Source organism: Nonomuraea rosea (assembly GCF_039539705.1).
GTDB lineage: Bacteria > Actinomycetota > Actinomycetes > Streptosporangiales > Streptosporangiaceae > Nonomuraea > Nonomuraea rosea.
Window position 1 is genome coordinate 281190 of the sequence record NZ_BAABDQ010000009.1, and the last position, 56911, is coordinate 338100.

The 56911-nt window shown below is 68.8% G+C and carries 49 protein-coding genes (2 of these 49 only partly in view); 30 read left to right on the top strand and 19 right to left on the bottom strand.

Annotated features, from left to right (window positions below):
* From gap to ABEA43_RS23195, 3 genes are all read left to right on the top strand, one after another.
* Positions 1-830, top strand: partial view of a type I glyceraldehyde-3-phosphate dehydrogenase gene (gene gap, locus ABEA43_RS23185; protein ID WP_345564771.1) — the 3' portion only. It extends 166 nt beyond the left edge of the window; the window shows 830 of its 996 coding nt (coding positions 167-996); the start codon falls outside the window, past its left edge; it ends in the stop codon at positions 828-830.
* Positions 831-928: 98 nt separating this feature from the next.
* Positions 929-1546 (top strand): hypothetical protein, encoded by a 618-nt coding sequence (locus tag ABEA43_RS23190; protein ID WP_345564773.1) that lies wholly within the window; start codon positions 929-931, stop codon positions 1544-1546.
* Between the two features lie 174 nt (positions 1547-1720).
* The gene (locus ABEA43_RS23195; protein WP_345564774.1) at positions 1721-2377 is read left to right on the top strand and encodes a CBS domain-containing protein; all 657 of its coding nucleotides are present in this window, start codon (positions 1721-1723) and stop codon (positions 2375-2377) included.
* A gap of 81 nt (positions 2378-2458) precedes the next feature.
* Here the strand turns inward: ABEA43_RS23195 and ABEA43_RS23200 are convergent, their stop codons facing one another.
* Positions 2459-3100 carry a response regulator transcription factor gene (locus tag ABEA43_RS23200; RefSeq protein ID WP_345564776.1) on the bottom strand — a complete coding sequence of 214 codons (642 nt, stop codon included), beginning with the start codon at positions 3098-3100 and terminating at the stop codon, positions 2459-2461.
* A gap of 234 nt (positions 3101-3334) precedes the next feature.
* Between ABEA43_RS23200 and ABEA43_RS23205 the strand changes: the two genes are divergently transcribed.
* Positions 3335-4246: a sigma-70 family RNA polymerase sigma factor gene (locus tag ABEA43_RS23205; RefSeq protein WP_345564777.1), complete on the top strand. Its 912-nt coding sequence runs from the start codon at positions 3335-3337 to the stop codon at positions 4244-4246.
* 247 nt (positions 4247-4493) lie between these two features.
* Here ABEA43_RS23205 and ABEA43_RS23210 read toward each other — a convergent pair whose 3' ends face one another.
* The 4 genes from ABEA43_RS23210 to ABEA43_RS23225 all read right to left on the bottom strand — a co-directional run bounded on the left by ABEA43_RS23210 (position 4494) and on the right by ABEA43_RS23225 (position 9178).
* Positions 4494-5186 (bottom strand): CBS domain-containing protein, encoded by a 693-nt coding sequence (locus ABEA43_RS23210; RefSeq protein WP_345564778.1) that lies wholly within the window; start codon positions 5184-5186, stop codon positions 4494-4496.
* On the bottom strand, positions 5183-5809 hold the full coding sequence (locus ABEA43_RS23215) for a CBS domain-containing protein (RefSeq protein WP_345564780.1): 627 nt from the start codon (positions 5807-5809) through the stop codon (positions 5183-5185). The genes ABEA43_RS23210 and ABEA43_RS23215 overlap by 4 nt, the downstream gene beginning before the upstream one ends.
* Positions 5794-6474: a CBS domain-containing protein gene (locus ABEA43_RS23220; protein ID WP_345564782.1), complete on the bottom strand. Its 681-nt coding sequence runs from the start codon at positions 6472-6474 to the stop codon at positions 5794-5796. Before ABEA43_RS23220 ends, ABEA43_RS23215 begins: the two co-directional genes overlap by 16 nt.
* Positions 6475-6586: 112 nt before the next feature.
* Complete coding sequence (locus ABEA43_RS23225) at positions 6587-9178, bottom strand: bifunctional acetate--CoA ligase family protein/GNAT family N-acetyltransferase (RefSeq protein ID WP_345564784.1); 2592 nt, start codon at positions 9176-9178, stop codon at positions 6587-6589.
* 235 nt (positions 9179-9413) lie between these two features.
* Here ABEA43_RS23225 and ABEA43_RS23230 point away from each other — a divergent pair, with 235 nt between their 5' ends.
* From ABEA43_RS23230 to ABEA43_RS23275, 9 genes are all read left to right on the top strand, one after another.
* Positions 9414-10130: a universal stress protein gene (locus tag ABEA43_RS23230; RefSeq protein WP_345564786.1), complete on the top strand. Its 717-nt coding sequence runs from the start codon at positions 9414-9416 to the stop codon at positions 10128-10130.
* A 29-nt stretch (positions 10131-10159) separates the two neighbouring features.
* Positions 10160-11089 carry an alpha/beta fold hydrolase gene (locus tag ABEA43_RS23235; RefSeq protein ID WP_345564788.1) on the top strand — a complete coding sequence of 310 codons (930 nt, stop codon included), beginning with the start codon at positions 10160-10162 and terminating at the stop codon, positions 11087-11089.
* A gap of 93 nt (positions 11090-11182) precedes the next feature.
* The gene (locus ABEA43_RS23240) at positions 11183-12652 is read left to right on the top strand and encodes a WS/DGAT/MGAT family O-acyltransferase (protein WP_345564790.1); all 1470 of its coding nucleotides are present in this window, start codon (positions 11183-11185) and stop codon (positions 12650-12652) included.
* A gap of 15 nt (positions 12653-12667) precedes the next feature.
* Positions 12668-14314, top strand: a complete 1647-nt coding sequence (locus tag ABEA43_RS23245) for an AMP-binding protein (protein ID WP_425570341.1) — start codon at positions 12668-12670, stop codon at positions 14312-14314.
* Positions 14311-14502 (top strand): DUF1918 domain-containing protein, encoded by a 192-nt coding sequence (locus ABEA43_RS23255; RefSeq protein WP_345564792.1) that lies wholly within the window; start codon positions 14311-14313, stop codon positions 14500-14502. The genes ABEA43_RS23245 and ABEA43_RS23255 overlap by 4 nt, the downstream gene beginning before the upstream one ends.
* Positions 14499-15614 carry a wax ester/triacylglycerol synthase domain-containing protein gene (locus ABEA43_RS23260; protein ID WP_345564794.1) on the top strand — a complete coding sequence of 372 codons (1116 nt, stop codon included), beginning with the start codon at positions 14499-14501 and terminating at the stop codon, positions 15612-15614. Before ABEA43_RS23255 ends, ABEA43_RS23260 begins: the two co-directional genes overlap by 4 nt.
* Positions 15520-15822 carry a WS/DGAT domain-containing protein gene (locus tag ABEA43_RS23265; protein ID WP_345564796.1) on the top strand — a complete coding sequence of 101 codons (303 nt, stop codon included), beginning with the start codon at positions 15520-15522 and terminating at the stop codon, positions 15820-15822. Before ABEA43_RS23260 ends, ABEA43_RS23265 begins: the two co-directional genes overlap by 95 nt.
* An 88-nt stretch (positions 15823-15910) precedes the next feature.
* Positions 15911-16282: a hypothetical protein gene (locus ABEA43_RS23270; RefSeq protein WP_345564798.1), complete on the top strand. Its 372-nt coding sequence runs from the start codon at positions 15911-15913 to the stop codon at positions 16280-16282.
* A gap of 78 nt (positions 16283-16360) precedes the next feature.
* Positions 16361-18799 carry a cation-translocating P-type ATPase gene (locus tag ABEA43_RS23275; protein ID WP_345564799.1) on the top strand — a complete coding sequence of 813 codons (2439 nt, stop codon included), beginning with the start codon at positions 16361-16363 and terminating at the stop codon, positions 18797-18799.
* A gap of 315 nt (positions 18800-19114) precedes the next feature.
* Here the strand turns inward: ABEA43_RS23275 and ABEA43_RS23280 are convergent, their stop codons facing one another.
* Positions 19115-19771: a helix-turn-helix domain-containing protein gene (locus ABEA43_RS23280; protein ID WP_345564801.1), complete on the bottom strand. Its 657-nt coding sequence runs from the start codon at positions 19769-19771 to the stop codon at positions 19115-19117.
* 401 nt (positions 19772-20172) lie between these two features.
* On the opposite strand from ABEA43_RS23280, the gene ABEA43_RS23285 reads away from it, so the two are divergent.
* From ABEA43_RS23285 to ABEA43_RS23330, 10 genes are all read left to right on the top strand, one after another.
* Complete coding sequence (locus tag ABEA43_RS23285) at positions 20173-20832, top strand: hypothetical protein (RefSeq protein ID WP_345564803.1); 660 nt, start codon at positions 20173-20175, stop codon at positions 20830-20832.
* Between the two features lie 78 nt (positions 20833-20910).
* Positions 20911-22281 carry a DUF4331 domain-containing protein gene (locus ABEA43_RS23290; protein ID WP_345564805.1) on the top strand — a complete coding sequence of 457 codons (1371 nt, stop codon included), beginning with the start codon at positions 20911-20913 and terminating at the stop codon, positions 22279-22281.
* A 25-nt stretch (positions 22282-22306) separates the two neighbouring features.
* Positions 22307-23608, top strand: coding sequence for a tetratricopeptide repeat protein (locus ABEA43_RS23295; protein ID WP_345564807.1), 1302 nt, complete (start codon positions 22307-22309; stop codon positions 23606-23608).
* Positions 23605-24915 carry a High-affinity nickel-transporter gene (locus ABEA43_RS23300; RefSeq protein ID WP_345564809.1) on the top strand — a complete coding sequence of 437 codons (1311 nt, stop codon included), beginning with the start codon at positions 23605-23607 and terminating at the stop codon, positions 24913-24915. The genes ABEA43_RS23295 and ABEA43_RS23300 overlap by 4 nt, the downstream gene beginning before the upstream one ends.
* Positions 24916-25065: 150 nt before the next feature.
* Positions 25066-26043, top strand: coding sequence for an Acg family FMN-binding oxidoreductase (locus ABEA43_RS23305; protein ID WP_345564811.1), 978 nt, complete (start codon positions 25066-25068; stop codon positions 26041-26043).
* A gap of 110 nt (positions 26044-26153) precedes the next feature.
* Positions 26154-26678, top strand: coding sequence for a hypothetical protein (locus ABEA43_RS23310; RefSeq protein WP_345564813.1), 525 nt, complete (start codon positions 26154-26156; stop codon positions 26676-26678).
* Between the two features lie 195 nt (positions 26679-26873).
* Positions 26874-27950: a nitroreductase/quinone reductase family protein gene (locus ABEA43_RS23315; RefSeq protein ID WP_345564814.1), complete on the top strand. Its 1077-nt coding sequence runs from the start codon at positions 26874-26876 to the stop codon at positions 27948-27950.
* Positions 27951-27984: 34 nt separating this feature from the next.
* Positions 27985-28740, top strand: a complete 756-nt coding sequence (locus tag ABEA43_RS23320) for a DUF6544 family protein (RefSeq protein WP_345564816.1) — start codon at positions 27985-27987, stop codon at positions 28738-28740.
* 122 nt (positions 28741-28862) lie between these two features.
* The gene (locus ABEA43_RS23325; RefSeq protein ID WP_345564818.1) at positions 28863-29732 is read left to right on the top strand and encodes a hypothetical protein; all 870 of its coding nucleotides are present in this window, start codon (positions 28863-28865) and stop codon (positions 29730-29732) included.
* Positions 29733-32321: 2589 nt separating this feature from the next.
* Positions 32322-36122, top strand: coding sequence for a hypothetical protein (locus ABEA43_RS23330; protein ID WP_345564820.1), 3801 nt, complete (start codon positions 32322-32324; stop codon positions 36120-36122).
* A gap of 117 nt (positions 36123-36239) precedes the next feature.
* Here the strand turns inward: ABEA43_RS23330 and ABEA43_RS23335 are convergent, their stop codons facing one another.
* The 6 genes from ABEA43_RS23335 to ABEA43_RS23360 form a co-directional block, all read right to left on the bottom strand.
* Positions 36240-36575: a cupin domain-containing protein gene (locus ABEA43_RS23335; RefSeq protein WP_345564822.1), complete on the bottom strand. Its 336-nt coding sequence runs from the start codon at positions 36573-36575 to the stop codon at positions 36240-36242.
* Positions 36572-37339, bottom strand: coding sequence for a respiratory nitrate reductase subunit gamma (narI, locus tag ABEA43_RS23340; protein ID WP_345564824.1), 768 nt, complete (start codon positions 37337-37339; stop codon positions 36572-36574). The genes ABEA43_RS23335 and narI overlap by 4 nt, the downstream gene beginning before the upstream one ends.
* Entirely contained in the window at positions 37336-37977 is a 642-nt protein-coding gene (gene narJ, locus ABEA43_RS23345; RefSeq protein WP_345564826.1) for a nitrate reductase molybdenum cofactor assembly chaperone, read from the bottom strand. Before narJ ends, narI begins: the two co-directional genes overlap by 4 nt.
* On the bottom strand, positions 37974-39668 hold the full coding sequence (gene narH, locus ABEA43_RS23350; RefSeq protein ID WP_345564828.1) for a nitrate reductase subunit beta: 1695 nt from the start codon (positions 39666-39668) through the stop codon (positions 37974-37976). Before narH ends, narJ begins: the two co-directional genes overlap by 4 nt.
* Positions 39668-43303: a nitrate reductase subunit alpha gene (locus ABEA43_RS23355; RefSeq protein ID WP_345564877.1), complete on the bottom strand. Its 3636-nt coding sequence runs from the start codon at positions 43301-43303 to the stop codon at positions 39668-39670. The genes narH and ABEA43_RS23355 overlap by 1 nt, the downstream gene beginning before the upstream one ends.
* Before the next feature lie 116 nt (positions 43304-43419).
* The gene (locus tag ABEA43_RS23360; protein ID WP_345564830.1) at positions 43420-44652 is read right to left on the bottom strand and encodes an MFS transporter; all 1233 of its coding nucleotides are present in this window, start codon (positions 44650-44652) and stop codon (positions 43420-43422) included.
* A gap of 209 nt (positions 44653-44861) precedes the next feature.
* Here ABEA43_RS23360 and ppk2 point away from each other — a divergent pair, with 209 nt between their 5' ends.
* On the top strand, positions 44862-45656 hold the full coding sequence (ppk2, locus tag ABEA43_RS23365) for a polyphosphate kinase 2 (protein WP_345564831.1): 795 nt from the start codon (positions 44862-44864) through the stop codon (positions 45654-45656).
* 174 nt (positions 45657-45830) lie between these two features.
* Entirely contained in the window at positions 45831-46808 is a 978-nt protein-coding gene (locus ABEA43_RS23370; protein ID WP_345564833.1) for an Acg family FMN-binding oxidoreductase, read from the top strand.
* 237 nt (positions 46809-47045) lie between these two features.
* Here the strand turns inward: ABEA43_RS23370 and ABEA43_RS23375 are convergent, their stop codons facing one another.
* Together ABEA43_RS23375 and ABEA43_RS23380 are read right to left on the bottom strand one after the other, a co-directional pair.
* On the bottom strand, positions 47046-47732 hold the full coding sequence (locus tag ABEA43_RS23375; RefSeq protein WP_345564835.1) for a class I SAM-dependent methyltransferase: 687 nt from the start codon (positions 47730-47732) through the stop codon (positions 47046-47048).
* Entirely contained in the window at positions 47729-48235 is a 507-nt protein-coding gene (locus ABEA43_RS23380; protein WP_345564837.1) for a hypothetical protein, read from the bottom strand. Before ABEA43_RS23380 ends, ABEA43_RS23375 begins: the two co-directional genes overlap by 4 nt.
* An 88-nt stretch (positions 48236-48323) precedes the next feature.
* On the opposite strand from ABEA43_RS23380, the gene ABEA43_RS23385 reads away from it, so the two are divergent.
* From ABEA43_RS23385 to ABEA43_RS23400, 4 genes are all read left to right on the top strand, one after another.
* Positions 48324-48500: a hypothetical protein gene (locus tag ABEA43_RS23385; protein WP_345564881.1), complete on the top strand. Its 177-nt coding sequence runs from the start codon at positions 48324-48326 to the stop codon at positions 48498-48500.
* On the top strand, positions 48482-48661 hold the full coding sequence (locus tag ABEA43_RS23390; RefSeq protein WP_345564879.1) for a PadR family transcriptional regulator: 180 nt from the start codon (positions 48482-48484) through the stop codon (positions 48659-48661). Before ABEA43_RS23385 ends, ABEA43_RS23390 begins: the two co-directional genes overlap by 19 nt.
* A gap of 46 nt (positions 48662-48707) precedes the next feature.
* Positions 48708-49217, top strand: a complete 510-nt coding sequence (locus tag ABEA43_RS23395) for a hypothetical protein (RefSeq protein ID WP_345564839.1) — start codon at positions 48708-48710, stop codon at positions 49215-49217.
* Between the two features lie 436 nt (positions 49218-49653).
* Positions 49654-50466 carry a CPBP family intramembrane glutamic endopeptidase gene (locus tag ABEA43_RS23400; RefSeq protein WP_345564840.1) on the top strand — a complete coding sequence of 271 codons (813 nt, stop codon included), beginning with the start codon at positions 49654-49656 and terminating at the stop codon, positions 50464-50466.
* Positions 50467-50506: 40 nt separating this feature from the next.
* Here ABEA43_RS23400 and ABEA43_RS23405 read toward each other — a convergent pair whose 3' ends face one another.
* Together ABEA43_RS23405 and ABEA43_RS23410 are read right to left on the bottom strand one after the other, a co-directional pair.
* On the bottom strand, positions 50507-51601 hold the full coding sequence (locus tag ABEA43_RS23405) for a serine hydrolase domain-containing protein (protein ID WP_345564841.1): 1095 nt from the start codon (positions 51599-51601) through the stop codon (positions 50507-50509).
* A gap of 743 nt (positions 51602-52344) precedes the next feature.
* Entirely contained in the window at positions 52345-52713 is a 369-nt protein-coding gene (locus ABEA43_RS23410; protein WP_345564842.1) for a hypothetical protein, read from the bottom strand.
* A 270-nt stretch (positions 52714-52983) separates the two neighbouring features.
* Between ABEA43_RS23410 and ABEA43_RS23415 the strand changes: the two genes are divergently transcribed.
* A complete protein-coding gene (locus ABEA43_RS23415) occupies positions 52984-53682 on the top strand; it encodes a CpaB family protein (RefSeq protein WP_345564843.1) in 699 nt (232 codons plus the stop codon).
* On the opposite strand, the gene ABEA43_RS23420 is transcribed toward ABEA43_RS23415, so the two are convergent.
* The 3 genes from ABEA43_RS23420 to ABEA43_RS23430 all read right to left on the bottom strand — a co-directional run.
* Positions 53679-54068 carry a hypothetical protein gene (locus ABEA43_RS23420; RefSeq protein ID WP_345564845.1) on the bottom strand — a complete coding sequence of 130 codons (390 nt, stop codon included), beginning with the start codon at positions 54066-54068 and terminating at the stop codon, positions 53679-53681. The genes ABEA43_RS23415 and ABEA43_RS23420 overlap by 4 nt on opposite strands.
* Positions 54069-54450: 382 nt before the next feature.
* Positions 54451-56055, bottom strand: coding sequence for a CocE/NonD family hydrolase (locus tag ABEA43_RS23425; RefSeq protein ID WP_345564847.1), 1605 nt, complete (start codon positions 56053-56055; stop codon positions 54451-54453).
* A 408-nt stretch (positions 56056-56463) separates the two neighbouring features.
* On the bottom strand, positions 56464-56911 hold the 3' end of the coding sequence (locus ABEA43_RS23430; protein ID WP_345564849.1) for an Acg family FMN-binding oxidoreductase. It continues 536 nt past the right edge of the window; only the last 448 of its 984 coding nucleotides appear in the window; its start codon lies off the right edge, out of view — the gene reads right to left on this strand; the stop codon is at positions 56464-56466.

Here is a 56911-nt window from a genome sequence, read left to right on the forward strand (position 1 = left end):
CAGCGTCGGCGTCGGCGATCGAAGTGGACGGCGGGACGATTCCGGTCAGCGCCCACAGCGACCCTCAGAGCATCGACTGGGGTGGTTACGGCGTGGACCTGGTCATCGAGGCGACCGGACGGTTCCGCACCCGCGACGACGCCGCGCGGCACCTCAAGGCGGGAGCCCGCAAAGTCCTGATCACCGCGCCGGGCAAGAGCGTCGACGTCACGATCGTCCCGGGCGTCAACGACGCGGCCTATGACGCGGTGCGGCACGAGATCGTTTCGCTGGCGTCGTGCACCACGAACTGTGTCGCCCCCATGATCAAGGTGCTGCACCGCAACTTCGGCCTCGTCAGAGGCTTGATGACGACGATCCACGCCTACACCGGCGACCAACGGCTCCTGGACGGACCGCACAAGGACCCGCGCCGCGCCCGGTCAGCCGCGGTCAACATCGTGCCGACCACCACCGGAGCCGCACGCATGGTCGGGCAGGTCATGCCTGAGCTGGCAGGACGTCTGGACGGCGTGGCGATCAGGGTGCCGGTGGAGGACGGCTCGATCACCGACCTCGGTGTCCAGCTCACCCGCGCGGTCACCGCCGAGGAGGTCAACCGCGCCTTCGCCGAAGCGGCCGCGGACGACCTGGCCGGCATCCTGCGCTTCAGCACCGACCCGCTGGTCTCCCGCGACATCATCGGCGACCCCGCCTCCTGCGTGTTCGACTCGGCTCTCACCCAGGCCAACGGCGAGCTGGTCAAGGTCTTCGGCTGGTACGACAACGAGTGGGGCTACGCCAGCCGCGTCGTGGAGATGGCGCAGCGCATGGGCGGCGACACTCCATGAGCGCTGATGCGCCAAGCCGCGAAGGAGAGGAGCGGTTGTGGGAAGAACGGCGATGCAAGGTCCGGAACCTGTGGCCGGGCTTGCTGGCCGTAGGAATCTTGGCCTATCGGCTGAGGGGCAGAGGCCGGCAGCTTGCCTGGGGCAGCACCGAAGAGGAGGCCCGCGGGCTCCAGCCGGGCGATGAGCTGCTCGCCAGCCCCGATCTGGTGGCCACCCGCGCGATCACCATCGAGACGCCTGCCGAGCGGGTCTGGCCGTGGATCGCGCAGCTGGGTCAAGGGCGGGGCGGCTTCTACAGCTACGACCTGGTGGAGAACCTGATCGGTTGTGACATCCACAGCGCGCACCGGATCATGGCCCACTGGCAGGGCATCGCGGTGGGAGACGAGGTCCGGCTGGCCCCCCAGGTCGGATTGCGGGTGGCGGCGGTGGAGACCGGGCGAGCGCTGGTGCTGCTTGGAGCCGTCCCGATGGGTGACATCACCCCGCCGTACAGCTTCACCTGGGCTTTTGTGCTGAGGCCGGAGCCAGACGGCAGGACCCGGCTGATCGTCCGGGAACGGTACGCCTATACCCGGTGGTGGGCGCCGCTGATGATCGAGCCCGTCACCGCGGTCAGTTTCGTGATGACGCGGAAGATGCTGCGAGGGATCAAGCGGCGAGCCGAGCGTCAATCGCACCGGCCGGCCCACGGGCGCATGGAGGCGAAGAGCTGATGGGAGTGGCCGCCTCACGCTGGGGCAATGCCCGCTGCCCGGTGGCGATCGTCCGCGATTGGAGGGACTGCCGCTGCGAAGCCGGGACCTTAAGCCCTGCGCATGGGGGACGTTCGCCGCTGTCGTGCTGAGCCGCGGTGGAGGAGCGTGAGGGGTGGAAGAGAGGTGAACATCATGTCGATCGAAGTCAAGGACGTCATGGGACGGGTGGTTATCGCCGTGCTGGAGGAGGCGTCGTTCGCCGACATCATGGCCGCGATGAAGCGGTACGCCGTCGGCTCCGTCACCGTCATCGACGCTGACCGGCGGCCGGTGGGCGTGGTGTCGGAGGACGACCTGCTGCTCAAGGAGACCGACACCGTGAGGCACAGTATTTCGATCTTCGAATCCTGGCAGCAGCGACAGGATCACCGCAAAGCGGCGGCCGTGACGGCGGCCCAGCTGATGACCTCACCGGCGATCACGGTCACTCCGGGCACCTCCGTGCGTGACGCGGCGCGTGTGATGCACGCCAAGCGCATCAAGCAGCTGCCCGTCACCGACGTGATGACCGGGCGGGTCATCGGCACCCTGCACCAACGAGACGTGCTGCGGGTCTTCAGCCGCCCGGCCGCCGAATTGGAGGCGGACGTCAGAGCCGTGCTCCCTGAGCCGCACGCGTTCTCCATCGAGATCGACGCCGGCGTGGTGAAGATCAGCGGCAAGGTCGAGTGGAAATCCCAGACCATCGCGCTCATGGAGGCTGTCCGGGCCGTCGAGGGCGTCGTCGATGTGGTGGCCGAGGTGGCCTGCGAGAAGGAGGATCTCATCATCGTCCCGCCGCTGATGTAGGAGGCGTTCGTGGATACGGCATAGCGGATCGCCCTGCACGGAACCGTGCAGGGCGCCGAATTCCGGGCTCCTTTGGGAGAGTCAATCGCGCCGATCAGCCTGCAGCCGGGCGGACAGGGCCGCGGCCTGGGTGCGGCGTTGCATGCTGAGCTTGGCCAGCAGGTTCGACACGTAGTTCTTGACCGTCTTCTCGGCCAGGAACATCCGCTCGCCGATCTGCCGGTTGGTCAGCCCTTCGCCGATCAAACCCAGGATGTGGCGTTCCTGCTCCGACAGCGCGGCCAGCGGGTCGCGCCTGGTGGCCTGGTCGCGTAGCCGGTGGAGCATCGAGGCGGTGGTCTGCGGGTCCAGCAGCGACTGTCCCGAGGCGACCGTGCGTACGGCCCCTACCAGGTCCGAGCCGTGGATCTGCTTGAGCACGTACCCTGACGCGCCCGCCATCACCGCGTCGAACAACGCGTCGTCGTCGGAGAAGGAGGTCAGCATCAGGCACGCCAGCCCGGGCAGCTTCGAGCGCACCTCACGGCACACATCCACGCCGCTGCCATCGGGCAGCCGAACATCCAGCACCGCCACATCCGGCTTGAGCGCCGGGATGCGAGCGATCGCCGACTCCGCGGTGCCGGCCTCGCCGATCACCTCGATGTCGTCCTCGGAGTCCAGCAGAGTGGCCACACCCCGCCGTACCACCTCGTGATCGTCGAGGAGAAACACACGAATCATGCTGCCGACGCTATATGGCTCACACATCCTGCATAAGGGACGAAAGTCCCAAGTGGCGGGGGCTTGCTCACCTGCACCTGCCGTTGTGAGCCGGAAGGGGTCGCGAATCGCTGATGTCATCGTCACGTATCAGGCCGAAAGTCACCTTCATTGAGGACCTTGGCCACCACCACTGACTCCCTCATGAGCGTCAGAGTGAGGGTCACGTCGACCGATCAGGACGGAGTGACCACGATGACCGACACGCGGACCGGGCTGGACCGGCATGCTCAGGTGGGCGACTACCTGGCACGCATCGGCGGCACCCCGTTGCTGAACGCGGATCAGGAAACGCAGCTGGCCAAGCGGATGGAGGCCGGGTCCCGCGCAGCCCGGCTGATGGCGGAAGGATCCGCCATGCCCGATCTTGAGACCGTGGTCGCCGACGGCCGGGCTGCCAGACGGCACATGATCGAGGCGAACCTGCGGCTGGTGGTGTCGATCGCCAGGCGGTACGCCTACCGGGGGATGTCGCTGGCGGATGTGGTTCAGGACGGCAATCTGGGCCTGATCGAAGCCGTCGAGCGATTCGACCACACCCGGGGCAACAGGTTCTCCACCGTGGCCACCTGGTGGATTCGCAAGGCGATCCAGCGCGGGCTGGAACACGCGCGCACGGTCCGGCTGCCGAGCGGTGTGCTGGAGCGGCTGGCGCTGGTGGCCCGCGCGGACCTGGCGCTCACGCAGCGGCTCGGCCGTGTGCCGACTGATGGGGAGCTGGCCGAGGAGACAGGGCAGCAGCCGGCCAGGCTCACCGACCTGCGACGCCTGCCGCAGGAGTGTGTCAGCCTCGACACGGTCGTGGGCCGCCATCTGGCGACGCTCGGCGACCTGGTCGTGGATGCCGACAGCCCGTCGGCCGTACACCTCGTGGAGCTCGAAGCCCTGAAGAGGACGCTCGCCGCACTTCTCGACGGACTGGCGCCGCGCCAAGCACTGATCATGCGGTTGCGGTTCGGCCTGGACGGCCACGATGAGCACACACCGCGGCAGATCGCCGACCTGCTCGGGTTGACGCCCTGCTGGGTGCGCCAGCTGGAGAAGGAGTCGCTGGCATGGCTAAGGCGGCACGGATCCCAGCAGGCGCTGCTGGCCTGGGCATCCTGACCGGCCAGAATTCTCACCTTTTGCGACCGGAGCGAAAGTCCCGAGGGATCACGCCCCTCGCCTTCGGCCATGACACCCACGCGGATCGTTTTGCGCGTCATTGCCTCCGCAGTCGGTCATGTCGAGGGCACGGTGTATGTGCGTCGTCGACGCCATCGCGGGTGTTCGTGCCCGCTGATCGGCTGGCCCACGTTGGCGTGGCGCGTCGATCAGCGGGCCCGACGAGTCCAGGACGGCGGGCCCCAGGTCATGCGCCGCCCCATACGGGCAGATCGACGATGTCGTCGTGCTTCCAGGCGATGGTGTCGTAGACGGCGACGACGCCGTCGATGTTCTCGGCCAGACGGACGGCGGTGATGGCATGGCTGTGCTCGGCCAGCGTCCCGGACAGGGTGACGACGCCGTCGGTCACCGTGACGTCGAGGCCGGCGGTGCCGGCTCGCACGGCCTCGCGTACCTGCTGCTCGATGTCCTTGTCGGAACGCAGGAAGACCTTGATCAGGTCGCGGCGGCTGACGATGCCGATCAGCCGGCCCTCGGCGTCCACCACGGGCAGGCGCTTGACGCCGTGCCGGTCCATCAGCCGCGCGGCCGACACGACCGGCGCGTCGGCGGTGGTGAGGTGGGCGGGCGAGGTCATCAGCGCGCCGGCGGTCTCGCCGAGTGACTTGCGGTAGCCGCTGCCCTCGCTGCCGGCGGTGTGGCGGATGCGGGCGCGCAGCGGCGGCCGGTAGTCGTCACCGTAGTAGCGCTCCTTGAACTCCTCCTTGGCCAGCAGGTCGGCCTCGGAGACGACGCCCAGCACGCGGTTGTCGTCGTCGAGCACGGGCAGCCCGCTGACGCCCTCCTTGATGAGCAGCTCGGCCACGGTGTGGAAGGAGGCGTCCTTGTTGACGGCGGCCACGTCGGTGGTCATGACGTTCTCGACGGTGGTTCTCATGGTGAGCTCCTGATGTGGTGTCTGACCCGGACGATGCCGGGCACGGTGCGGGCGAGCACGTCGGCGATGTGGTCGGCGTACTTGTGGGGCGGCCCGGACAGCTCGGCCACGCCGTTGTGCACGGTGACGTCCCAGCTCGGGCCGAAGGGGTACTGCTCGTGCAGGGCGTCCGCGACCGCCTGGCGCAGGTCGTCGTCGGATCGGGCCAGCATCGCCATCAGGTCACGGCGGCTGATCACGCCGACGATCTCGTGGCCGCGCAGGACGGGCAGGCTCTTGATCCGCTTGCCCACCATGAGGCCGATGGCGGTGGTGACGTCGGTGGTCTCGCTGACTGTGACGACGTCGCTGGTCATCACCTCCATCACGCGGCGTGGCGGGGGTTCCTGGGCGGAGCGGGCCGGCTGCACGGTGGCGCGCGGGTCGGGTTCGAACTCGCCGCGCAGCAGGTCCAGCTCGCTGACCACGCCGGCGAGACGGCCCGCGTCATCGACGACGGGGGCGGCGGTGATGTCGTTGTCGTGCAGAACCCGGATGGCCCGCCGCACCGGGTCGGTGCGGCGGACCGTGATGGCCGGGCTGCTCATGACCTCGCGGACGAGCATCGCTACTTGGCCTCCCATGCGGAGTCGTCGACCTTCCAGGTGAGCTTGTCGACGACGTCGACCACGCCGTTGACCCGGCTGGTCATACGGGCGGCGATGCCGGCCTCGGTGCGGCGCTCCATCCAGCCGGACAAAGTGACCACACCCTGGTGCACCGTGACGTTGACACCCTGCGTGTCGACCCAGAGCGCGCGGTCGAGGACGTCGTCGCGGATCTCGGCGGCGATGTCCTCGTCGCCGCGCAGGAACAGCTTGACCAGATCGCGGCGGCTGACGATGCCCTGGAGACGGCCGTCGCGGTCGACGACCGCGAGCCGCTTCACGTCGTGGGCGTCCATGAGGCGGGCGGCCGAGACGGCGGAGGCTTCGGGGGAGATCATGACGGCAGGGCTGGTCATCAGGTCGGCGGCGGTGTCGCCGTCGGCCTTCTGCCGGCCCTTGGGGTGGCGCAGCCGGGCGCGCAACGGCGGCCGGTAGCCCTCGCGGTAGAACTCCTCCCGGAACTCCTCCTTGCGCAGCAGGTCGGCCTCGGACACCATGCCGATCACATGGTCGTCGTCGGCCAGCACTGGCACGGCGCTGATGCCGCCGTTGATGAGCGCCTCGGCGATCTCTTTGAACGGGGTGGCGGCGGTGACGGAGACGACCTTGGTCGTCATCACGTCCGCGACGGTCATGCGCATGGCGGTTCAGCTCTTTTCTGTCACCTGTGCGGCGAAGTCCGGTCACTCCCATCACAACTCGGGTCAGGAGCGGGGTGTAGGGCCGGAAGTCCCTAGTGGTCGTGGTAGTTGGTCAGCGCAGACGTCGCCGTAGCGGCGAGGGGGCCGGCTCGCAGGGGGCGAGCCTGATCCGGGCGTCCACGGTGATCGCGCCGTCCGGTGTGACGATGACCGGATTGAGATCGAGCTCGGCCACCTGAGGCAGGTCGCCGAGCAGCCTGCCGATGCCTTCGAGCTGGCCGGCCAGGGCGCCGACGTCCACGGCCGGGGAGCCACGGTACCCGTGCAGCAGCGGGGCGCAGCGCAGCTCGCCGATCATGTCCAGGGCGTCGGCGACGGGTGGCACCCGGAAGGCGCGGTCGGCCAGCAGATCGGCCAGCACCCCGCCCATGCCGACCATGACCAGCGGCCCGAACGCCGGGTAGTTGACGCCGCCGACGATGATCTCGACGCCGCCCGGAAGCATGCGCTGGACGACCGCGCCGGTCATCTCGTCGCCGATATGCGCCCGCATCTCCCGGTACGCCGCCCGTACCTCATCCTGGGTCCGCAGACCCAGCCGGACGCCGCCGACGTCGCTCTTGTGCACGGGACCGACGGCTTTGAGCACGACCGGCAGGCCGACGTGCGCAGCCGCCTCGGCTGCGGAATCGGGCCCGTCCGCCGCTCTCGACTCCACCGGCGTCACCCCGTAGCAGCGCAGCAGCCGGGTGGTGGCGTCGGGGGAGAGCCAGCCGCCGCCGGAGCACGCGGCCAGCTCCTCCTCGACGATCGTCCGTGCGCCCGCCGCGTCCGCCGGCACGGGTCTCGTGGCCGCAGCGGCGGGTCGCCGGCGCCATTCGGCGTAGTGCACGGCGTGCGCGAGGGCTTCGACGGCTTGCTCGGGAAAGGCGTAACTGGGCACCCGGCCGTCGATGAGGCCGTCGTGGCCGACGACGCAGGCCAGAACGGTCTTGTCCGATCCCTTGGCCGCCTCGGCGATGGCCTGGCGGGTCGCGTCCAGCCCGGAGCCGAACGGCGGGGTGTACACGACGAGGATCACGTCCACGTCGGGTGCGGCCACGAGCGCCGACACCGCGGCGCCGATCTCGGCGGCGCTCGCGTCCGCGGTCAGGTCGACGGGGTTGCCTAGCGCGGCGGCGGCCCGGGCGTCCAGCAGGCCGGGCGGCAGCTCGGGGACGATCAAGCCGTGCTGCTCGCAGGCGTCGGCGGCCATGGCCTGGGGGCCGCCCGAGTTGCCGACGATGGCGACCCGCCGTCCCCGGGGGAGGGGCTGGGCCGATAGCAGTTTGGCGGTGTCGATCAGGTCGTGCACGCTGTCGAGCCGGATGACGCCGGCGGCCCGGGTGAGCGCGTCCACCGCGACGTCGGGGGTGGCCGCGGCGGCGGTGTGCGAGCGCACCGCGCGGTCGCCGGCGTCGCTCCTGCCGCTCTTGACCAGCAGGATCGGCTTCTTGGCCGCGACGCGGGCGGCGATGCGGGCGAACTTGCGGGGATTGCCGAACGACTCCAGATACAGCGCGATCACGTCCGTGTCGGGGTCGTCCTCCCAGTAGTCCAGCAGGTCGTTGCCGCTGACGTCGGCCTTGTTGCCGACCGAGACGAACGAGGAGATGTCCAGCCGCTCCAGCAGCGCGGCGCCTATGGCGCCTGACTGCGACATCAACGCGATGCGGCCCCGTACGGGATGGTGGGGCAGGAAGCTGGCGTTGAGCCGGGCCGCGGTGTTGACCACGCCCAGGCAGTTGGGTCCTACCAGGCGCATTCCGGCGGTGCGGCAGATCTTCAGCAACTCCGCCTCCCCGTCGCGCTGCCCGGACTCGGCGAACCCCGACGTCAGCACGACCAGCCCGGCCACTCCCGCTTGCGCGCAGTCACGAGCCACCTGCAACACGTGCCGGGCGGGTACGGCCACGGCCGCCAGATCCACGCCGTCGGGAACCTTGGCCCGGCAGGCCAGCCCGGCCACCTCCTCGGCGTTGGGGTTGACGGGGTGGATCGGCCCGGGGAAGCCGCCGTCGAGCAGGTTGCGCAGCACCTTGTGACCGACGCCGCTCTCGTTACGGCCGGCGCCGATCACCGCCACCGAGCGCGGCGCGAGCACGCGCGCCAGCGAGGCCCGTTCGGCCTGGTGGTCGCGGGCCTTGATGACCGCCCGCAGCCGGGGGGTCGGCTCGGCGGTGATGCTGATGTGCAGTGTGCCGCCGTCGAAATGCTGGGTCACCTCCAGGCCCAGATCGTGCAGCACCCGGATCATCGGCGTGTTCTCGGCCAGCACGTCGGCGACCAGTTCGCGCACGCCGTGCTCGGCCGCGTCCAGGGCGACGTGCTCCAGCAGCAGGGTGCCGAGTCCATGGCCGTGTACGGCATCGTCGAGAAGGATGGCCAGATCGGCGCTGCCGTCGTCGATGGGGATGTACTCGGCGACCGCGACCAGCTGATCGCGCATGCTCGCCACCAGCCCGTGGCCGCGGTATTTGGCACCGGTCACCCGGTCCATGTAGGCGTGCGCGGTGTTGCGGCCGCCGGTGAAGAAGCGCAGGTAGGCCGAGCGTTCCGATGAGCGGTCCACCAGCTCGTGCAGCGCCTGGCGGTCTTCCGGGCGCAGCGGGCGCACGTGGGCGATGCCGCCGTCGCGCAACAGTACGTCGTATCCGTCCAACATGCTGAATCTCCCGTTCACGGCCTGTCTCGCGGGCGCAGTCGTGACGCGCCGTCCACCTCCGAGCCTGTCGGGCGGGCGGTCCGGCGGGCAGAGCCGGACGGCCCGCGCCCAGGTGCCTAAAGTCCCTGCCGGATCGGCCCCGGCCGCGCGAGGCTGGGCAGGAGCACCGTGCCGCAGGCGAGGCCGCTGACGGCTGGACACGGGATCGCCTGCCGCTTGACTGGAGGCAACCGCCATGAACCACATCGTGCTCGGCTACGACGGATCCGACTTCTCGGTGCAGGCCCTGGACTGGGCGCTCGACGAGGCCGAGCTCAGGAAGCTGCCCCTTACCCTCACCCACGCCTGGCAGTGGCCGTACGGTCAGGCGGAGGAGGAGGCCAAGGCACATCTGCGCAAGGCCGCCGAGCACGTGCTGTGGCACGGGGCCGAATGCGCCCGCGCCACGAGCTCAGGCGTGCCGGTCGAGACCGATCTGTACGAGGGGCCCGCCGCCCAGCGCCTGGTGGAGCTCTCCAGCGGGGCCGCGCTCGTCGTCGTCGGCTCCCGGGGGCTGAGCGCGTTGCCGAGGGCGGTCGTCGGTTCGGTGGCCGGATACGTCGCCGCGCATGCCGAATGCCCGGTGATCGTGGTACGCGGCGCTGGGCCGCTGCCCGCTTCGGCGAATCCGGGCCCGATCGTCGTCGCGGAAAAGGGGCCGGACGCGTCCATCATGGAGTTCGCCCTCGATGAGGCGGCGATGCGCCAGGTCCCCCTTGCCACCACCGAGGACGTGACCGCATGGGCGGCACGCCATCCGGAGGTGCGGATCCTGCCGGGCGACGACCACGACGCCGCGACTCTCGTGGTCGTCGGCCGCAGGCGTGCCGCACGCGCCGGCGCGGCGAACTTCCTGCTCCAGCACGCACCCTGCCCTGTCGCGGTGGTGACGGAAGGCCGGTCGGACAGATGACGTATGGCAGCATCCGAGGAGGCGACGGCATGGCAGCGAACCCGTCCTACGGGACCTCCCGATGGGCCGAGCTCGGAGATCGCGTCCACTACCTGGATTTCGGCGGTCCGCCCAGCGGACCCGTCGTGGTCGCGGTACACGGGCTCGGCGGCTCGGCGCTGAACTGGCTGGCCGTCGCGCCGCTGCTCACCGGCGAATGCCGGCTGCTGGCACCGGACCTCGCCGGGCACGGCCTGACCGACACACGCGACAGGCGGGCCACCGTCGCGGCCAACCGGCTGCTGCTGAGCCGCTTCGTCGAGCAGGTGGCCGGTCGGCCGGTCATTCTCATGGGCAACTCGATGGGCGGCATGATCTCGCTGCTGGAAGCGGCATCGAACCCCGACGCGGTGGCGGGCCTGGTGCTGCTCGACGCGGCGGCCCCGTTCGGCCCCGCGCTGCCCGACCCGGTGGTCGCCGCCGTCTTCGCGGCCTACACCACCCCATGGCTGGGTACGGTCGCCATGGCCCGGCGGCGGGCGCTGCCGGCCGAGACCGCGGTCGGCATGATGCTCAAGCTGTGTTGCGCGGACCCGTCGCGCGTGCCACCCGACCTGGTCGCCGCACATGTCCGCCTGAGCCGCCACCGGGCCGGGCTGGAGCACTCCGGAGCGGATTTCCTGCAGGCGGCCAGGTCCGTCGTCCGGACCGCGGCCGGATCCGCGTACCGGGGGGCGAGCAGATCGGTCACCGCCCCGGCTCTGCTCATCCATGGCGAGCGCGACCGGCTGGTCCCCGTCTCGGCCTCCCGCGCGCTCGCCAAGCGGCACCCGTCGTGGCAGCTCATCGTCATGCCCGGCGTGGGCCACATCCCCCAGCTGGAGGCGCCGCGGGAGACGGCCGCGGCGATCCTGCACTGGCTCGGCATCCAGGGGACCGCCGCCGAGGCCGCCACACATCCGCTCATGGGCGAGGTATAACGCGGCCCTTGCTCGGGACTTTCTGCCCTGCCCGTCCCCTCGGCGCAGGACGACGCTCAAGGGAACCGGCATGTACAGAGGGTGGCGACAGACATGGCCGATCGCATGAGCCCGCTCGACGCGGCATTCCTGAACCTCGAAGACGAGCAGCCCGAAGTGTCGATGGCGATCTCGTCGGTGGCCGTCCTGGAGGGACCGCCGCCCAGCCACGAGGAGTTCCTCGCGGCGATCCGCGCCCGGCTCCCGCTGGTGGCGCGCTACCGGCAGAAGGCACGGCAGGTGCCACTCGACCTCGGGCCGCCCATCTGGGTCGACGACCCCGGGTTCGAGCTGGGCTACCACGTCCGCCGTGTCGCGCTGGCGCCTCCGGGCGGCGACGCGGCGCTGTGCGACCTGATCGGCGACATCATGTCGCAGCGGCTCGACCGCGCCCGCCCGCTCTGGGAGTACTGGGTGATCGAAGGGCTGGCCGAGGGCCGCTGGGCCCTGGTGTCCAAGGTGCACCATTGCATGGTCGACGGGGTGTCCGGCACCCAGCTCTACTACGCGATCTTCGACGAATCACCCGAGGGCGCCGCGAACCCGGCTGAGGACGCGTGGGCCCCGGACGACGAGCCGTCCACTCTCAGCCTCACCGCCGACGCCCTGCGCGACCTGCTCCGCAACCCCGTCGAGCAGACACGCATGATCGGCCGGGCCCTGGCCGCGCCGCGCGCCACCGCCCAGAGCGTCGCGGCCGCCGCGCGCGGCCTCCTGGCCTTGACCGGCGGGCTGCGGCCGACGACTCCCTCCACGCTGACGGGCTCGATCGGCGAGTACCGGCGGTACGCCGCCGCCCGCGCGTCGTTGAGCGACGTCAAGGAGGTGGCGCACCGGGCGGGTGTGACGTTCAACGACGTGGTGCTGGCCGCGATCAGCGGCGCCTACCGGTCCCTGCTCCTGCAGCGCGGCGAGGAAGCGGGACCGTACGCCGTCCGCTCGCTCGTCCCCGTCTCGGTCCGCGCCCAGGGCGAGGAAGGCGTCCTCGAGAACCGTATCTCGTTGATGCTGGCCTTCCTGCCCGTCCACGTGGCCGACCCGGCCGAGCGGCTGCGCGCCGTGCACGAGCACCTGACCGAGCTGAAAGCGAGCGGAGAGGCGCAGGCCGGCGCGGCGATCACCACCCTGGCCGGGCACGAGCCGTACCCGCCCGTGTCCTGGGGGATGCGGCTGGCCGCGCACGTCCCGCAGCGGCAGATCGTCACCGTCACCACGAACGTCCCCGGCCCGCCCCGGCCGCTGTACCTGCTCGGCCGGCGGGCACTGGAGATCCTGCCCTACGTCCCCATCGCCAGCCGGCTGCGCACCGGCGTGTCCATCTTCAGCTACTGCGACCAGGTGACATTCGGCGTCACCGGTGACCACGCCGGCGCGCCGGAGGTCGCGCAGCTCGCCCGCAGCATCGAGAGCGAACTCTGGGAGCTGCGCCGCGCCTACCGCCCCTCGCGGACTCAGCCGCGGAAGACGGCGAAGCGTTCCCCGGCCAGGGCGAAGGCGAAGCGGACCGAGCTGCACCCGGTCTGAGCGAAGGAGAGTTCCATGTTCAACCTCGCTGTCATCCTGCGCGAGTCGGCGAAGGCCGCGCCGGGCAAGCCCGCGATCCGTCACGACGGCGGAGCCATGAGCTACGCCGAGCTGGACGCGCTGTCCGACTCGGCCGCCGAGGGGCTGGCCGCTCGCGGCATCCAGCCCGGCGACGCCGTCGGGCTGCAACTGCCCAACATCCCCGAGTTCGTGGTGGCCTACTTCGGCATCCTGAAGGCCGGGGCCGTCGTCGTGCCGCTGAACCCGCTGCTCAAGGCCCGCGAGGTGGCGTACTGCCTGGGGAACTCGCGGGCACGCGCGCTCATCACCTGGCCGCCGGCGGCCGAGGAGGCGGTCAAGGGGGCCGCGGAGGAGGGGATCACGGAGGTCTTCGTCGTGGCAGGGGCCGAGAACCCCTTCACCGGCCTGCTCAAGCCGGCCCGCGCACGGCGCCCGATCGTACCGAGGGAGGGCTCCGACACCGCCGCCATCGTGTTCACCTCGGGCACCACCGGCGTGCCGAAGGGCGCGGAGCTGACGCACCTACAGCTCTACATGAACGCCGACATCCCGGGACGGTTGTTCGACGTGCGTCCCGACGACATCGTGCTGACGATCCTGCCGATGTTCCATGTGTTCGGGCTGTCGAGCATCCTCAACGTGAGCGTGCGTTTCGGCTGCACGCTGTCCCTCGTCCCGCGCTTCGACGCGACGGCGGCGCTGGAGGCGATCGAGCGCGACCGCGTGACCATCTTCGAGGGCGTGCCCACCATGTTCGTGGCCGTGCTGGAGCAGCCGGAGCTCGACCGGTACGACACCTCGTCGCTGCGCGTCGCGATCTCCGGCGGCGCCGCCATCCCGGCTCACGTCCTGGACGCCTTCGAGGAGCGCTTCGGCGTCACCATCCTGGAGGGCTACGGCCTGACCGAGACCGCGTCCACCACCACGTTCAACATCAGCGCCGACGAGCGGCGCGCCTACAGCGTCGGTAAGCCGATCTGGGGCACCGAGACGGAGATCTGGGACGAGCGGGGAAACCGGCTCCCGCCCGGCCGGGAGCATGTCGGCGAGCTCGTCACCCGTGGTTTCCACGTCATGAAGGGCTACTACGGCCAGCCCGAGGCGAGCGCCGAGGCGATGGCGGGTGGCTGGCTGCATACGGGCGACCTGGGGTACGTCGATGAGGACGGCTTCTTCTTCATCGTCGACCGCAAGAAGGAGCTGATCATCCGCGGCGGGTACAACGTCTACCCGCGTGAGGTGGAAGAGATCCTCTACAACCACCCGGCCGTCGCCGAGGCGGCCGTCGTCGGCGTCCCCGACGCGCGGCTCGGTGAGGAGGTCGCGGCGTACGTGTCCCTCAGGCCGGGCAGGACGGTCACGGAGCCGGAGCTGATCCCTACTGCAGGGATCGCCTGGCGGGCTACAAGTATCCGCGCCACGTCGAGATCCGCGATGCGCTGCCCAAGACGGCCAACGGCAAGATCGCCAAGCTGGAGCTCGCCGCTCCCTGAGTGTTTCACCCCAGTTCATGCTCGGACTGACAAAGGTCCCTGCGCTTCGGCGACCTACGGCACTGCCGCGCGCGGGCCGCAAGCGGGACGGTGGAGTCGGGATGAGAGTCATCCCCTGCTCGCAGCGGAGATGAGGAGCTCACCATGAAAGCGATCGTGGGCGACCGGCTGATCGTGGAGGGCACGTACGGCGGCAACCCCCGCAGGGAGGCCTTCATCGTGGGCGTGGAGCACGCCGACGGCTCACCCCCCTACCGTGTGCGCTGGCTGGACACCGAGCGAGAGTCCCTCTTCTTTCCCGGGCCGGACACGCGCATCCTCGAGAGCGCACGGTGACCCGCTCCGGGGCCGTGATCGACCGCGCCAGCCCGTCCGACGTGGCCATGCTCGCGATGGGAGCCGGTGCTTCGCTGTCCCAGCGGGCCGGTGCCGTCCTGATGCTTGAGCATGGAGCGGAGTTCGACGTGGCGGCGGCGACGATGCTGCTCGCCGACCGGATCCGGTCCGTACCACGCCTGAGACGGAGACTGGTGCCCGTGCCGTTCGGCGGCGGACGCCCGGTATGGGTGGACGATGCAGGATTCGACCTCCGGCTGCACGTGCGGCAGCTCACCTGCCCCTCGCCGGGGGACGAGCGGGCGCTGCTGGAGGTGGCCGCCGCCGTCCTGACCGGCCCGATGCCGCCGTCACGATGGACGGCTGTCTTCGTCACCGGGCTGAACGACGGCGGGACGGCGTTGATCGTCGTCCTCGACCACGTGCTGGCCGACGGAATCGGCGGGCTCGCGCTGCTCGCGGCTCTCGTCGACCAGCCACGACATGACGCTCCCGCGGACTTCCCCCGGCCGCGGCCGTCGTGGCGCAGCCTGGCCGCCGATGCCTTCGCCGAACGGCTGCGAGCGCTCGGCCGGGCGCGGTCCTTCGGGCGGGAGGCGAAGACAGCCCTCGCGGCGGCCGGCGGACTGCGGCCGGAGCCCGTCGCACGCTGCTCCCTGCTGCGGCCGACCGGCCCGCGCCGCACCTTCGCCGTCGTGCGAACGAATCTGGCGGCCGTGCGAGCCGCGGCTCACCGCCACGGGAGCACCGTCAACGACGCTCTCCTGACGGCCGTCACCGGAGCGCTCCGCAGGCTGCTGGAACGGCGTGGCGAGCACCTGGACGCCCTGTCGGTATCGGTGCCGGTGTCGGCCCGGCGGACCGCCACCTCCGCCGAGCTCGGCAACCGGTTCGGTGTGCTGATCGCCGGCCTGCCCGTCACCGGCGCTCCCGAGCAGCGGATGGTGAAGATCGCCGCCTTGCTCGCCGCGCAAGAAGCCGGCCGCCGAGGCATCAGCCGCCGGCCTGTTCGGGCCGATGTTCCGGCTGCTGGCCGCCCTCGGGCTCTACCGCTCGTACCTGCGCCGCCAGCGCCGCATCCACACCCTGGTCAGCAACGTGCGTGGCCCTGACCTGCCGCTGGCCTTCGCCGGCGCGACCATCCGCCAGGTGATCCCCGTGGCGGTCGCCGAGAGCGGGAACGTGACGGTGAGCTTCGAAATCCTGTCCTACGCCGGCACGGTGGTCATCACCATCATCGCCGACCCCGACGGGGTCCCCGATCTGGACGAACTCGCCGCCGATCTGCGCGATGAGCTCGCCGGCATCACGGCGCCGTAGGCCGGCGAACGTCCCGCATCCCACCGACCAATGGCACTGGCCACGACCGCCGCCCGAGCGGAGGCTCAAGGTGAAAGGAGGTGGCACGATGAGGCTGACCTGGAAGGACGCCCTCGCAACAGTGGCGGCGGGCGCGAACGTCGCCATCTACGTCGCCTTCACACAGGGCGCGGACGTGCCGATCATCGACAGCGTGCGCGGCGCCACCGGGGCGATCCTGCTGGTGGGCATAGTGGGCGGCTGCATGCTGAGCGCGGCGCCCGAGGAGTACGAACGAAAGGGCCCGTACATGGCCGTCGCCAGCACGCTGGGCGGCATCGCGCTGCTGGCAGGCGTGCTCGGGCTGATCACAGCCGGCGAGCTCGCGCTGGCGGTGCTGTTCTACGCCACCGTCGCGCTGTGGTTTATCGCCACCGTGCGGCACGCGTTCGCCCCTGCGAAGACGGAGGCGCTCAGGTGAACGCCGGGGTCGAAGGTCCCTGACACAGAGGGCCTTCGACTCCCGCCTGCTGCCGCTGCGGATGATCGAGTGGGGAGCATGGACGCAACCACGCATGCCCCGGGCGGCCTCGCCGACGACGAGGCCGCCCGCCTGCTGGCCGAGCACGGTCGCAACGAGCTGCCCGAGCCGAAGCGACGCTCCCCGTTATCCCGGGCGGCCCGCCAGCTCGCCGACCCGTTGTCGATCCTGCTGCTGATCGCGGGGCTGGTCACCCTGGCGGTGCTCGGTGAGGTGCCCGAAGGCGCCGCGATCCTGGCCATCCTGCTGGTCAACGTGGTCATCGGGGTGAGCCAGGAGGTCAAGGCCGAGCAGGCGGTGCGCGCTCTGCGGACACTGACCGCCCCGATGGCCAAGGTCCGCCGCGGCGGCGCGGTGCGCCGCGTCGGGGCGGCCGACGTGGTGCCCGGCGATGTCATCGAGGTGGCGGCGGGCGATCGGGTGCCCGCCGACGCCCAGGTCGTCGAGGCATCCTCACTGGCGGCCAACGAGTCGATGCTGACAGGGGAGTCGCGCTCGGCGGGGAAACGGGCGGGCGGATTGCTGGAGGGGCCGCTGGGCGACCAGGACGGTGCGCTGTTCTCCGGCACCATGGTGGTACGCGGCTCTGGTGTCGCGGTGGTCACCTCGACCGGCGCCGGCACCCAGATGGGCCGCATCGCCTCCGCCCTGCACGGACAGGTGAAGGGGCCGCTGGAGATCGAGCTGGCCCGCGTCTCCAAGCGCATCGGCGTGCTGGCCGTCATCGCCGGCGTCGTCATGGTGGTGCTCGGCTTCACGCGGGGCGGGATCGCGCCGTTCGACCTGGTGCTGGCCGGGGTGGCGCTGGCCATCGCGGCGGTGCCGGAGAGCATGGCGGCGGCTGTCACCACCGCGCTGGCGCTCGGCTCCCAGCGGATGGCCCGGCACGGCGTGATCGTGCGGCGGCTGTCGGCGATCCAGGCGCTGGGCGCGACCACGGTGATCGCCTCGGACAAGACCGGCACGCTGACCACCGGCCGCCTGGCCGTGGCCGACCAGGTCATCGTGCCCGGCGCTGATCTGTGGCGCGCCGCCGCCCGCTGCAACGACGCCCGCGACGGGCTGGGCGACGCGGTGGACGTGGCGCTCCTCGCCGCTGCCGCTCGTCACGAGGTACGACCGGACGAACGGCGCGTGGCCACCAGGCCCTTCGACGCCGACACCCGGTCGATGGCGGTCGTCACCGACGGCCCCGTTCTGACGGTCAAAGGCGCCCCCGAAGTGGTGCTGGCCCGCTGCGCCCCCGATGAGCAGGTTGACTTACTGGCCGCCGCCGTTCCCGGGCTGGCCGCGAGAGGGCTGCGCGTGCTGGCACTGGCCGAAGGCGACACCGGTGACCTGGACGCGACCGGGCTGCGGCCGGTCGGGCTGGTCGCGCTGAGCGACGAGATCCGCGCCTCGGCCCGGCAGGCCGTGGCCGACTCCCGCGCGGGCGGCATCCGGGTGATCATGGTGACCGGCGATCACGCCGACACCGCCAGGGCCGTGGCCGAGCAGGTCGGCATCGAGCCGGATCCGGTGGTGACCGGCTCCGCCCTGAACGGCGAGGACCGGCCGGCGCGGCTGCGCGAGGCGGGCGTACTGGCCCGGGTGGACCCGGCGACCAAGCTGGACCTGGTACGAGCCCTGCGTGAGGGCGGCGAGGTCGTCGCGATGACCGGCGACGGCGTCAACGACGCCCCCGCGCTGCGGCACGCCGACGTGGGTGTGGCGATGGCGGGGGAGGAGGGCACCGACGTCGCCCGCGAGGCCGCCGCCGTGGTCGTCACCAACGGCGAACTCGGCACCATCATCACCGGCGTGCGCGAGGGCCGCCGCCTGCACCACAACGTCGGCTCCATGCTCGGCTACCTGCTCGCCGGGAACCTGGCGGAGATCTTCCTGGTGCTGGTCGGCCTGTTCGCCTGGCCCGACCTGGTCATCCCGTTGCTGCCGGTGCAACTGCTCTGGATCAACCTGGTGCTCGACGGCATCCCCGCCATCGCCCTGGGCATCGACCGCGCGCCCGGCGACCCCATGGCGATCAGACCGGGCCGGGACGGGCTGCTGTCCAGACGGGTGCTGGCGCGCATCGGGGTCCGCTCGCTCATCGTCGGCCTGCTGGTCGTCGCCGCCGTCGAGGTGGCCCGGCGGCTAGGCTGGGACGACACCCAGGTCAGAACCCAGGCCGTGCTCACCCTGGTCTTCGCCCGCCTCACCCTCGCCTACGTGGCCAGGGCCCGCCGCTGGACGTTCGAACGCGGCTGGTGGCGCGGCCGGGCGGTGCTGATCGCCGTCGCCGGGACGGCCGCGTTGCAGGCGCTGGTCACACTGGTGCCGCCGCTGGGAGCCCTCCTGGCCCTCGCTCCGATCCCGCCGCTGGGCTGGGCCATGGCGCTGGCCGCCGCCGTGCTCACCCCGCCGCTGTGCGACCTGGCGAGGAGCGGGCGTTGGTCCCGGCGTACCGAAGACCTATGACCCTACGCTCACACGACGCGGACCACGATCATCAGGAGAGACACCCGCTGAGGTGCGAAAGTCCCCATTCCCCGGCGGCGGTCCCGTCCAGCACCGGATCGAAGGCAGCGGCAGGCAGTCACGACGCCCTGATCGCCGAGACGGTGAGCCGGCTGGACGGGCGGACCGCTGCACCGCCCTCAGCGGGTGTCTTGGCGTACGCCGGGCTCCGCGCCGGTGCTCCGAAGGGCGCCGCGATGCGACACCCTGGAATGGGCTGCCTTTGACATGCGGAGGGGGCGCCGCGCGCGGCGCCCCCTCCGAGATGCCTGTCGTTCAGAGGCCGTGGATGCGGCGGCCGGTGATCCGGCTCGGCACGATGCGGATGTACAGGAGACGCTCGCCGCCTGCCCACGGGGAGACGCCGGCGTCGGACACCTTGGCCACCTCGTCCTCCGGCACGTGATGGGCGGGGCCCTGGATGAGGACGCTCCAGCCCTCACGCCTGGCCTCGTCGATCCGGTCCACCTGGAAACCGATCTTGATCTCCACCCCTTCCAGGCCGGTACGCAGATCCTGGTCCATGGGGCCGCCGCGGGCGGTGCGGAAGACGATGGCACCGTCGTGGAGCTTGTAGTTGACCGGCAGCACCGTCGGCCCGTGCGAGCCGCCGAACGCGATCCGGCCGATGCCGCCCGGCGCGACGAGGCGCAGGCACTCCCCGGGCTCGAGGACCTCCAGGACCGGATCCGCCGCGGCGGCACCGGGACCCGGCGGCCGGTCGCGGCCACCGCCCAGCAGGTCCTCGACGGTGGTCTCAAGCGCCGTGGCCAGCCGCATCACGGTACCCCCGTCGGGGGTCCTCAGATGACCTTCCAAGTACTCGATGTACCCGGCCGACATGTCCGCGCGGTCAGCGACCTGTTCTAACGTGAGGCCCAGGTTGGTGCGGTGATGAATGATGCGGCGTCCGAAGTCACCGTTGCCGGTCATGAGCGTGTCCTCCGTGATGACGGGTCGTGGCCTGGAGCTCCACCAGGTCGATGGCGGCCATGCGCAGGACGCTACCCACGAGTCACGCGCATGCGACAGGGTCCTTCGGCCCTTCCGAGGGCCAGGCCGGACATCTTCTGCACTGAACCTGCGCATTCACGAGCAGAGCACCCCGTACGACGGGGCACCTGTGTGACCGCAATCGACAATATTTCCGACCATTCTTCCTTTTGTCGTCACTGTATCGCGAATTCCATTTAGCTGACCTGGATTAATCCTGAGCAATTCATGCGAACTCTTGAAGATCGCTTTACAGGGTGTTGACTCGTCGCTAATTTGAGCATGTCATCGCAGGTCAGAGGCACCGAAATGGGTCTCTTGTCGACGGAAGGTCGATAACTGTGCGTGCTCTCCTTCGCATCGCCCAAACACTCGCGATCAGCGCCGCGGTATTCGCGGCCGCGCCAATCTCCACCGCTCAAGCCGGCCCATTCCCGCCGATCCCCGGCGCTTCGTCCGTTCAGCCGCCCAGCGCCTCTTGTTTCCAATTCCCGTACTTCGGCCCGAAGGGACACGCGAACTTCGACTTCGGCCCCGACATCGTCAGGCTCTTCGACGAGCGCGGCATACAGGTGGAGGGCGTTGAGCCCATCGAGGCCAAGGCCGGCAACAAGGGCATCTACATGCCCATCGGGTGGAAGCAGGACCACATCGACCCGTGCAACGGCGTCTACTACCCCGGCGGCTTCATCGTCAATGACGTCGAGAGCGGGCACACCGCCGCCATCCACGACATCTACCTCCGCGCCGACGGGGCACACGCGCAGGTGGACATCGACGGCCGGCCGCAGGGCGAGCAGCTCGTGGCCACGTACAAGCTGCATGAGTTCGCCCCGAGCGTGCCCACTCCCCGTCCGCTCGAAGGCGGCATCGGGCCCAAGTACTGGCCCTTCTACGTCAGCGCCTACCTCGGCCGGACGGTCAGGGACCTGACCGGCATCCCGCTGAACGAGGGCGACTACCTGGCCAACCTCGACGCGGTCGTCCAGTACGTGCCGTAGGCGACGCCCCCTGACCTGAGCTGCACCGGGGCCGTGCCCCCGCGGGCACGGCCCCGGTACTCGCGAATCGAGAGACAGATGCAACTGACCAGCGCTCGGAGCCGGTGGACGTGGATCGCCGGCGCCTCCATCGCCGTGCTGACGACCGCGGTGCTGCTTGGCCCTTCGATGCGGCCGGGCACGGCGACCAGCCACTGGGACGCCCCCGCCACCACCCTCAACAAGCAGGTCGACGCCACCGACCTGTACGCCTTCACCAGCCCGGAACGACAGGACACGGTCACGATCGTGGCCAATTACATCCCCTTCCAGGCCCCGCACAAGCCGTACCAGTTCGACACCGACGCCCGCTACGAGGTGCACGTCGACAACACCGGCACCGGCAAGGCCGCCGTCACCTACCGATGGACCTTCGCCAACAAGGGCGTGCCGGTGCCCTCCTTCGTCCGCAAGCGCGAGCACCAGGCCGGCCCGCTGGACGCCCTGGTCGAGCAGAGCTACACGCTGACCAGGCTGCGCGACGGCACGTCGGTGACCCTGGTCCGCGACGGATACGCCGCCCCCACCGACATGGGCGGTCCCGGCTACGCCTCGGTCCGCGGCAAGGCCGTCCGGGACCTGCCCGGCGGGGGCAAGGTGTTCACCGGCACGGCCGCCGACCCGTTCTACTCCGACAACCATGCCGTCAACCTGCTGCGGTTCGGGCTGCCGTTCTTCCCGGTCAAGACCGGCGTGCCGACGAACGTCAGCGCCCTGGCCCTGCAACTTCCCAAATCGGAGCTCGCGTTCGGCGGTGACCCGGCCCGCAACCCGGTCATCGGCGTATGGACCACCGCCTCCCGCAAGACGAGCGGGGTGCTCGGCTCGGGCTCCGCCGACTACAAGCAGGTCTCCCGGCTGGGCAACCCCAACTTCAACGAGGTGATCATTCCGCTCAAGCAGCGCGACCACTTCAACACCCTGCGGCCGGACGGTGACGAGAGCGGCGGCCTCGTCGTGCCGTCCACGCTCGACCCCGGCCAGGCCGAAGTCGTCGCCAAGCAGGCCGGCGTCACGGCTCCGCCGGCTCCGCGCAAGGACCTGGAGCAGATCTACCTCACCGGTCTCACCACGCGGGCGGACGGGCCGATCAAGCAGGACCTCAACTCCCACCTGCTCAACCAGGACGCCCCGCGCGTCGCCAAGGCGGAAGAACTGCGGCTCAACATGAGCACGCCCGTCGCCGACGACCCCGACAAGTACGGCATCCTCAAGGGCGACGCCCAGGGCTACCCCAACGGCCGCCGCCTCATCGACGACGTCGTGACCGTCAACCTGCGGATGCTCCTGGGCGAACCCGCGGGCCGGGGCGCGCCCGGCCTCATCGCCGAGGACAACCCCGCGTTCCTGCTCAAGCCCATCACCAGCAGCTTCCCCTACCTGGCGCTGCCCGTCACCGCCGCCGGCTGAACCACCACCGAGGACATCCGATCAGATGAGTCGCGTACGGCGATTGCTGCCCCTGCTGGGATGCGTGCTGCTGGGCTGTGTCCTGCTGACCCTGTACGCCCCCGGCGGACCCCTGCGCCGGGATGAGCCGCCTCCCGCACCGGCGGGCTGGTCACCGTACGATCTGGCCGGATCGATCGAGGCCGCCCAGACGCGGCTGCGCCGCCATCCCGACGACGCGGCGGTCTGGGCGGCCCTCGGCACCATGTACCTGGAGCAGGCCCGCCGCACCGCGGACACCGCCTACTACGGCAAGGCCCAGGGGGCGTTCGAACGTTCGATGCGCCGGCCGACCGGCGACGGGGAGCCGTACATCGACGCCGTGATCGGCATGGGCGAGCTGGCCAACGCCCGGCACGACTTCGCCGGCGCGGTGCGCTGGGCCGAGCGCGCCCGCAAGGAGGCGCCGTTCCGCTGGCCGCTGTACGGTGTGCTCACCGACGCCCATCTGGAGCTCGGGCAGTACGAACAGGCCGAGACCGCGCTGCGCCGCATGCTCGGCGGCCGCCCCGATCTCGCCTCCTTCACCAGGGCCGCGCGCTTGGAGCAGCTGCATGGCAGGCCCGGCCCTGCCCGCGACCTGCTGAACCGCGCCTGCGCGATCCCCGGCGACCCCTCCGAGTACGCCTTCTGCCAATGGCAGCTCGGCGAGCTCTCCTGGAGCAATGGCGACCCCCGTTCTGCGCTCACCGCCTACACCCAGGCGCTGGCCGCCGATCCCGGACACGTTCCGTCGCAAGCCGGCAAGGCCCGCGCGGAGGCCACGCTCGGCCACACCGGCCAGGCCCTGCGCGACTACTCCGCCGCCGTCGCCCGCTCCCCATCATTCGTCGTCGAATACGGGGAACTGCTCGAACACCTCGGGGACATGGACGGAGCCAGGCGGCAATATGCCGTCTTCACCGCCCAGCACAAGCTGCTGGCCGCGAACGGGACCACCGATAACCTGGCCACGGGCATGTTCGAGGCCGACCACGGCGACGCCGGCACCGCGGTCCGGCACCTGCGGGCGGAATGGACACGACGTCAGAGCGTCGAGGTCGCTGACGCGCTCGGCTGGGCGCTGCACCGGGCCGGCCACCACGCCGAGGCCGCCACCTACGCCGCCCGCGCCGATGCGCTCGGCGGACGCAACGCGTTGTTCGCCTACCACCGGGGCAAGATCGAGCACGCGCTCGGGCACACGGCTGCCGCTCGCGCCCATCTGACCCGGGCGCTGTCCATCAACCCGCACTTCTCCCCCGCCGGGGAGAAGCGGGCCCGGGCACTGCTGGCGGAAACGTCATGATCACGACACTCGCCATCGCGATGGTGCTGGCCGCGCATCCGCTGGGGAACTTCAGCGTCAATCACTACGACGGGCTGACGATCCACCGCGACCACATCGAACATCTCGCCATCGTGGACCTCGCCGAGATCCCCACCCTGCAACAGCCTCCGGCCGGCCCCGCTCGTCGTACGTGCGCCGAGTTGCGTGACGCCACCCGCTCGCAGGCCGGAGGGCAGCCGCTGGCCTGGCGCGTCACCGACGCCTCCGTCACCTACCAGCCGGGCGCCGCCGGACTGCGCACCAGCAGGCTCACGTGCCGGCTGACCGCGCCCCTGCGCGTCGACCGGCCGCTCGCCCTGACCTTCGCCAACGCCTATCGTGGCGACACCGTGGGCTGGCGGGAGATCACGGCCAAGGGGCACGGCGTGCGCCTGCGCGACTCCACCGTTCCCGCGGACAGCGTGTCCGGCGAGCTACGCGACTACCCCGACGATCTGCTCAGCTCACCACTCGACGTACGCCAGGCGCGCCTGACGGCGGAGCCGGGCGATGGCAGCTCGGCCACGCCGGCGGATGTGCCGGGAGTGGACGCTGTCACCCGCTACACCGGCCTGCTGGCCGACCGGCTGAACAGCCTGATCGGCGCCGACCGGCTGACCGTGCCACTCGGGTTGCTGGCTCTGCTGTTGTCGCTGGTTCTGGGAGCCGTGCACGCGGCGATGCCCGGCCATGGCAAGACCGTCATGGCCGCGTACCTGGCCGGGCGGCAGGGGCGGCTGCGGGACGCCGTCACCGTCGCGGCCACGGTCACCGCCACGCATACGGCGGGGGTGCTGGCCCTAGGGGTGCTGATCACCGTCGCCAGCGCGATCGCCGGTGAAGTGGTGCTGGGCTGGCTGGGTGTGGCCAGCGGGCTCCTCATCGCCGTGCTCGGCGCCGGCCTGCTGCGCTCCGCCTTCCGGAACCGGCCCCACGACGGGCATGGACATGGTCACGGGCATGGGCATGGGCATGGGCGGTGGTCTGGTGGGGTCGTGGCGCTGGCGGTGGCCGGTGGGCTGGTGCCCAGCCCGTCGGCTCTGGTGGTCCTGCTCGGCGCGATGGCGCTGGGACGCACCGCGTTCGGTGTCCTGACCGTCGTGTGCTACGGACTCGGCATGGCACTCACGCTATTGATCACGGCGCTCACCCTGCGCAGGCTGGGCGACCTCACCCTGGCAGGACGGATGCGGCGGTTGCGCCCTTACAGCGCCGCCATGACCGCCACACTCGTCCTGCTCGTGGGGACGGGCATGACGCTGCGGGCAGCGGCCGCGCTCATCTGAACGGCCCTCGTGCTGGGGAAACGTCCCCGGCCGTTCCAGGACGGGGCAGGGCTGTCGTCCACATGACAACTGCCGGACACACCGGGCTTGCGGCTTCACGTGACGGCTCCGACGTGATGCGCTGAGCTCATCGATTCCCGGAGGTGGACCATGAGCATCCGATCGCCGAAACAGGTGCTGGACGCGGTCGTGGAGGCAGGGCGCTGGGCGCCCTCCGTGCACAACACTCAGCCCTGGGCCTTCGCCGTGGCCGGCGAGGAGATCAGCCTGCGGGCCGACGCCGAGAGGAAGCTGTCCGTGGGTGACGCCGCGGGCCGGGAGTTGCTGATCAGCTGTGGGGCGGCCCTGTTCACCATGCGGACAGTGATGCGCTGCGAGGGCTACGAACCCGTGGTGCGCATCCTGCCCGATCCCGACCGGCCGGGACTGCTGGCGACGGTCAAGCCTGGCGGGCAGGTGAAGGCCGACGAGCCCACCTGGGTGCTCGGCGGCGAGATCGAGCGGCGCCGCACCCACCGGGCCGGCTTCGCCGACGTCCCGGTGCCGGAGCAGCTCATCGAGTCGCTGGTCAAGGCGGCCATGAGCGAGGGCGCCAAGCTGACGCCCGTCCGCTCTCCTGACGCGGTGAGCGTGCTGGCCGCGCTCACCCAGGCGGCGCAGGGGGTGCAGGGGGTGCAGGATCAGCGGTTCAACCTGGAGGTCATTCGCTGGGCGAGGCCCCCTGGCAGCACCCGCACCGATGGGGTGCCCGCCGAGGGATACCCACGAGAGGCCGCGCCCACCGAGCCGCACTTCCCTCAGCGCCACTACTCCTGGCGGCATGGCTGGGGCAGTGCAGGCGATCAGAGCGAGATGGTGACCGGTGTCGTCGCCGTGCTGACCACGCCGGGCGACAGCCGCGATGAGTGGATCGCCGCGGGTCAGGCGTTGCAGCACGCTCTGCTGTACGCCTCCGCGCACGGCGTCAGCGCCGCCTTCCACACCCAGGCGCTGGAGAACGACCTGCTGCGCGAATTCCTGCGACTGGAGCTCTGCGCGGGCGAGTACCCCCAGATGATCATGAGACTGGGCGTCACCTTCGACGCAAAGGAGGTGCCCCGGCGTCCGGTGTCCGATGTCGTGGAGTGAGGACCAAGGTCCCCCCGCGCCGGGCCGTACGGCACTGAACGAGAGCCGCCCCAGACGGTGTGATGGAGGTGCGACAAGGACTGTCACAAGAGCTGAAAGGGAGGCTCACCATGGCCACCACCGTCTCCAAGCCGATAGCGGCAGGTACGATCGCCGCTGCCCACCGTCCTGTCGATTATGTCTGGGCGGTCGCCCGGATCTCGATCGGCTGGGTGTTCCTGTGGGCGTTCCTGGACAAGACCTTCGGCTGGGGTTTCGCCACTCCGGCCAACCGGGCCTGGATCGAGGGCGGCAGCCCGACGACCGGGTTCCTGAAGGGGACCGGCGAGAACGCGCTCGGTGGCTTCTTCTCGGGCCTGGCCGGGCAGGGGTGGGTGGACTGGCTGTTCATGGCCGGTCTGCTGGGCATCGGCCTGGCGCTGGTGCTGGGCGTCGGTCTGCGGATCGCCGCGATCGCGGGCACCGCGATGCTGGTCCTGATGTGGGCGGCCGAGCTGCCTCTGGCCAACAACCCGTTCATGGACGAGCACCTCATCTACTCCGTCGTTCTCATCGGCCTGGCCCTCGCCGGCGCGGGGACCACGCTCGGGCTCGGCAACCTGCCGATCATCCAGCGCAGCACCTGGCTGAAGTAGTGCGGACGACCAGACGCCCACCCCCTGACCAGGTGGTGGGCGTCTCGTCATTCCTGCCGATCGGTGTGCAGGCGGCGGCCTGGGTGCGGCGCAGTCCCGAAAGGGGACGAAGGTCCTGGCACGTCAGGTCGTACGGCACTGCTCGGCAAAGGTCGCGGACGATGTGCTGGGAGGGCCAGAGGTTCTCTTCCGGCCATGGAAACGGTGTCCGCCATGTACCTGACCTTGTGGAGAGTCGTGGACCGGCTCCAGACGCTTCTGGTGAACCCGGTCGTCGCCTGGTTGCTCGGTACGCCGTTGCACGACCTGCTGTCGGAAAAGATCGCTCTGTTAACCGTCACCGGCCGCCGGAGCGGGGCCACCATCCGCCTCCCTGTGCAGTACGAACAGCGTGGGGACACCCTCACCGTGGTCAGCAGTCCAACACGGCGGTGGTGGCGCAATCTCGACGGCGGCGCGCCGGTCCGGCTCGCGCTGAGAGGAACGGCCCGGCACGGTCATGCCACCGTCACCCGGAAACCCGCGCGAGCCGACGCATCACGCGAACCCGCGGACGGGATCGTCGTCACCATCCGTCTCGCAGCGCAGGAGCCCGCACTAGAGAAGGACCGCGGACGTCTGTGGTGGCGCTGGACGAAAGCGGTGACGCTGGGGGAGGTCGCCGGGTTCTGCGTGCCGGCGATCACCGGCGCTTCCGTGGCCGGACCCGGCTGGGAGTTGCTGGGCATCGGGCCGCTGGTCCAGGGCACGGCCGTCGTTCTGGCGGGGGCGGTGGAGGGCTCGATCCTCGGCCTGGCGCAGGCGTACGTGCTCAGAGCCGCGCTTCCGGCGATCACCACTCGCGCGTGGGTGCGGGCGACGGTGACCGGAGCGGTCATCGCCTGGACCGTCGGTGCGTTGCCGATCGTCCTGGGCGAGCGTGTCCTGGACTGGCCGCCCGCGGTGCTCGCTCTGCTCGGGCTGACCCTGCTGACCTCCATGGGCCTGTTGCAATGGCGGGTGCTGCGCGGGCAGGTGCGGGCGGCCTGGCGGTGGGTCGTCGCCTCCAGCGGGGCCTGGCTCGTCGCACTGGGCGTGTTCACACTGGTGACCACACCTCTGTGGCAGGAAGGTCAGCCTGGTTGGCTGATCGTCGCGATCGGCGTCCTCGGCGGGGTGGCCATGGCGGCGACGGTGGCGGCGCTCACCGGAGCCGCGATCGCGCACATCCTCGCTCCCCGCTCACCGAGTGCCGGTGCCGCGACCCGCATCAGGCAGGAAGGCAGACGATGAACAATCCTGAGAGACATATGCGAGGAGGGCGGTCATGACCGTCGTCGTCGCACCGCCGCATCTCACTGAGCAGGCACGCCAGGACTGGGAGCTGCTGCAGCGCCAGACCCGGCAGGCGCCCGCGTTCGACCCCGGGCAGGCCGACCTGCTGCCCGAGCCGGCGCGGCGCTGGATTCTCCACGCCATCGCACCGGGTGCGGCGCTGTCGCGGGCGGTCGTGCTGACCATGCGCGGCACGATCAAGCTCGGCCAGTGGCGGCGGTTCTACGCCACTCAGGTCCTGCTGCCGCTGGAGGGCTACGTCTGGTCGGCGAGTGCCTGGCTGGGGCCGGCACCGGTGCACGGCTTCGACCGGTACCGCGCGGGAGCCGGGGAGATGCGCTGGCGGCTGCTCAACACCTTTCCCGTGATGTCAGGCAGCGGGCCGGACATCACGAGAAGCGCCGCGGGCCGGCTCGCCTGCGAGATCGTCATGGCGCCCGCTGCCGCGCTCGATCCGCGCGTACGGTGGAAGGCGCTCGACGAGCAGCACGCGGTCGCCACCGTCCCGATCGATGGCGAGGACCACGACGTGACGCTGACCATCGCGCCGGACGGCCGGCTGGAGCGCGTCACCATGAGCCGGTGGGGCAATCCCGACGGCACCACCTATCGTGAGCACCTGTTCGGCATCGAGTGTGCGGACGAAGCCACCTTCGACGGGTTCACCATCCCCGCACGTGTCCGGGGCGGCTGGTGGCCGCAGGGGGAGTTCATCCGCTTCGCCCTCGACGACGTGCTGTTCCGCTGACCGGCGATCAGCAGGGGGACCTTCGGCGGTGCCCTCCGGGGCGAACGCCTCTGGGCGGGCGTCGGAGCGGGCGGCAGTCTGGCGATGAGGGCTCGAAGCTCTCTCGGTAGGGGGTTCTCCCGATGGATGAGACGATCGTTTCCCGCACCCGGCCACCGGCATCGGATCCGCCGCGTACTCGGCCAGGGCCCCGGTTCCGGGCGGCCTGGTGGCTGAGCGGGCTCGTCGTGGTCCTCACCGTCGCCGCCGCGGCGGCCGGTCTGTGGAGCGACGGCCTGTATTCCGGCCCTGTGGTGCTGGTCGCCAGGTTCCGCGGCAACGACCTGGCGGCCCTGGTCGCCGGCGTGCCGATCCTGCTGGTGGCGCTCGCTGGATCGGTGCGGGGATCCACCCGCGCCGACCTGGTCTGGGTGGGCATGCTCGCGTACTCGATCTACAACTACGCCTATTACGTCTACGACCCCGCCTTCAACGACCTGTTCCTGCTGCACGTCGCCATCGTCGTCCTGTCGGCGACGTCGCTCGGCCTGGCGCTCACGGAGCTGCGCGTCGCCGTCCGGGCGCGGAGGGCCATGCGCTGGGTCGGCGGCCTGCTGCTTCTGCTGGCCGCCACGATGGCCGGCATGTACGGCGTCTCGCTCGTCCGCCAGGCCGCCACGGGCGAGGTGCCGGCGGACGTCCTGCCGCTGCCGCCGGCGCAGGTCCACCTCGGCATGGCCCTCGACCTGACCATGGTGGCGCCGCCTCTGGCGCTGGCGGGCGTCCTGCTGTTGCTGCGCTCCGCCTGGGGATACGCGTTGGGCATCGCGACCTGCGTCTACATCGGGGCGTACCAGCTCAACTTCCTGGCGGCGCGGTACTTCGTCGCGGAGGCGGGCGTCCCCGGAGTGGCGCACGCCGATCCGGTGGACCTGGTGATCCCGGTCCTGCTGCTGGCCGCCTTGCTCACTCTCGCCGTCCACCCTCGCCGACCGCACCAGTCACTCCGGTGAACGCGCGGATGGCGGACGGGCCGCCGCCAGTTGGGGACGCCGCTCGGGACTTTGGACCCTTGTCCAGCGGGAAGCGCCGGACGAACGTTCCCTGCACATAGCTGCTGCTGTGGGGAGGGAACAGAACCGGAATTGCGGGCATGCGTGGACGGCGTTCTTGCTCAACGAGGCACCATCTGGTGCTCGACACGACGTCACACGCTTTGCGCCAGAGCCACTTTTACATGCCCACGGACAACGCCCGGAGTCCGCGCCTGCCTCACCGTGCCAAGACTTTCGAGTTCTTCGCCGACTACATGAAGACCCCGCGCGCGTTCCACGAACGTTCGTGGAACGCGCGCAGCTCCATCCGGGAATCCGGCTGTGTCCACAACGAGCCGACGCATTCGCAGAAACGACCTATTGCTGGAGCAAGGTCAGCAAGGCGTCAGAGATCTTCCAAGGCGCCGATTTCCTCTCACAACCTGTTCTCACGCAGGTGGGAGCAGGGGCGCGTTCTGGGAAATGTTCGTAAGACCAACCGACTTGTGCGAAACGTCACAAGGTGTGACAGCTGGCCTCGGTTCACGTTCCCCTTGCCGGCATGTCATGTTCGGTTCGTCCTCGCAGCTCCCCGAAGTCTGAAAAGATCAGTCCACTGCGGTTGCCTGCGACCAGACGACCTGCCAGCGTCCGCTTACCTGACCGTGCGGCCTGCCCGGACGCTCCGAGGGCTCTTAGGAGTAGAGCGAGAGCAGGAATCCGGGACTATCCCACTCGCACTTGTATTTTTCGGCCCAACCCGGTTCCGTGATGTTTTTCCCGGCCGTGTGGCACGCTGCTGAGGTTGAATAGACTCTATACGGCTTCCATGAGGCGGCCATGGCTGGAATAGCGGTTAGGCTCACGGCGGTCGCCGTTGTGGCGATGAGAACGGCCAGGACCTGTGCGGGCTTGCGTAACATACCGTGCCTTCTTTCCCGATGCTCGCGCGGGGTTGACAGGAATCAACCTTTTGTCCCCTATATGTCAACCCGATGATCGTTTCCGGTCACAGTACCAGGGCCGGTTCTGGCAGCGTGGCGGGTTCTCTAGGAATCTTTCTCCACACCCCAGCGCTTGCGTACGTGATGCCTCACCGCGTGGGTCTTGCTTGCTGCTCGGCCTTATTTACTGAGCCGGACGGGTGCTGGCCTTAGGTCAGATTTCGTGCGCATGCGGTGAGCAGGGAGCCAGTTGTTGCACCTCGCCGGGCGGAAGGTCGTGGGCTGCCTCGCCCGTCGCCTTCCGGGCTCCACGGGCACGACAGCTAGCCTGTTCGGCAGAGCGGTTGCTTGGCGGATGCCGGGGCCCGGTGAGCGAGGGAGACGATGTCGGGGTCGGGTAAGGCGCGGACCAGCCGGATGAGGGTGTCGCGGGAGACCGCGACGCCGAGCATGCCGGCCAGGCGCGAGGCGGCTCGGCCGGCCAGGGCAAGCGCGAGCGGTCCGACATGCGCCGCAGCGGTGCGGTGTTGCGAGCGTGCCGTCTGGCCAAGCCAGCGATCGGCTCGGCGAAGGTCCCGGCATCGCACGCCCGGTTCTCGCACTTCAGCCGTCGGACTGGCAGCGCGATCAGCACCGGGCGTCGCCGACGGGCAGGTCCTGCAGCAGCCGCCGGTAGTGTCCGTGCAGCCGAGACGACGCCATCCCGCAACCGGGGCAACAGACGGGACCGCCCTGGCCCGCGCTCCGATCAGCGCGTAGTTGCCGCGATCGGTCGTTTCCTCGACGACGAGAGGCCGATAGGTGAGGCAGCAACACCTTGAGGCAGGATTGACCTGCCGGCTGCCCGGCGTACCGCACCATGACTCCCCGGCCGCTTTCTGACGATCGAGTTCATTTGCCGAACCAGATCATCACCGAGCGGTCGCTCTCGCGCCGACAGTTATTCGATCACAATGACCCCCCACGAACCCCGTCAAGCCACGCTCCGTGACGACGTCACGCCCTTTTGCGCCAGAGCCACACGAACTTGGCCGTTGACACCGACTCGACCGCCTTGCCGCGCGGATGGCGCTCGCTGATTGCGGGGGAGGCCATGGACCTGTTCCGAAGGCGGGGCACAGTTGAGTGCAGTCCATGAAGTCCTGCCTGCCAGGTCGCAGATTGGCGTATCGGAGAAGGGGACGGGCACGGTGGTGCACACCTCCGATCAGGAGTGCCGGTGGGGGAGAACCTCCTCGCCCAGCTGGCCTTCTTCAGGCGCAGGAACCTACAAAACGAGCACGCTTCAGTTCTGCTCAATGACCTGCGCCTTATCGGCCGAGTACTGATCCCGCAGCGGTGATCAGTGGATATCGCCAAGTCGCCGACCGCAGCTCGGGTCGCTCAACTCGATTTCGAGCGAAAAGCCATCAAGGCAACGTAATGCCAATTTGTGCTTTATGTTGATAGTTGCCCGATATGCTCCCCCGTGAGCTCAAATGGGGGTATTTGAGCATTTGAAGAGATTGATCAAATCGAACCATGCTCACTTCGGGTGAGGCGATCCATATAGGTTATTCGGGGCATCTTCGGGGTCTCTTTTGCGTACGCTTGCTCAAGCATTTCCGGAACTGCAGGAGGAGCCATGGACCCCGCTTTCCAGCGACAGGGGAATCTGCACCATGAGATCACTGATGTTGTGGGACGTACCCGTTTGCTCGCCACCCTTAGATGGCATCTCGGCGAGTCTCGCCTGGTGACGGTCACAGGCATTGGAGGGGTAGGGAAGTCTCGCACGGTACTCCGATTGGCGCATCAGGTCCGCTCCGAGTATCCCGATGGAGTCTGGTTCGCCGACCTCGCGCGGCTGAAGGACCCCGGGATGATCAAGCACGGTGTTGCTTCCGCGCTCGGGATCGCCGATCAATCGTCGCGGGCGGAATCTGAGTCGCTGGCGGAGTGGGTCGGCGAGCGCGACATGCTGCTCATCATCGATACGTGCGAACATCTGGTTCAGGGGTGCGCCGAACTGGTACACGAGCTACTTCTGGCCGCACCCAATCTGAAGGTGCTGGCCACCAGCCGGCAGTCGTTACACCTGCCATATGAGCACGTCGTTCCTGTGCCCCCACTGCAGGTCCCGGGCGAGGCATCAGGTGTAGATTTTTTCACCAATGAGTCCGTACAGCTCTTCACTGCCCGAGCCGCGGCAAGCGTGCCGGACTTCGTGCTGGATGAGCGGAACATAGGCGTCGTTGCCGAGCTGTGCCGCAGGCTCGACGGCATCCCGCTGGCGATCGAGCTCGCCGCGGTGCGGCTGCGCGCCCTGTCCGTCGAGCAGATGCTGGGGCTGCTGGCCGACCGGTTCAGTCTGCTGACCAGCGCAGGACAATATGCGCTGTCTCGACATGCAACGCTGCGGGCGGCCATCGACTGGAGTCACGAGCTGTGCCGCCCGGCCGAACAGCTGCTGTGGGCGCGGTTGTCGGTATTCGCAGGTGACTTCGAGCTCGACGCGGCCATGTATGTCTGCTCCGATGAGCGCCTGCCGTCGGAGGAGATCACCGATTTGGTCGCGGGGCTGGTCGAGAAGTCGATCCTCCTCATGCGGAGTAATCGTGCAGGTGTGCGGTACAGACTGATCGATACTCTGGCCGAGTATGGCGAGGAGCGGCTCCACAAGTTGGGCGAGGCCGAGCAGATGTGCCAGCGGCATCTGGAGTACTACCTGAGCCTGGCCCAACGCAGTGAGGACGCCTGGTCAGGGCCCCGGCAGATCTACTGGTTCGTCCGAATGCGCCAGGAGTACGACAACGTTCGGGCTGTACTGGATTACGCGCTGAGATCGTCCGGCAAGTCGATGTTGGCGCTGCAGCTGTTGTCGTCGTTGTGGTTCATGTGGGTGTGCTGCGGGCTTGCCCGTGAGGGACAGCGTTACTTGGAGCGTGCGCTAGATGTCAATCGAACCGTCAGCAAGGAGCGATGCAAGGCGCTTTGGGTGCTGTCCTACGTACGCAGTGCCCAGGGAGACAGCGCGGGGGCGCTGGCCGCGGCGGAGACGTGCAGCACAGAGGCAGTCAGCGTCGGTGATTCGCGGGCGGTGATCCTGTCCTCAAAGATGCAGGGCACGGCGGCACTGCTTCAAGGTGACCTGAAAAAGGCCAGTGCGCTGCTGGGAGTGGCGATGGACTACAACATCGACGACAAGGAGCTCAATCCTGGCTTGCTACCGGCCATCGTGGAGCAGTCGCTGGTGCTGACCGTGCAGGGAGACCTGCACGAGGCAGAGACTTTGCTGCAGGACTGCCTGAAGCTGTGCAAGGCACGCGGCGAGCTCTGGCTGAGCTCGCACGCGCAGTGGGCTCTGGCGGGCACATGGCTAGCGGGCGGCCGGATCAATGATGCGCTGCAGTGCGCCAGGGAGGCGCTACGGATCAAGCGGCACTTTAATGACACGCTCGGCATACTGCTTACCCTTGAGACTTTGGCGCGTGCCTGTGCGGGGCTAGACCAGCCGGTACTGGCCGCCAGGCTGTTCGGTGCCATTCAGGGGAACTGGAGGCTGGCGGGCCTGCCGATGCTCGGCGCGTCGTGGCTCACTGAGGAATACGAGAGCAGCGCACAGCGCTGCCGTGTGTCTGTGGGAGAGGCGCGGTACGACCGGGAATTTGCGGCAGGAAGCAAGCTGGACCTGGATGCCGCTTCCGTGCTCGCCCTCGGCGACTGGGAGATTTCCGATTCGGCCAGGATGGAGATCAGGGTCGCGGACGCCGACGATGCCGGGTTCGCCAAGGTGGAGGACGCTGTCGTACAGGTCGTCGATGCCTTTGGCTTTGAAGTGCCGACGGCGAATCGATCCCGCAGCGATCGCTATGTGATGAAGCTGCGGACCGATGTTTCCGGCGTGACGGTGGACGAGCGACTCGAAGAGATGGATAGAGCGCTGCGTGATGAGGTTCCGGCAGGCGAGGGGGTCCAGATCGGTGCGGTCGACGCTCTCATTGCTGCTCTAGAGGATGTGAGCTCGGCGGTGGTCCTGCTTGAGCAGACGCTTCTCGTCAAGGTGAGTGGCACGATCTCGAGCAGGCGGTTGTCGGCAGCGGAGCAGGCTCATCTAGGTAATTGTCGCGATCTGTTCGAAGATCCCACTGAGCTCATGTATGAGCTTGACCAACTTGCCTTCGAGGCCGAACTAGATCGGCCTCGCCAGGTGCACGCCGATCACCGCGAGATCATCAAGGATAATTTTGGTGAAGCTGGCATACGAGCGCTCGAGTCTTGGGCGGATACTGCCAATTATGAAATTTTGGTAAGTTTGCCACCCTGGGAAAGGAGTGGGCACACCGAGAGTCGACTGCTCGCATTGATCATAAAAACGCCGCCCGGTAGCGACGAGCGCACCAGCAAGGTGGTCGCGAAACTGTGCCCGCCAGGCCAGTTGTCACGCGAGCCTGCACGGCATCGTCGCGCATGGGACACCAGTCCCAGAAAATTTCGCCAAGAACACCTGGTGAAGCTCAAGCCGCATTCGCCGAGGATTGGAGATAACGGAGGATACATACTCCTGCAAGAAGTGGCGGGAGGCAGCTTCGCACGTATGTGTCAGATGGAACGACTTGCCTTTCCTGAAAAAATCTCCGAAACCTTTCATGCCGTCGCGAAGAGTATGATTCTCGAATGGAACGAGAAGAAAGTGAACTGCTACTCGCATATCGATTCCGGAGAATATCTTCGAAGTGGGATGCGTGGTAAGTTCGAGCAGGGCGGGAAGCTTCGAGTTTGGGCGGAGAGAAGCGGCCTTCTGCGCCCGGAATGTCGCTGGATCACCATCGGCGATGAGAGTTCGGTGGGAGTTCTGCCGAATCCGGTAGCCATGGCGGCTGGGGATATTGTTGGTCGGTATAATATTCAGCACCTGCGGGGGTTTGCGCATGGCGATTTGCATGCGGGCAATGTGCTCGTTCCGCAAACGAGACTAGGACAGCTGCTTCCGGATCGGTTCATACTTGTTGATCTGACTACTTTCGAGGAGAGCGCTCCGCTCACGATGGATCTCGCCATGCTTTTCCTCTCTCTTGTCGCCACGCGCATTCCAGAAGGTTTCCGGGCCGAGGAAAAGCTGATCGCCTGGATCCTCCAGGAGGACGCGAATGATGACTTCTTCGCGCCGATGGTAAGGACGTTGTATGACGATAAGTACGAACTGGTCGCCAGGGATTTCCATGATGACTGGGTCTGTCAGTTGTTCCTTTCGCTGCAGGCGGCCGCCTTATTGCATTGTACGTTCGGGAGTCTGGACGAGCGTACCCGTTGGTGGTTCTTTCGTTTGGCCGCGCGCTGCGGAGGGCAATACCTCGCGTCCACTGAGTCGTGGCACTCGTCCGACGTCCGCCCTTTTGCCCTCAACCGTGAAAATATGGCAGGTTTCGCTATGGAGGCACAGTGAGCTCTAGGTTTGGCGACCGGAATGAGGGGTCTGTCCCTGGATCGGCTCCGGCACGAATCCAGTAGTGACGGTACGTGGCCAGTTCCCGCGGACCTGTTGGTGAGATCGGCCCTAACCTCAGCGGAGTGCGACGGTGAGGAGGACGGCGGTGTCGGTGAGGGCGGTCAGTCCGTGCCGCTGTGGTGGGATGGCGACGAGGTGCCCCTTGCCCAGGACCCACTCGTGGTCGCCGGCATGCAGCCGTACCTGCCCGATGATGACGTGGAGACAGGCGGCCGGAGGCGCGCCGTGTTCGGCCAGTTCGGCGCCTTCGGCCAGCGCGATCAGGGTGACCCGCTGAGATGCGCCGGTCACGAGGGTCCTGGCGGCGCGGCGGGAGTGGTGCTCGCGGGCTTCGGCGAGGAGCTCGGCGGCCAGGGTGTCGACCGGGGTGACGGGCGAGTGATCGGTCATCGTGTGCGCTCCCATCCGCGCCGGGGCGCCCGGCTGCCGAGCTGTGCGTCGCGGCTGCGGTAGATGATGTACGGGCGGGTGAGATAGCCCAGCGGCATGGAGAACACGTGCACCAGACGGCTGAACGGCCAGAACGCGAACAGCACCCACGCGGAGAGCGCGTGCAGCTGGAATCCCGCCGGTGCGGCGGCCATGAGGGCGGGGTCGGGCTGGAAGAGGAAGATCGACCGGAACCAGGGGGAGACCGATTCGCGATAGTCATGGGGATGGTCGGTGAGGTTGCCCAGCACCGTGGTGCCCAGGCCGAGCACGATGGTGCCCACCAGCAGCACGTACATGAGCTTGTCGTTGCGGGTGGTGGCGGAGAACACCGGGCCGACGGTGCGGCGGCGGTAGATCAGGATCGCCGCCCCGGCCAGGGTGCAGACCCCGGCCAGCACGCCGAGCCCGACGGCCGTCAGGTGGTACGCGGCTTCGCTGACGCCGATCGCCTGGGTCCAGGACTTGGGCACGAGCAGGCCGCCGACGTGGCCGAGGGCGACCAGCAGGATGCCGAAGTGGAACAGGGGGCTGCCCAGCCGCAGCAGCCGGTTCTCGTAGAGCTGGGAGGAACGGGTGGTCCAGCCGAACTTGTCGTAGCGGTAGCGCCAGACATGGCCGGCGATGAACACCGCGATGGACACGTAAGGGACCACGATCCACAGCATGACGTCCAGCGTGCTCGACGACGTGGCGGCGCCCTGGACGGTGAGCCACCGAGTCATCGAGGGCCTCCTTGCGGTTGTGGCATGTACTCCGGTGGGGCGAACGGGGCCAGGCCGACCTCTTCCTCCGGTGGGCCTTCGGCGGCCAGCCGGGCGACCGCCTCGTGCTCCCTCCTGCCCAGCGGCGGCAGGGTCGCCGACACCGACCGCAGGACGTTCGCCCACGGCGAGCCCGCCTCGCGCAGGCCCATGCGCATGAGCTCCAGCCCGGCGCGATGCTCGATCATCAGCCGCCGCCCCGTCACCGGGTCGCCGGTGGCGGCGAACTCCAGCACGACCGCCAGGTGGTCGGGCAGTTCGCTGTCGTCGAGCTCCAGCCCGGCGGCGCGGTAGGCGTGCTTGAACCGCAGCAGCGCCATGCCGCGTTTCCGCGTGTCCCCGTAGGCGAAGTAGGTCAGGTAGGGGCTGAAGCGCTTGCGGTGGTCGAAGGTCGCCACGTAGTCCGCGGCGAGCTCGGTCAGCGGGGTGGCTTCCAGGTGGTCCAGGAACGCCTTCAGCGGCGCGGCGAGCGGCGCGGGCAGCGTCCGGGCCGCGGCCCGCAGCAACGGCAGCCGGTCCATCAGCCGCTGGTCGGGGTAGCTCATCAGCAAGGACTGGATCTGCCAGGCGGTGGCGTGCCGTGGATCGGCGAGGGTCATGGTGTCGGGTCCGTTTCCGCGCTCGGGTCGTCGCCGGTCGGTGTCTGCCTGGGCGGGAACAGCCCGTCGGGGGTGCCCTTGCCGTCCCAGTTGAGCAGGTTGACGCGGTTGCCCTTGTCCGCGGGCCCGGCCATGGTGTCGGTGGTCTGCCGGTCGCGCAGCATCCGGAAGTTCTCCACGGCGATCGGCGAGGCGCCGCCGGAGGACTCGCCGAACGGCCCCGAGCCGCCCATGCCGGGCCCGCCCTCATAGTCCAGGCTGCATTCGGTGGCCAGTTCCTCCAGGCCGTGGGCCTGTTCGGCGTGGGCGGGCGGGATGACGTAGCGCTCGTCGTACTTGGCCAGGGCGAGCAGCCGGTACATGTCGTAGACCTGCTCGCCGGTCATGCCCACCTTTTTCGCGATGGCCTCCTGGGGTTCGCGGCCGAGGTTGACGTCACGCATGTAGCTGCGCATGGCGGCGAGCCGGCGCAGCACGGCGCTCACCGGTTCCGGGTCGCCCGCGGTGAACAACTGGGCGAGGTACTCCACCGGGATGCGCAGGGCCTCGATCGCGGCGAACAGGTTGCCGTGGTCCTCGGCTTCGTGGCCGGTGTCCCGGACGATGTCGACGACCGGCGAGAGCGGCGGGATGTACCAGACCATCGGCATCGTGCGGTATTCCGGGTGCAGCGGCAACGCGACGCGGTAGGTGTTGATCAGCGCGTAGACCGGTGAGCGTTGTGCCGCCTCGATCCAGTCCCCGGGAATGCCGGCTCGTCCGGCCTCCCGGACGACCGCCGGATCATGCGGGTCGAGGAACACCTGCCGTTGCGCCTCGTACAGGTCGTGGTCGTCCGGGGTGGACGCCGCTTCCAGCACGCGGTCGGCGTCGTAGAGGACGAGGCCGATGTAGCGCAGCCGGCCGACGCAGGTCTCGGCGCAGACGGTGGGGATGCCGACTTCGATCCGGGGAAAGCAGAAGGTGCATTTCTCGGCTTTGCCGGTGCGGTGGTTGAAGTAGATCTTCTTGTACGGGCAGCCGGACACGCACATGCGCCAGCCGCGGCAGCGATCCTGGTCGACCAGCACGATGCCGTCCTCGCTGCGCTTGTAGATCGCGCCGGATGGGCAGGAGGCCGCGCAGGAGGGGTTGAGGCAGTGCTCGCAGATGCGGGGCAGGTAGAACATGAAGGTCTGCTCGAACTCGAACGTGACCTTGTCCGCGATGTCTTTGAGCAGCGGGTCCTTGTGCCCGTGATCGGGGGCGCCGCCGAGGTTGTCGTCCCAGTTCGCCGACCAGGTGATCTTCGTGGGCTCGCCGCTGATCAGTGACCGCGGGGGAGCGACGGGGGTGTGCTCCTGCAGCGGCGCGCTGGTGAGGTTGTCGTAGTCGTAGGTCCAGGGCTCGTAGTAGTCGTCGAGGCCGGGCAGCTTGGGGTTGCTGAAGATGGTGAGCAGCTTGCGCAGCCGGCCGCCGCCCTTGAGCTTCAGCCGGCCGCGCCGGCCGAGGGCCCAGCCGCCGCGCCAGCGTTCCTGGTCCTCGTAGCGCCTCGGGTAGCCCTGGCCTGGGCGGGTCTCGACGTTGTTGAACCAGACGTACTCGACACCGGAGCGGTTGGTCCACGCCTGTTTGCAGGTGACCGAGCAGGTGTGGCAGCCGATGCACTTGTCCAGGTTCATCACCATGGCCATCTGTGCCATGACGCGCATCAGTACGTCACCTCCTGGCTGCGGCGGCGGATCACGGTGACCTCGTCGCGCTGGTTGCCGGTCGGCCCGAGATAGTTGAAGGCGAACGACAACTGGGCGTAGCCGCCGATCAGATGGGACGGTTTGATCAGCAGGCGGGTCAGCGAGTTGTGGATGCCGCCCCGTTTCCCGGAGGTCTCGGTACGCGGGACGTCGATCAGCCGGTCCTGGGCGTGATGCATGTAGACGGTGCCTTCGGGCATGCGGTGCGACACGACGGCGCGAGCGACGACCACGCCGTTGCGGTTGACCGCCTCGATCCAGTCGTTGTCGGCCACCCCGATCTTCGCGGCGTCCTCCTGGGACATCCAGATGGTCTGGCCGCCGCGGGACAGGCTGAGCATGAACAGGTTGTCCTGGTACTCGGAGTGGATGGACCACTTCGAGTGCGGGGTCAGGTAGCGCACGGTGATGCCCAGCTCGCCCTTGTCACCGATCCGCGGCTCGCCGAACAGCGCGGTCATGTTCAGCGGCGGGCGGAACACCGGCAGTTGCTCGCCGAGCTCGGCCATCCAGTCGTGGTCGAGGAAGAAGTGCTGGCGCCCGGTGAGGGTGTGCCAGGGCTTGAGCCGTTCGACGTTGATGGTGAACGGCGAGTAGCGCCGCCCTCCGGTCTCCGAGCCGGACCACTCCGGCGAGGTGATCACCGGGACGGGAGCGGCTTGGGTGTCGGCGAAGGTGATCTGCTTGCCCTCGTGCTCGGCGGCCAGGTCCGCCAGCTTCGTACCGGTGCGGAGCTCGAGTGTGCGGAAGCCCTGGGTCGCCAGGCGCCCGTTGGTGGTGCCGGACAGCGCGAGAATCGCCTCGCACGCGTGCACGTCACGGACCAGCGAGGGCCGGCCGGCCGCCGGGCCGACGCGGATGGTGCCGTTCTTGTGCTTCAGGTATTCCACCTCGCGCTCGACCCGGAAGGTGAGGCCCTTCGTGGTGGCGCCCAGCTCCTCGGCCAGCGGACCGAGTGCGCCCATCTTCGCCGCGATCGCGGTGTAGTCCCGCTCCACCACGGTGAGCCGTGGCATGGTCACACCGGGGATCGGGTCGCACTCACCGGTCTTCCAGTCCCGCACCACGCCGTGGGGAGTGGCCATCTCGTCGGGGGTGTCGTGCAGCAGCGGTGTCGCCACCACGTCCTTGCGAACGCCCAGATGTTTCGCGGCGAGCCGGCTGAACGTCTTGGCGATGGCCTGGAACGCGGCCCAATCGGTACGGGTCTGCCAGGGCGGCGCGATCGCGGGGTTGAACGAGTTCACGAAGGGGTGCATGTCGGTGGTGTTCAGATCGTGCTTCTCGTACCAGGTCGCCGCGGGTAGCACCACGTCGGAGAAGATCGTGGTGCTGGTCATCCGGAAGTCCAGCGACAGCAGCAGATCCAGCTTGCCGGTCGGGGCCTCGTCGTGCCACACCACGTCGTTCGGCCGTGCCTCCGGCGGGGATTCCTCCGCGCGCAGGGAGTCGTCGGCGCCCAGCAGATGCCGGAGGAAGTACTCGTTGCCCTTGGCCGACGAGCCGAGCAGGTTGGCTCGCCAGACGCTGAGCACGCGGGGGAAGTTCTCCGGTGCGTCCGGGTCCTCGCAGGCGAACCGCAGCCGCCCGGCCTTCAGCTCCCCGACGATGTGGTCCGCTGCGGACGTTCCGGACTGTTCCGCGTCGTCGGCCAGGTCGAGAGGGTTGCGGTCGAAGGTGGGGTAGGAGGGCATCCAGCCCAGCCGGGCGGCCTGGGCGATCACGTCCGCGGTGGTCTTGCCCGCGAGCTGCCCGCCCGCGGTGGCGGCGGCAAGGGTGTCCGCGCCGAACCGGTCGTAGCGGAACTGGTCGGTGTGCAGGTACCAGTAAGCGGTCTGGATCATCTGCCGCGGCGGGCGAGACCAGTCCAGCCCGAACGCCAGCTGGGACCAGCCGGTGATCGGCCGGCACTTCTCCTGCCCGACGTAGTGCGCCCAGCCGCCGCCGTTGACGCCTTGGCAGCCGGTGAGCGTCGTCAGCGTGAGGAACGCCCGGTAGATGGTGTCGGAGTGGAACCAGTGGTTGGTGCCCGCGCCCATGATGATCATGGATCGGCCGCGGGACTCCTCGGCGTTGGCCGCGAACTCCCGCCCGATTCGGGCCGCGGCCTGCGCGGGCACCCCGGTGATGGTCTCCTGCCAGGCCGGCGTGCAGGGCTGGCTGGCGTCGTCGTACCCGGTCGGCCAGGTGCCCGGCAGGCCGGGCCGGTGCACGCCGTACTGGGCCAGAAGCAGGTCGAACACGGTGGTGACCAGATGGCCGCCGACCCGGCGTACCGGAACCCCGCGGCGCACCGTGCCCGTCGAGCCGTCCGGCGCGTCGAAACGCGGAAGGTCCACCACGACCGACTCGCCACCCTCCAGCGACAGGAGTGGATCGACGTCGCCGAGGTCGAGGTTCCACCGTCCCGCGCCCTGCTCGCCGAACCGGAACCCCAGTGATCCGCCCGGCACGACCGGCTCGCCGGTGCCGGAGTCCAGCAGCACGGTTTTGAACGCCGCATTCTCGGTGTCGTGCAGGGCGCCGAGGTCGGCGGCGGTGAGGAACTTCCCCGGCCGGCAGGCGTCTCCCTGCTCGTCGAGGCGCACCAGGAACGGCAGGTCGGTGTAGCGCTTGACGTAGCCGGCGAAGTACGGCACCTGACGTTCCACGAAGAACTCGCGCAGGATGACGTGCCCCATGGCCATGGCCAGCGCGCCGTCGGTGCCGGGCTGGGCCGCCAGCCACTCGTCCGCGAACTTGACGTTGTCGGCGTAGTCGGGGGCCACCGCGATGACCTTCTGGCCGCGGTAGCGGGCTTCGGCCATCCAGTGCGCGTCCGGCGTGCGGGTGACCGGCACGTTGGAGCCCCACATGATCAGGTAGCCGGCGTCCCACCAGTCCCCGGACTCCGGTACGTCGGTCTGGTCGCCGAACACCTGTGGCGAGGCCACCGGCAGGTCGGCGTACCAGTCGTAGAACGACAGCATCGACCCGCCGAGCAGCGACACGAACCGGGCACCCGAGGCATGCGACACCATCGACATCGCCGGGATCGGGGAGAACCCGGCGATCCGGTCGGGCCCGTACCGTTTGATCGTGTGCACGTGCGCCGCGGCGACCATCTCGGTCGCCTCGTCCCAGGACGCGCGGACCAGCCCACCCTTGCCCCGAGCCGCCTTGTAGCGCCGGGCCCGCTGGGGGTCCTCCACGACGTCGGCCCAGGCGAGCACCGGATCTCCTGTGCGGGCCTTGGCCTCCCGGTACATCTCCAGCAGAACGCCCCGTACGTACGGGTAGCGAACGCGGGTGGGGGAGTAGGTGTACCAGGAGAACGCCGCGCCCCGGGGACATCCGCGCGGCTCGTATTCGGGACGGTCCGGGCCGACCGAGGGGTAGTCGGTCTGTTGAGCCTCCCAGGTGATGATCCCGTCCTTGACGTAGACCTTCCATGAGCACGATCCGGTGCAGTTCACGCCATGTGTCGATCGGACGACCTTGTCGTGGCTCCACCGGTCCCGGTAGAAGTCGTCGGACTGTCGCCCGCCGATCTTGTGCAGGGTCCGCAGGTCGTCGGAGATCTCGGCGCGGGTGAAGAACCGGCGGGTGCGCATCAGCGCCTCGCCCAGTTCGCTGTCCAGCCCCGCCGTGCGGGGATCGGTCTCGGGCACGGTTTCGGCTCCTCCTGGCAATCGCGACGGGTTGATTGATCGACGAGGCCTTTTCTGGGCTAGCGGCCTCCCTGAAGCCGGTGGGCATGCACGGTGCGACGTACTGCGGTCGTGGTGAACACGAGGGTGGCGAGGGCGACCACGGCCAGCGCGGCCAGGCCCAGCGCGTACGAGGAGAAAGCGCCGTACAGGGCGCCCATCACCAGCGGCGGGATGAATCCACCCAAGCCACCGGCGGCGCCGACCAGCCCGGTCACCGAGCCGACCTTGTTCGGCGGCGCGAGCAGCGCGACCAGAGCGAACACCGCTCCACTGGCCGCCCCGAGCGCGGCGGCCATCGACAGGAACGCGGCCGTGCCCAGCGGCAGCAACGGCGGGGTGAAGGCCTGCACCGTCGCGCCCACCGCGACCACCCCCAGGCAGGCCGTCAGCACCCGAACCGGGCCGATCCGATCGGACAGCCAACCCCCCACCGGCCGCATCAGCACCGCGAGCAGCACGAACCCCGCCATCCGGTTGGCCGCGTCGGACTGCGTCAACCCGTAGGCGGTCTTCAGATAGGCGGGCAGGTACACGGAAAACGCGACGAACCCGCCGAAGCCCACCGCGTACAGCGCCGACGCCTGCCACGTGACCCGCAACCGCGTCGTATCCGCCAGCCGGCGGCTGAGCGACTCGGTCGGCACCACCCGTCCGGGCGCGTCCCGCAGCAGCACCGCCGCCGCGATCGCGTAGACCGCCAGCACCACCGCGGTCACCACGAACGGTGTCGCCACACCCCACCCATCGACCAGCTTGACGGTGGTCAGGGCGCTGACCGCCGTCCCGCCCATCCCCGCACCGAAGATCCCGATCGCCAGCCCGCGCCTCTCCGGCGGGAACCAGGCGTTGACGAACGGCACCCCGACCGCGAACGCGGTGCCGCCCACCCCGAGGAAGAACCCGCCGGCCAGCAACGCGGCCAGCGACGTATGCCCGATCAACCCGAGGAACAGGACAGGCACGATCGTGACCGCGGAAACCAGCGGGAACATCACCCGTCCACCGAACCGGTCGGTCAACGCTCCCACCGGGATGCGGCCCACCGACCCGACCACCACCGGCACCGCGACCAGCAGCGCCTGCTGGAACGCGCTCAACCTCAGGGCGTCCTTGAACAGCGGGCCGAGCGGGCTCAGCAGCGCCCAGGCCCAGAAGTTCACCGCGAACCCGGCGGTGGCCAAGCTCAACATCAGTACGCGACGGCCGGTCGTGGGCGGGCTGCCGTCCGTGTGCGGTTGCGACACGCTCATGCCCATCGTGCTTCCTCGTCTGTCATCTGGCGTGGGGTGGTCATCGTCGTCCCGGCCGGCTCGGCAGTGGATCAGTACCAGCGTGCGTCACTCGCACGCGACCGGATAGGGGCTACGGCCTTTACGCCAAAGGACCTATGCCTCTATTCGAGCGCGCCCGGCGAACCTGGGCTGGGCGGAGTGGGTTCGCAGATGGGAAGGTTCTTTCCATGACCTCTGACAAGCTGCGGCGCAAGCCCTATGAGAATCGGCTGTACCACTTGCAGGCACAGCTGGTCGAGCTCCAGGAGTGGGTCAAGGCCGAGGGCCGGCGGGTGGCCGTGGTGTTCGAGGGCAGGGACGCCGCGGGGAAGGGGAGCACGATCAAGCGGGTCGCCGAGTATCTCAACCCGCGCGTGGCCAGAATCGTGGCGCTGCCCGCGCCCACCGAGCGGGAGCGGACGCAGTGGTACTTCCAGCGGTACGTGGAGCATCTGCCGGCTGCGGGGCAGATCGTGTTGTTCGACCGTAGCTGGTACAACCGGGCCGGCGTGGAGCGGGTGATGGGGTTCTGTACGCAGGAGGAGTACGCGCGCTTCTTGCACCAGTGCCCGATATTCGAGCGTTTGCTGGTGGAGGACGGGATCCTGTTGCGCAAGTACTGGTTCTCGGTGAGCGACGCCGAGCAGGAGCGGCGTTTCCGGGCACGGCTGGAGGATCCGATGCGCCGGTGGAAGCTGTCGGAGATGGATCTGGAGTCGATCACGCGGTGGGAGGAGTACTCGCGGGCCAAGGACGAGATGATGATCCACACGCACATCCCAGAGGCGCCGTGGTACGAGGTGGAGAGTGAGGACAAGCGGAGGGCCAGGATCAACATGATCGCGCATCTGCTGTCCACGGTCCCCTACCAGAAGGTGCGGCGGGCGCCGCTGCAGATTCCGCCGCGGCCCGCGTCGAGCGGTTACCGGCGGCCGCCACGGGCCGAGACGCGTGTGCCCGACGTGACACAAGGGCTTTCATGACGGCACTCCTTCAAGCGCGGCTCCTGCCTGCGCCGACACGGCTGCCGCGGCTGTGTGCACAAGGAAATCCCACGTCAGAGGGCTCATGACCCTGGGGGTGTGGGACCTTCGGCCCTGACGGCAACCGCCTCGGCCGTGGTGCGCTGGAGCTGAGGTTTCGTGGAGGTGGAAGTCATGGCCGCTCTTTCGGCTGAACATGCGCTCGACACCGTGGTCGAGGCCGCGCGCTGGGCGCCGTCCATGCACAACACGCAGCCTTGGCGCTTCTCGGTGTCAGGGGAGGAGATCAGCCTGCGGGCCGACTCGGACAGGAAACTGTGCGTCGGCGACGCCTCAGGCCGTGAGCTGCTGATCAGTTGCGGGGCCGCCCTGTTCACGATGCGTACGGCGATGCGGTGCGAGGGCTTCGAGCCGGAGGTGCGTACACTGCCGGACCCGGACCGCCCGTCGTTGGTCGCCACGCTCCGGCCGGGTCGCGAAGTCCAGCCCGACGAGTCCATCCGGGCTCTGGGCGGTGAGATCCAACGCCGTCGCACGCACCGGGCGGGCTTCGCCGACTTGCCCGTGCCGGACAGAGTGGTCGAGCGGCTGGTCCGAGCGGCCATGGAAGAGGGCGCCAAGCTGACGCCGGTCCGTCCCCCGGAAGCCGTCAGGATCATCGCCGCGCTCACCCAGGCGGCGCAGGGCGTACAGGCGCAGGACCAGCGTTTCAGCCTGGAGTTGATCCGCTGGTCGCAGCCGCCCGGCAGCCGCCGCACGGACGGCGTGCCCGCCCGGGGCTACCCGCAACGGGTGGAACGCACCAACCCCGACTTCGCGCAGCGCGATTACTCCTGGCGGCATGACTGGGGCAGCCAGACTGACCAGCGAACCGCGACGTCTGTGGGGGTCGTGGCGCTGCTTACCACGCGGGGCGACACTCGCCAGGAGTGGATCGACGCCGGGCAGGCGCTGCAGCACATCCTGCTGCACGCGTCCGCTTACGGCGTGAGCGCCGCCTTCCATACACAGGCGCTGGAGATGGGCTTGCTGCGTGAGTTTCTGCGGCTTGAGCTCTGCTCGGGCGAATATCCGCAGATGATCATGCGGCTCGGCGTCACCTTCGACGACAAGGACTCGGTCCGCCGTCCCCTGTCAGATGTGCGGGAGTGAGGACCGAGGGTCTCTTGGCGAGCCGGCCTTGAGATCCCCTCCGGGTGAGGTCGCCGTGCCTTGTGGCCGCTGACGGATGGTCACTGGCCCTTTCCGAGGCGGTGACCGGGCAGGGCGGACCGACGCCGCCAACCGCGAGGAGCCTCTCCCGATTCGCCGAGCCCTGGCCCGCCTCGCCGGCGGGCCGGGGCCGACAACGTCAGTCCCCCTGGCGGTCCAAACGCTGGCACGTACGGACTATCTCCGGGCGCCCCCGTGCCGACCGCGTTGGAGTTGGTAGCGCCAGAGCTCGAACCGGCCGTCAGCCCGTCGCACACCGATGCCGAGCGCCTCGGCTGAAGTGCGCTCGGCGCCGAGGAGTTGCCAGCCGGCGGGAGTGAAGCGTTGCCGGACCTCGTCGAGGGTAAGGCCGGGGTGCATGGGAGCGGCCTTGGGCGGCCGGCTGAATCCGTACAGCAGCAAGATGGCTCCCGGTGCTGCCGCGTACGATACGCACGTGACGTAGGCGGGCCGCCGGTCCTCGGGCAGGGTGTGCAGGCAGCCGAAATCCACCAGCAGGGTGTAGCCGTCGCCGACACCGAGATCGCGCAGGCGGGTGACGTCGCCTTGGACGAAGCGTGGGGCTACACCGGCGGCGGTGGCGTTGCGGCGGGCGGCGGCCAGGGCCTTGGGCACCATGTCGATGGCGGTGACGTCCCAGCCGTGCGTGGCCAGGTAGATGGCGTCGGTGCCGGTGCCACAACCGAGATCCAGGGCCCGTTTGGGCGCCGGCGCCGAGGGCCCTTCGACGAGCCTGATCAGGTCGGCGGGCGGGGCGGGCCTCTGCCACACAGTCAGGCGGAGGCGGTAGATGAGCCGGTAGACGAAGTGGTACCAGCGAAGGCCGGCCGCGGTGCGGCGACGACGACGCAGCAGATCGATCATTGTGATCTTGCTCCCTTGGCGGACAGCCTGCGCCCGATGGCGCGGGCGATCATCGGCAGGCCGATCAGGCTCGGCAGGGTCCACAACATCCAGGTGGGCAGCCGGTCCCAGCCGGGCAGGTGCGGGCCGTTGTCGACGTAGAAGGCGGTGATCAAGGCGAGGTAAGAGCCGCCCAGGCCCGCGATGTGCAGGCACGATCGGGGCCGTCCGCACAGATAACCCGCCAGAGCGAGCGCGAAGGCGAGCGTGCCGATGACGAACAGATACGCGTTGCGGCTCCAGTGGGCCGTCGACAGGACGGTCATCGAGGCGAACACCACGCTCAGTGCCCCCAGGTAGATCAGGCCGAAGCGCCGGTGCCGGACACCGCCCTTGTCCGGCAGTGCCGCCACGGCACCGCAGGTGACGTACGTCAACCTGGCCACGACACGGATGGCCAGGACGGCGAGGAACAGCGGGCCCGCCTCCGGCACCCGGACGCCCCCGACGTCGATTCCGTTCATGCCAAGGCTCCATGCGTAGCGTGGCTATATATAGCGACGCTACATCGGCGGTTGCCGCGGGGGAAGACCCGATATAGCGTTGCTACCTATGAGGGCCGAAGCGCTCAAGGGGCATCTGGGCGGCCTGCTGCTGGCGGCGCTGGAGGACGGGCCGCGGCACGGCTACGCGGTCAAGGAGGCCCGCGGGATGCGACCGCGGGCCGGATCGACCTGCCCACCGGCACCGTTTACCCGGCGCTGCATCGGCTGGAGCGAGCCGGACTGATCACGGGAAGCTGGTCGGTGGTCGGCGGGCGCCGCCGCCGCACCTACGAGCTCACCGACGATGGCCGCGTCGCGCTGAGCGGTGAGCGGGTCGGCTGGCAGGAGTTCGCCGGCGCGGTCACCGCAGCCTTGGGGACGCGGCCATGGCCGGCCACGAGCTGATCGAGGCCCAACTCGCCCTCCTGGCCCGCCGTTGCCGCACCAGGCCGTGGAGGAGCTGGCCGACGGGCTAGCCGAAGCCTATGAAGCCCACCTTGCCGCGCTCGGCGAGCCTGGCGCGGCCGCTCGCGCGGCGATCGCCGAGTTCGGCGATGCGGAAGTGATCACCGCAGCTTTCGTCCGCGACTCACCTTGGCGGCGCACGGCGGTGGCGCTGCTGGCCACGGGCCCGATCATGGCCCTGCTCTGGGGCCTGACCTTGATCTCCGCCCGGATGTGGACTTGGCCTATCGCGCCGGCACTGCGTATCACCTACGGCCTCGCACTCGCCGCGACCGTGCTCACCTTGCTGAGCGTCGTGCGGGAAAAGCGCGCCTACCGCCGTACCCAGGCCACCACCCTGGCCGCCGCCATCGCCCTGATCCTGTTGGACGCGGGCATGCTCACGGCCGCCGTCGCCAACCTGTCGCCCTGGCCCTTGGCGTTGGCCACATCGGCGAGCCTGATCAGAGTCACCCTGACCGTTCGCGCGCTGCCGCCGCTCCTGCGGCACCGGTAACCCAGGTCGGCAAGACTGGACCCGCTCATCCGTACGGCCGCGCCCGGCTTCGCGCTGGGAGTTAACAAGCTGGGATGGCTTATCTAGTGCCGCGGAGCAGCGGCCGCCATACGGCCGGCGCCGCAGCATGCTCTCGTGCCCGCAGGGTCGGCTTACCGTGCGGCTGCGGCGGCCTTGGCGATCACGGTGAATATTTCGCCCGGCTGCGAGACGACGACGGTATGAGAGGCGCCCTGTTCGGTCACGGGGCATTCATCCGCAGCGTCGAAGGGCGCGTCGTGCAGGGACCAAGGTCCCCTTCGCCGAACCGTACGGCTCTGCCGCCCATGAGAGCTGTCCTTCAGTGTGAGCTGAGGAGAGGTGCGTGATCGACCAATGACAAGGCCACCCCGTCGTCGGCTCTCCGCCTGTGGATCCGTCCGGAAAGGTATGACCCATGAAGAGCAGAGCCGCGTCCGAAACGTCTCCTTGGACGTTCTTCGTCCTGGTCTTTGCGCTCACCTTTCCGTTCCTGGCCCTTCACGCGGTGAGTCAGGCGCAGATCCTGCCAGACCTGCCGCTGGCCGCTTTCGCGGTCATTTGTCCGGTTGCAGCTGCGGTGATCCTTGAATATCGACGGGGTGGCGGCACAAGCGTGGGTGTGCTTCTGCGGCGGTCATTCGACTTTGCCAGGGTCAAGGCGAAAGGCTGGTACGTTCCTGTCCTGCTGCTGTATCCGGCCGTTCTGGCGGTGTCGTTCGTCCATCTTCGGCTGTCCGGGATCGATGTGCCGGCTCCGCAGATCTCCGTGGTGTCGGTGCTGGCATTGGGCGCAGCGTTCTTCGTGGGCGCCTTGTGTGAGGAGCTCGGCTGGTCCGGATACGCGGTCGAGTCGTTGCAGGGCCGGTGGGGGGCGCTGGCGGCGGGCCTCGTGGTGGGGTCGGTATGGGCGGTGTGGCACTGGGCGGCGCTCCTTCAGGCCCACCGTTCGATGTCATGGATCGCCTGGTGGTCGCTGGCCACGGTGGCGATGCGAGTCATCATGGTGTGGCTGTACGACAACACCGGCAGGAGCGTCTTCGCCGTGGCGCTCTTCCACATGATCGCTAACCTCGGCTGGCAGGTGTTCCCCGTCTACGGGTCGTACTTCGATCAGCCTTCGGTCGCGGTCATCATGGCCGTGCTGGCCATCGTCATCGTGGTCGTCTGGGAGCCGCGCACGCTGACCAGAACCCGCTTCAGTCCGGTCGGCCGGACACCGTCGCCCTGACCCGCCAGGCCGTGCTGAGCGCCTGGTCACTGGCCAACTCCTACGACCGGCTGTCCTCATCCGAGAGGCGGCGTACTGCGGCCATGATCGCTTCATGATGGTAGCGAGTGGTGTTGCCCATCACCACCACGCCGAGACCGGCACTCGGGTAGAGGCGGATGACGTTCCAGAATCCGCTGCCACCGCCGAGATGCTCGACAAAGCTTGAGCCCTTCCCTGCCGGGCGGTACCAGCCAAGCCCGAAGTCCAGCGGGCCACCGCGGGCGGCGACTCGGCGCATCTGGAGCGCAACGCCAGGGGCGAGCACCTGCGTTCCGTGCACGGCCCCGTCGTTGAGATGCAGCAGCGCCAACTGGGCGGCGTCTGCCACGCCGCCCACGAGCCCTCCGTAGGCTGCACCAAGGACGTAGAACGGGTGGTAGGCGACGTACCTGCCCTGGCGACCGGCCACGATGTGAGCGGGCAGGATCGCGCACAGCAACGGAGTCAGCGGCGCAGGCAGTCGCTGGTAGCCCGTCGCCGGCTGCTCGCCTCCGGTGTCGGTATAGGAGAAACCCGTATGCCTCATCCCCAGCAGGGGCAGCAGGCAGGTGCGTACGTGCTCGTCGAACGGAGCCCCTGCGGCTGCGGCGATCACCTCGCCGAGCACGAGGTAACCGAGGTTGGAGTAGCTCGCACGCGCGCCAGGGGCGTATTTCAGGCGGTTGTGCCGGGCCAGCAGTCGCTCCACGAACATGGCCGGGTCCGGAGCCGGCGTGTCCGCGGCGCGTACCCAGCGGATCGGCAGCGGATTGGCCAGGCCGGAACTGTGGCTGAGCAGGTGCCGCACGGTCACCGGTCGCGGCTGCCGCACCACGGCGAACGGCGGGAAGTATTCGCAGGCTGGGGCGTCGAGGTCAAGGGCGCCGAGGCCGGCCAGCCGCATCGCCGCCGTCGCGGTGACGATCTTGGTCATCGAGAACCACAGATATGGCGTCCGCGCGGTTGCCGGCGTGGCGCTCAGCAGGTCTGTCACACCGAACCCGCGGTGCCAGACCGTGCGATCGGCGCGTATCACAGCCACTGACAGGCCCGGGACTCGATCCGCGCGCATGGTCGCCTCTATGCGCGCCTGAACCGCATGAGAGACCTCCATGTCACCCCCGAGTCCGGGCCATCGACCGTCAGCTCAATCATGCGAGCCGGCACATTCGACCGACAGGGCCGAACGTCCCGATCCGGCCTCCCAGTGGCAACCATCAGCTATTCCTTCTGAGCAGGGAAGCAGCTCGAAGACGCGATCAAGCACTGCCCGATACGTAGGCCACCACACCGCCACCCAGTCCCGACCTTCGCTGCCGGCGAGGCGGGTAGTCACCCGTTGCCGGCCCACCTGAGTCGCGTCACGGGCCGGGCTGCTCGCCACTAGGAAGGTCCCCTCCTCCGGCGACCCCGTCCACGTCGGCATCGTAGAGCCTGGCACCATCGCGGCGGCGCAGCTCCGCGCGCACGGGAACAGATGGGCGGCCGCAACAGGCCGCCCACCACGGCCGCTCCAACCGCGGCTAACGGCTATATGCACAACGCCATCGACGGCTCCCGCCTGGCATGCACCAAGATTCTTTCCAGGGAGGCCAGGCAAAGTACTGCCGCGTTCTGACAACGCGCCCAAGCCCTCGTCGCCATTGCCAGGATCGCGTGTGCCTGATGCCGGCCGACGACGGCAGCTACTTCCGCTCCCGCTTGCGGCGCGGCACTTCATCGCACAGGGCATTACCCATGAACGCACCCGCCGCTATCGCACACACCGCGCTGAACGGCCTGCCATCCGCCGGCCGCGTTCGACACCGCGCATGCGGGCGCATCATGTGACATTTCTTGTGCTCACCGCTTGAAGCATTATCCGGTCTTCACGCGAGACATGCAGCCGTCCCAGATGACCGACTTGCGGTCCCAGCTTTTATGGCCCCAGCAGACTTGGAAGCTTTTGATGTAACTGATCCAGGTCCGATCGGATTCGCAATCGGCGCTCGGGGCTTCTACGGTGAAGGCGAAGTTGTACGAGTTGGTGTATTTGGCTTTAATGAAAGTCTCATCCGAAATATTGTCACAGACGGTGATCTTGTCGGCATCCTTATTTACGGTGGCGCCGCCCTCATTGTTACCGAGGGTCTGCTCCCAGGGGCCTGTGGCGGCCCAGGCAGGCGGGCTGGCGAGCGGTAGTGCTGCTGCCGTGGTCAGTGCCACGAGAAAGATGTGCTTGCGCATGAAGTCTCCTCTTGGATGCGCGAAAAGGCGCATGATTTGTCATGACATGCTGATGGATGGAGTTGCGGTCGAACTGCTGAGTGGCAGGTACCTCGCCATGAATCGCGGTAGATTTTCGAGGTCGAGGCCAGCATGTTCTCTTGCTATGGAGGAGCTGAACCACGGCTTGTGCAGGCATGTTTTTTTTCTTGGGGTGGTTGATTAATTACCTGGGGCTCCATCGGGCGCTTCGAGCCCGAGAGCTACACCGCTGAGGCAAGCTTTCAGCTCATGTCGACGGATCACGCATCGCGGGGGACGGGAGCTTCCAACGAGGACCCCAAGAACCTGAGAAGCTCCTTCACCGAAGCCGCCTTGCGGATGCTGCCGGTTCCCGCCCGAAAGCGGCGGCCAGGACTCGCTGCACTCGCGGTCCTGCTGATTCTGGGAGGTTCGCTGGCCACGACGGTGTTGGTGATTAATGCGGATAAACGTGTTTCGGCGATCATGGTCACGCAGCAGATTGGCGCGGGACGGCCGTTTCGCCCTGAGATGATTCGCGAGGCGCGAGTTGTCGAGGATGGAGTGCGCTACGAACTCTGGGCAAATCGTGCGCAAGTCTCCCAAGCCCTCGCCGCTGTCACTCTGCTCCCCGGAACCGTCGTCACCACCGACATGACCGTGGAACAGCACCAGGAGCTCGGGCCGGGCAAGGCGCGGGTCGGACTTGCCCTGAAGCCGGGTCAGTTGCCCAGCGAGATGCAGCCAGGCCAGCGTGTCCAGATTGTGCTCGTTCCCAGCAGCAATAGTGCGGCGGGACTGCAGACCCGGCTACTGGCCGAGAACGCCCTGGTCACCAGCGTCGGTCTAAGCCGAAACAGAGCGTCGGACGAGGTCACTGTGATCGTGGACAGTGCCATAGCGCCAGAGATCGCCGCCTATTCGTCCGCTGGCCAGATCGCCATCACCGAACTGCCCGGAAGCCGCTAACACATGGCATCTGCGGCCACCGCGCCTGAGTGGGTGCGCGGCCGGCCGATGGTCAGGATGACCTTGATGCGCTCCAGTACGGCACGAAACGGCGGCTGTCGTCGTGTTGGCCCGGAGGCCAACACGAAGGACAACGGACAGCACAGCCGATCGGTCTCGCTGGCCGGCCAAGCGCGTGAGCGGGCGGCTTCGCGGTCACCAGTCGAGGTCCTTTCCTGCTCGGCGGATTCTTCCAGCGCCCCGACCTCACCATCCATGGTCATTCCTGCGGCGTGACCGTGGCGGGCCACGGTGGAATCCACGCTGACCAGGTCGAAGGCGACCTGCCCACACGCCACGGCCCCAGCGATCACCACCTGCATCAGTTCCTCGAAGACACCCGTCATCGCCTACGACCGAACCGATCGAAAAAGGTGGGCCATGGTGGTGCTCGGTGGGCAGATCCCGCCAGAGGCTGCAGGTGAGAAAGCGTCGTATCACCGTGTCGAACTGTCGCCGCAGGCATGGGGTTTCGTTCACCGAGGGGCAGACGACACTCGATCAGGGACCGCTCACCGTCGGTGAGGTTCGTCTTCACGCGCCACGGTGATGGCCTACCGGGCTCGGAGATCCAGGCTGAGGTCCGCTGCCGCGACCATGTTCATGGTTGTCTCGAAGACCGCCCGAAAATAGGCCGACCGCCACCGGGCCGTCCCCGCTCAGCATTGAGTGGTTCAACATTTTGGACCGCCGCCCGCGATGCAGCGGACCGAATACAGACTCCAACGCTTACACGATGGGCAAGATGATCGCCGAGGGATGCGCGGCGTCGTGGAAGATCTCCTGGTCCGCGGGGCGCATCGCGGTTGCGGTGGTGAGTGGTTCGCCGGTGCCCGGGTTGCGGTTGTACATGGGGTGGGCGCCGCTGGAGATCTGCAGGCGGATCCGGTGGCCGGGCTTGAAGCAGTGGGCCGTGGGAGTCAGCTGGATGGTGATCTGCTGGGTGCCGCCCCGGTGGAGGCGGACGATGCCGTCGCACAGGTTGGTCGAGGTACCTTTGGGGGCGACGTCGCACAGGCGGGCGAAGAAGTCGGTGTGATCGAGTGTCGAGCGGGCGTGCAGGCTGACCGTGACGGTGCCCATGATGGTGGTGTCGGGCGGCACGGGGTCGCTGGTGAAGGTGAGGACGTCGGGGCGGTCTTCGAGCTTGCGGTTGTCCCTGGCGCCGCCGCCTTGGATCACCGCGCCGCCGAGGCCGGGTGTCGGGTCGGCTGGGTCGTAGCGGTAGCGGGAAGGCTGGACTTGTCCTGCGGGTGGTTCGGTGGACAGGCGGCCCCCGGCTCGCAGGTGGCGCACCGTGGGGGTGGATAATGGCGGCCATGACGGCAGGTCGATCCACGTGTCGGCGCCGGTCACGCAGACCTGTACCGGAGCGGAGCGCAGTGCGCCGTGGTTGCCGCGAAGGTGGGCGTCGAACCATTGCAGGCTGTGCCTGAGGCCGGCCTTGATTCCGGGCAGTGATGCGTGGGTCCAGGGGCCGATGGTCAGGTAGGGGTTCTTGCCCGCCTCCCGCAGTGCCTGGTAGTCGGCGAGTTCGTCGCGCAGGAAGAAGTCATGCCACCCGGCGAGGAAGTGTACGGGGGCTTGGATGCCGGGGACGTGCTTGGCGTTGTCCGTCGCGGCCCACAGGTCGTCGTCCGGTCTGCCGTACCGGACGACGTCTTGGTAGAAGCCGATGGTGCGCCCGAGTGCCGCCTGGTCTGCTTCGCCGACCGGCAGGTGCTGGAAGCCGGTGCGTAAGGCGCGGTTACGTCGCATTGTCGCCCGGGTCCGGTCGAGCAGGGAGGCGGCGGCGTGGCCGCTGTAGGTGGTGTAGAGCCAGCTGAGCACGCCGTCGAGGCGCATCGGCTCGCCGCGCAGCACGTCGTAGACGCGGGAGGCGGCCATCTGCGGCATCAACGCCTTGAGGTGGGCGGGGGCGCCCGCGCCCGAGGCCAGCTGCACGTAGCCGTAGTAGCTGAGGCCGAACATGGCGACCGAGCCGCTGAACCACGGCTGGGTGGCGAGCCATTGCAGTGTCGCCAGGCCGTCCTCGCGCTCGTTTTTGAACGGCTCGAACGCGCCGGTGGAGCCGAAGGTGCCGCGGCAGTTCTGGAAGACCACCTGGTAGCCGCGTTCGGCCAGCAGGCGGCTCATCAGGTCCGCCTTCCGGCCGCGAGAGACGTACGGCGAGCGGATCAGCAGGATGGGCAGCCCCTCTCCGCCCCGCGGAGCGACCCGGGTGGCCAGCAGGACCGCTCCGTCGGGCATCGGAGCGGCCAGGTCGGTCTGATACTCCAGGTCGGTGGCGACGGCCGGTGGCAGATCGAGCATCCGGGAGATCAATCGCGACATGAGGGCCATTCCTCTTTCTTACTCCACATGGCTGCGAATCATGACCTGTACCTGCTGCTCGGGTTCTAGTGCTTGTCGCAACACACCTGATCCGGGCCAGGGCGCTCCCGGAGATGACAGAGGTGGTGCGGATGCGGTGAGTCCTCCAGTTGGCCGACCAGCGCCTTTACCCCTGTGCCGAAGCCACCGCCGATGCGGCCCGCGACCGACCGAGGTGCTGGCCAGGTCGATGGTGACCGCGGCGCCGGTGCCCGGCCTTGAACCCGTAATCCTGTGGCAGCACCTTCCAGGTGATCTGGTACGGCTTACTGGGCGCCAAGACGCGGTCCCAGGACACCGGGAGGTCGCAGGCCAGACACGTGGTTAGCTACGAGCCACTCAATTCACCGCCGGCGTGAATGGTGTCCGTCAATCCACCTGATCAGACAAGGGACGTCGAACACCGGCGTGATCGTCAAACGTGATCCCCAGACGCATGACCATCTGCGGATACTGGCCCGAGCAGAGCTCCTGGCGCAAGAACTCGCGCAGATGGTGCATCTCCAGCGCCTGGGTGTGGAAGGCGGCGCTGACTCCGTGCGCGCAGGCGTGCAGCAGGACCCGTTGCAGGGCCTGGCCGGCGGCGATCCATTCCTCACGCGTGTCGCCGCTGGTGGTGAGCAGCGTCACGACACCGGTGGAGCTCGCCCCGCTGTCCTGCCGTGTGCCCCAGTCGTGCCGCCAGGCGTAGTCGCGCTGAGCGAACCGCGGATCGGTCTCGGCGGGCTCGGCGGGATAGGCGTCGGCCGGCACGCCGTCCCTGCGGGCGCTGCCCGGCGGGCGGGCCCATCGGATGACCTCGAGGTTGAGGACCCGG

Excerpts from the sequence above, each read along its gene's own strand:
- ABEA43_RS23195 (WP_345564774.1), top strand. The coding sequence starts at position 1,721 with ATGTCGATCGAAGTCAAGGACGTCATGGGACGGGTGGTTATCGCCGTG.
- ABEA43_RS23200 (WP_345564776.1), bottom strand. The coding sequence starts at position 3,100 with ATGATTCGTGTGTTTCTCCTCGACGATCACGAGGTGGTACGGCGGGGT.
- ABEA43_RS23205 (WP_345564777.1), top strand. The coding sequence starts at position 3,335 with ATGACCGACACGCGGACCGGGCTGGACCGGCATGCTCAGGTGGGCGAC.
- ABEA43_RS23210 (WP_345564778.1), bottom strand. The coding sequence starts at position 5,186 with ATGAGAACCACCGTCGAGAACGTCATGACCACCGACGTGGCCGCCGTC.
- ABEA43_RS23215 (WP_345564780.1), bottom strand. The coding sequence starts at position 5,809 with ATGGGAGGCCAAGTAGCGATGCTCGTCCGCGAGGTCATGAGCAGCCCG.
- ABEA43_RS23220 (WP_345564782.1), bottom strand. The coding sequence starts at position 6,474 with ATGCGCATGACCGTCGCGGACGTGATGACGACCAAGGTCGTCTCCGTC.
- ABEA43_RS23225 (WP_345564784.1), bottom strand. The coding sequence starts at position 9,178 with ATGTTGGACGGATACGACGTACTGTTGCGCGACGGCGGCATCGCCCAC.
- ABEA43_RS23230 (WP_345564786.1), top strand. The coding sequence starts at position 9,414 with ATGAACCACATCGTGCTCGGCTACGACGGATCCGACTTCTCGGTGCAG.
- ABEA43_RS23235 (WP_345564788.1), top strand. The coding sequence starts at position 10,160 with ATGGCAGCGAACCCGTCCTACGGGACCTCCCGATGGGCCGAGCTCGGA.
- ABEA43_RS23240 (WP_345564790.1), top strand. The coding sequence starts at position 11,183 with ATGGCCGATCGCATGAGCCCGCTCGACGCGGCATTCCTGAACCTCGAA.
- ABEA43_RS23245 (WP_425570341.1), top strand. The coding sequence starts at position 12,668 with ATGTTCAACCTCGCTGTCATCCTGCGCGAGTCGGCGAAGGCCGCGCCG.
- ABEA43_RS23255 (WP_345564792.1), top strand. The coding sequence starts at position 14,311 with ATGAAAGCGATCGTGGGCGACCGGCTGATCGTGGAGGGCACGTACGGC.
- ABEA43_RS23265 (WP_345564796.1), top strand. The coding sequence starts at position 15,520 with ATGTTCCGGCTGCTGGCCGCCCTCGGGCTCTACCGCTCGTACCTGCGC.
- ABEA43_RS23270 (WP_345564798.1), top strand. The coding sequence starts at position 15,911 with ATGAGGCTGACCTGGAAGGACGCCCTCGCAACAGTGGCGGCGGGCGCG.
- ABEA43_RS23275 (WP_345564799.1), top strand. The coding sequence starts at position 16,361 with ATGGACGCAACCACGCATGCCCCGGGCGGCCTCGCCGACGACGAGGCC.
- ABEA43_RS23280 (WP_345564801.1), bottom strand. The coding sequence starts at position 19,771 with ATGACCGGCAACGGTGACTTCGGACGCCGCATCATTCATCACCGCACC.
- ABEA43_RS23290 (WP_345564805.1), top strand. The coding sequence starts at position 20,911 with ATGCAACTGACCAGCGCTCGGAGCCGGTGGACGTGGATCGCCGGCGCC.
- ABEA43_RS23295 (WP_345564807.1), top strand. The coding sequence starts at position 22,307 with ATGAGTCGCGTACGGCGATTGCTGCCCCTGCTGGGATGCGTGCTGCTG.
- ABEA43_RS23300 (WP_345564809.1), top strand. The coding sequence starts at position 23,605 with ATGATCACGACACTCGCCATCGCGATGGTGCTGGCCGCGCATCCGCTG.
- ABEA43_RS23305 (WP_345564811.1), top strand. The coding sequence starts at position 25,066 with ATGAGCATCCGATCGCCGAAACAGGTGCTGGACGCGGTCGTGGAGGCA.
- ABEA43_RS23310 (WP_345564813.1), top strand. The coding sequence starts at position 26,154 with ATGGCCACCACCGTCTCCAAGCCGATAGCGGCAGGTACGATCGCCGCT.
- ABEA43_RS23315 (WP_345564814.1), top strand. The coding sequence starts at position 26,874 with ATGGAAACGGTGTCCGCCATGTACCTGACCTTGTGGAGAGTCGTGGAC.
- ABEA43_RS23320 (WP_345564816.1), top strand. The coding sequence starts at position 27,985 with ATGACCGTCGTCGTCGCACCGCCGCATCTCACTGAGCAGGCACGCCAG.
- ABEA43_RS23325 (WP_345564818.1), top strand. The coding sequence starts at position 28,863 with ATGGATGAGACGATCGTTTCCCGCACCCGGCCACCGGCATCGGATCCG.
- ABEA43_RS23330 (WP_345564820.1), top strand. The coding sequence starts at position 32,322 with ATGGACCCCGCTTTCCAGCGACAGGGGAATCTGCACCATGAGATCACT.
- ABEA43_RS23335 (WP_345564822.1), bottom strand. The coding sequence starts at position 36,575 with ATGACCGATCACTCGCCCGTCACCCCGGTCGACACCCTGGCCGCCGAG.
- narI (WP_345564824.1), bottom strand. The coding sequence starts at position 37,339 with ATGACTCGGTGGCTCACCGTCCAGGGCGCCGCCACGTCGTCGAGCACG.
- narJ (WP_345564826.1), bottom strand. The coding sequence starts at position 37,977 with ATGACCCTCGCCGATCCACGGCACGCCACCGCCTGGCAGATCCAGTCC.
- narH (WP_345564828.1), bottom strand. The coding sequence starts at position 39,668 with ATGCGCGTCATGGCACAGATGGCCATGGTGATGAACCTGGACAAGTGC.
- ABEA43_RS23355 (WP_345564877.1), bottom strand. The coding sequence starts at position 43,303 with ATGCGCACCCGCCGGTTCTTCACCCGCGCCGAGATCTCCGACGACCTG.
- ABEA43_RS23360 (WP_345564830.1), bottom strand. The coding sequence starts at position 44,652 with ATGAGCGTGTCGCAACCGCACACGGACGGCAGCCCGCCCACGACCGGC.
- ppk2 (WP_345564831.1), top strand. The coding sequence starts at position 44,862 with ATGACCTCTGACAAGCTGCGGCGCAAGCCCTATGAGAATCGGCTGTAC.
- ABEA43_RS23370 (WP_345564833.1), top strand. The coding sequence starts at position 45,831 with ATGGCCGCTCTTTCGGCTGAACATGCGCTCGACACCGTGGTCGAGGCC.
- ABEA43_RS23375 (WP_345564835.1), bottom strand. The coding sequence starts at position 47,732 with ATGATCGATCTGCTGCGTCGTCGTCGCCGCACCGCGGCCGGCCTTCGC.
- ABEA43_RS23380 (WP_345564837.1), bottom strand. The coding sequence starts at position 48,235 with ATGAACGGAATCGACGTCGGGGGCGTCCGGGTGCCGGAGGCGGGCCCG.
- ABEA43_RS23385 (WP_345564881.1), top strand. The coding sequence starts at position 48,324 with ATGAGGGCCGAAGCGCTCAAGGGGCATCTGGGCGGCCTGCTGCTGGCG.
- ABEA43_RS23400 (WP_345564840.1), top strand. The coding sequence starts at position 49,654 with ATGAAGAGCAGAGCCGCGTCCGAAACGTCTCCTTGGACGTTCTTCGTC.
- ABEA43_RS23405 (WP_345564841.1), bottom strand. The coding sequence starts at position 51,601 with ATGGAGGTCTCTCATGCGGTTCAGGCGCGCATAGAGGCGACCATGCGC.
- ABEA43_RS23410 (WP_345564842.1), bottom strand. The coding sequence starts at position 52,713 with ATGCGCAAGCACATCTTTCTCGTGGCACTGACCACGGCAGCAGCACTA.
- ABEA43_RS23415 (WP_345564843.1), top strand. The coding sequence starts at position 52,984 with ATGTCGACGGATCACGCATCGCGGGGGACGGGAGCTTCCAACGAGGAC.
- ABEA43_RS23420 (WP_345564845.1), bottom strand. The coding sequence starts at position 54,068 with ATGACGGGTGTCTTCGAGGAACTGATGCAGGTGGTGATCGCTGGGGCC.
- ABEA43_RS23425 (WP_345564847.1), bottom strand. The coding sequence starts at position 56,055 with ATGTCGCGATTGATCTCCCGGATGCTCGATCTGCCACCGGCCGTCGCC.